The sequence below is a fragment of the Streptomyces sp. NPDC004732 genome (genome assembly GCF_040609235.1).
Classification (GTDB): Bacteria; Actinomycetota; Actinomycetes; order Streptomycetales; family Streptomycetaceae; genus Streptomyces.
On record NZ_JBEXJR010000023.1, the window covers coordinates 19590 to 75902 of the forward strand.

58 protein-coding genes and 3 tRNA genes (1 of these 61 cut by a window edge) are annotated in these 56313 nt (G+C 69.4%); 41 read left to right on the forward strand and 20 right to left on the reverse strand.

Going from position 1 to position 56313, the window contains the following annotated elements:
- The 3 genes from ABZV77_RS40435 to ABZV77_RS40445 all read right to left on the reverse strand — a co-directional run.
- A partial coding sequence (locus tag ABZV77_RS40435) for a DEAD/DEAH box helicase (protein ID WP_356268006.1) occupies positions 1-1963 on the reverse strand: 1963 nt, incomplete at its 3' end.
- Between the two features lie 249 nt (positions 1964-2212).
- Positions 2213-2695 carry a hypothetical protein gene (locus ABZV77_RS40440; protein ID WP_356268008.1) on the reverse strand — a complete coding sequence of 161 codons (483 nt, stop codon included), beginning with the start codon at positions 2693-2695 and terminating at the stop codon, positions 2213-2215.
- 335 nt (positions 2696-3030) lie between these two features.
- Positions 3031-3381, reverse strand: coding sequence for a metallopeptidase family protein (locus ABZV77_RS40445; protein WP_356268143.1), 351 nt, complete (start codon positions 3379-3381; stop codon positions 3031-3033).
- A gap of 88 nt (positions 3382-3469) precedes the next feature.
- On the opposite strand from ABZV77_RS40445, the gene ABZV77_RS40450 reads away from it, so the two are divergent.
- From ABZV77_RS40450 to ABZV77_RS40470, 5 genes are all read left to right on the forward strand, one after another.
- Positions 3470-5026 (forward strand): metallophosphoesterase, encoded by a 1557-nt coding sequence (locus ABZV77_RS40450; protein ID WP_356268010.1) that lies wholly within the window; start codon positions 3470-3472, stop codon positions 5024-5026.
- Positions 5027-5106: 80 nt separating this feature from the next.
- Positions 5107-5179: transfer RNA gene (locus ABZV77_RS40455), tRNA-Glu, on the forward strand.
- 104 nt (positions 5180-5283) lie between these two features.
- A complete protein-coding gene (locus tag ABZV77_RS40460; RefSeq protein ID WP_356268012.1) occupies positions 5284-6519 on the forward strand; it encodes a site-specific integrase in 1236 nt (411 codons plus the stop codon).
- Between the two features lie 196 nt (positions 6520-6715).
- A tRNA-Asp gene (locus ABZV77_RS40465) sits at positions 6716-6790 on the forward strand.
- 27 nt (positions 6791-6817) lie between these two features.
- Positions 6818-6891: transfer RNA gene (locus tag ABZV77_RS40470), tRNA-Phe, on the forward strand.
- A gap of 95 nt (positions 6892-6986) precedes the next feature.
- On the opposite strand, the gene ABZV77_RS40475 is transcribed toward ABZV77_RS40470, so the two are convergent.
- Positions 6987-7421, reverse strand: coding sequence for a PPOX class F420-dependent oxidoreductase (locus ABZV77_RS40475; protein WP_356268014.1), 435 nt, complete (start codon positions 7419-7421; stop codon positions 6987-6989).
- Positions 7422-8260: 839 nt separating this feature from the next.
- Between ABZV77_RS40475 and ABZV77_RS40480 the strand changes: the two genes are divergently transcribed.
- Genes ABZV77_RS40480 through ABZV77_RS40490 form a run of 3 tightly spaced genes read left to right on the forward strand, consistent with a single transcriptional unit; the run spans position 8261 to position 11004 of the window.
- A complete protein-coding gene (locus ABZV77_RS40480) occupies positions 8261-8674 on the forward strand; it encodes a hypothetical protein (RefSeq protein WP_356268016.1) in 414 nt (137 codons plus the stop codon).
- Positions 8675-8677: 3 nt separating this feature from the next.
- Positions 8678-9793 (forward strand): MAB_1171c family putative transporter, encoded by a 1116-nt coding sequence (locus ABZV77_RS40485; protein ID WP_356268018.1) that lies wholly within the window; start codon positions 8678-8680, stop codon positions 9791-9793.
- Positions 9794-9816: 23 nt separating this feature from the next.
- Positions 9817-11004: an amidohydrolase family protein gene (locus ABZV77_RS40490; protein WP_356268020.1), complete on the forward strand. Its 1188-nt coding sequence runs from the start codon at positions 9817-9819 to the stop codon at positions 11002-11004.
- Between the two features lie 200 nt (positions 11005-11204).
- Here ABZV77_RS40490 and ABZV77_RS40495 read toward each other — a convergent pair whose 3' ends face one another.
- The gene (locus tag ABZV77_RS40495) at positions 11205-11852 is read right to left on the reverse strand and encodes a hypothetical protein (RefSeq protein ID WP_356268022.1); all 648 of its coding nucleotides are present in this window, start codon (positions 11850-11852) and stop codon (positions 11205-11207) included.
- 90 nt (positions 11853-11942) lie between these two features.
- Positions 11943-12857, reverse strand: a complete 915-nt coding sequence (locus tag ABZV77_RS40500) for a helix-turn-helix transcriptional regulator (RefSeq protein ID WP_356268024.1) — start codon at positions 12855-12857, stop codon at positions 11943-11945.
- A gap of 283 nt (positions 12858-13140) precedes the next feature.
- On the opposite strand from ABZV77_RS40500, the gene ABZV77_RS40505 reads away from it, so the two are divergent.
- From ABZV77_RS40505 to ABZV77_RS40610, 22 genes are all read left to right on the forward strand, one after another.
- Positions 13141-13452 (forward strand): transcriptional regulator, encoded by a 312-nt coding sequence (locus ABZV77_RS40505; protein ID WP_356268026.1) that lies wholly within the window; start codon positions 13141-13143, stop codon positions 13450-13452.
- Positions 13452-13826: a helix-turn-helix domain-containing protein gene (locus ABZV77_RS40510; RefSeq protein ID WP_260818614.1), complete on the forward strand. Its 375-nt coding sequence runs from the start codon at positions 13452-13454 to the stop codon at positions 13824-13826. The genes ABZV77_RS40505 and ABZV77_RS40510 overlap by 1 nt, the downstream gene beginning before the upstream one ends.
- 57 nt (positions 13827-13883) lie before the next feature.
- A complete protein-coding gene (locus ABZV77_RS40515; RefSeq protein WP_356268028.1) occupies positions 13884-14465 on the forward strand; it encodes a WhiB family transcriptional regulator in 582 nt (193 codons plus the stop codon).
- A gap of 62 nt (positions 14466-14527) precedes the next feature.
- On the forward strand, positions 14528-14887 hold the full coding sequence (locus ABZV77_RS40520) for a hypothetical protein (RefSeq protein ID WP_356268030.1): 360 nt from the start codon (positions 14528-14530) through the stop codon (positions 14885-14887).
- Positions 14887-15744: a hypothetical protein gene (locus ABZV77_RS40525; protein ID WP_356268032.1), complete on the forward strand. Its 858-nt coding sequence runs from the start codon at positions 14887-14889 to the stop codon at positions 15742-15744. Before ABZV77_RS40520 ends, ABZV77_RS40525 begins: the two co-directional genes overlap by 1 nt.
- Positions 15745-15746: 2 nt before the next feature.
- Positions 15747-16475: an ATP-binding protein gene (locus tag ABZV77_RS40530; RefSeq protein ID WP_356268034.1), complete on the forward strand. Its 729-nt coding sequence runs from the start codon at positions 15747-15749 to the stop codon at positions 16473-16475.
- 41 nt (positions 16476-16516) lie between these two features.
- Positions 16517-16825 (forward strand): DUF4326 domain-containing protein, encoded by a 309-nt coding sequence (locus tag ABZV77_RS40535; RefSeq protein WP_356268145.1) that lies wholly within the window; start codon positions 16517-16519, stop codon positions 16823-16825.
- Positions 16822-17241: a DUF6195 family protein gene (locus tag ABZV77_RS40540; protein ID WP_356268036.1), complete on the forward strand. Its 420-nt coding sequence runs from the start codon at positions 16822-16824 to the stop codon at positions 17239-17241. Before ABZV77_RS40535 ends, ABZV77_RS40540 begins: the two co-directional genes overlap by 4 nt.
- Complete coding sequence (locus tag ABZV77_RS40545) at positions 17241-18356, forward strand: DUF2637 domain-containing protein (RefSeq protein WP_356268038.1); 1116 nt, start codon at positions 17241-17243, stop codon at positions 18354-18356. The genes ABZV77_RS40540 and ABZV77_RS40545 overlap by 1 nt, the downstream gene beginning before the upstream one ends.
- A gap of 84 nt (positions 18357-18440) precedes the next feature.
- A complete protein-coding gene (locus ABZV77_RS40550; protein ID WP_356268040.1) occupies positions 18441-18989 on the forward strand; it encodes a hypothetical protein in 549 nt (182 codons plus the stop codon).
- A 481-nt stretch (positions 18990-19470) separates the two neighbouring features.
- Positions 19471-20034, forward strand: a complete 564-nt coding sequence (locus ABZV77_RS40555) for a hypothetical protein (RefSeq protein WP_356268042.1) — start codon at positions 19471-19473, stop codon at positions 20032-20034.
- A 9-nt stretch (positions 20035-20043) separates the two neighbouring features.
- Complete coding sequence (locus ABZV77_RS40560) at positions 20044-21018, forward strand: bifunctional lytic transglycosylase/C40 family peptidase (protein WP_356268044.1); 975 nt, start codon at positions 20044-20046, stop codon at positions 21016-21018.
- A 49-nt stretch (positions 21019-21067) separates the two neighbouring features.
- Positions 21068-21406, forward strand: a complete 339-nt coding sequence (locus ABZV77_RS40565) for a hypothetical protein (protein WP_007447287.1) — start codon at positions 21068-21070, stop codon at positions 21404-21406.
- 3 nt (positions 21407-21409) lie between these two features.
- A complete protein-coding gene (locus ABZV77_RS40570; protein WP_356268046.1) occupies positions 21410-22720 on the forward strand; it encodes a hypothetical protein in 1311 nt (436 codons plus the stop codon).
- Entirely contained in the window at positions 22701-24344 is a 1644-nt protein-coding gene (locus ABZV77_RS40575) for a hypothetical protein (protein WP_356268047.1), read from the forward strand. Before ABZV77_RS40570 ends, ABZV77_RS40575 begins: the two co-directional genes overlap by 20 nt.
- Before the next feature lie 6 nt (positions 24345-24350).
- Positions 24351-25877 (forward strand): SCO6880 family protein, encoded by a 1527-nt coding sequence (locus tag ABZV77_RS40580; RefSeq protein WP_356268049.1) that lies wholly within the window; start codon positions 24351-24353, stop codon positions 25875-25877.
- Positions 25874-27304 (forward strand): ATP/GTP-binding protein, encoded by a 1431-nt coding sequence (locus ABZV77_RS40585; RefSeq protein WP_356268051.1) that lies wholly within the window; start codon positions 25874-25876, stop codon positions 27302-27304. The genes ABZV77_RS40580 and ABZV77_RS40585 overlap by 4 nt, the downstream gene beginning before the upstream one ends.
- Positions 27301-27684, forward strand: a complete 384-nt coding sequence (locus tag ABZV77_RS40590; protein WP_356268053.1) for a DUF6238 family protein — start codon at positions 27301-27303, stop codon at positions 27682-27684. The genes ABZV77_RS40585 and ABZV77_RS40590 overlap by 4 nt, the downstream gene beginning before the upstream one ends.
- Entirely contained in the window at positions 27684-27947 is a 264-nt protein-coding gene (locus tag ABZV77_RS40595) for a hypothetical protein (protein ID WP_356268055.1), read from the forward strand. Before ABZV77_RS40590 ends, ABZV77_RS40595 begins: the two co-directional genes overlap by 1 nt.
- Positions 27948-27987: 40 nt before the next feature.
- Complete coding sequence (locus tag ABZV77_RS40600) at positions 27988-29436, forward strand: TraM recognition domain-containing protein (protein WP_356268057.1); 1449 nt, start codon at positions 27988-27990, stop codon at positions 29434-29436.
- Positions 29433-29936 carry a hypothetical protein gene (locus ABZV77_RS40605; RefSeq protein WP_356268059.1) on the forward strand — a complete coding sequence of 168 codons (504 nt, stop codon included), beginning with the start codon at positions 29433-29435 and terminating at the stop codon, positions 29934-29936. Before ABZV77_RS40600 ends, ABZV77_RS40605 begins: the two co-directional genes overlap by 4 nt.
- Positions 29933-30355: a hypothetical protein gene (locus ABZV77_RS40610; RefSeq protein WP_356268061.1), complete on the forward strand. Its 423-nt coding sequence runs from the start codon at positions 29933-29935 to the stop codon at positions 30353-30355. The genes ABZV77_RS40605 and ABZV77_RS40610 overlap by 4 nt, the downstream gene beginning before the upstream one ends.
- 209 nt (positions 30356-30564) lie before the next feature.
- Here the strand turns inward: ABZV77_RS40610 and ABZV77_RS40615 are convergent, their stop codons facing one another.
- From ABZV77_RS40615 to ABZV77_RS40635, 5 genes are all read right to left on the reverse strand, one after another.
- Entirely contained in the window at positions 30565-31038 is a 474-nt protein-coding gene (locus ABZV77_RS40615; RefSeq protein ID WP_356268063.1) for a TrmO family methyltransferase, read from the reverse strand.
- A gap of 38 nt (positions 31039-31076) precedes the next feature.
- Positions 31077-32495 carry a Tat pathway signal protein gene (locus tag ABZV77_RS40620; RefSeq protein ID WP_356268147.1) on the reverse strand — a complete coding sequence of 473 codons (1419 nt, stop codon included), beginning with the start codon at positions 32493-32495 and terminating at the stop codon, positions 31077-31079.
- A 154-nt stretch (positions 32496-32649) separates the two neighbouring features.
- The gene (locus ABZV77_RS40625) at positions 32650-33207 is read right to left on the reverse strand and encodes a GNAT family N-acetyltransferase (RefSeq protein WP_356268065.1); all 558 of its coding nucleotides are present in this window, start codon (positions 33205-33207) and stop codon (positions 32650-32652) included.
- On the reverse strand, positions 33204-33758 hold the full coding sequence (locus tag ABZV77_RS40630) for a GNAT family N-acetyltransferase (protein WP_356268067.1): 555 nt from the start codon (positions 33756-33758) through the stop codon (positions 33204-33206). The genes ABZV77_RS40625 and ABZV77_RS40630 overlap by 4 nt, the downstream gene beginning before the upstream one ends.
- Complete coding sequence (locus tag ABZV77_RS40635) at positions 33751-35007, reverse strand: helix-turn-helix transcriptional regulator (protein WP_356268069.1); 1257 nt, start codon at positions 35005-35007, stop codon at positions 33751-33753. Before ABZV77_RS40635 ends, ABZV77_RS40630 begins: the two co-directional genes overlap by 8 nt.
- Before the next feature lie 387 nt (positions 35008-35394).
- Here ABZV77_RS40635 and ABZV77_RS40640 point away from each other — a divergent pair, with 387 nt between their 5' ends.
- From ABZV77_RS40640 to ABZV77_RS40685, 10 genes are all read left to right on the forward strand, one after another.
- A complete protein-coding gene (locus ABZV77_RS40640) occupies positions 35395-36042 on the forward strand; it encodes a hypothetical protein (protein ID WP_356268071.1) in 648 nt (215 codons plus the stop codon).
- Complete coding sequence (locus ABZV77_RS40645; RefSeq protein ID WP_356268073.1) at positions 36039-36521, forward strand: ATP-binding protein; 483 nt, start codon at positions 36039-36041, stop codon at positions 36519-36521. Before ABZV77_RS40640 ends, ABZV77_RS40645 begins: the two co-directional genes overlap by 4 nt.
- Positions 36521-36994: a DUF6415 family natural product biosynthesis protein gene (locus ABZV77_RS40650; protein ID WP_356268075.1), complete on the forward strand. Its 474-nt coding sequence runs from the start codon at positions 36521-36523 to the stop codon at positions 36992-36994. Before ABZV77_RS40645 ends, ABZV77_RS40650 begins: the two co-directional genes overlap by 1 nt.
- 313 nt (positions 36995-37307) lie before the next feature.
- Positions 37308-37766 carry a helix-turn-helix transcriptional regulator gene (locus ABZV77_RS40655; protein WP_356268077.1) on the forward strand — a complete coding sequence of 153 codons (459 nt, stop codon included), beginning with the start codon at positions 37308-37310 and terminating at the stop codon, positions 37764-37766.
- Positions 37767-38115: 349 nt separating this feature from the next.
- Positions 38116-39342: a methyltransferase, FxLD system gene (gene fxlM, locus ABZV77_RS40660; protein ID WP_356268079.1), complete on the forward strand. Its 1227-nt coding sequence runs from the start codon at positions 38116-38118 to the stop codon at positions 39340-39342.
- 53 nt (positions 39343-39395) lie between these two features.
- Positions 39396-39590: an FxLD family lanthipeptide gene (locus tag ABZV77_RS40665; RefSeq protein ID WP_356268081.1), complete on the forward strand. Its 195-nt coding sequence runs from the start codon at positions 39396-39398 to the stop codon at positions 39588-39590.
- 95 nt (positions 39591-39685) lie between these two features.
- Positions 39686-42706 (forward strand): lantibiotic dehydratase, encoded by a 3021-nt coding sequence (locus ABZV77_RS40670; protein ID WP_356268083.1) that lies wholly within the window; start codon positions 39686-39688, stop codon positions 42704-42706.
- Complete coding sequence (locus ABZV77_RS40675; RefSeq protein WP_356268085.1) at positions 42703-43926, forward strand: lanthionine synthetase C family protein; 1224 nt, start codon at positions 42703-42705, stop codon at positions 43924-43926. The genes ABZV77_RS40670 and ABZV77_RS40675 overlap by 4 nt, the downstream gene beginning before the upstream one ends.
- A complete protein-coding gene (locus ABZV77_RS40680; protein WP_356268087.1) occupies positions 43923-44897 on the forward strand; it encodes a thiopeptide-type bacteriocin biosynthesis protein in 975 nt (324 codons plus the stop codon). The genes ABZV77_RS40675 and ABZV77_RS40680 overlap by 4 nt, the downstream gene beginning before the upstream one ends.
- 581 nt (positions 44898-45478) lie before the next feature.
- The gene (locus ABZV77_RS40685) at positions 45479-45790 is read left to right on the forward strand and encodes a hypothetical protein (protein ID WP_356268089.1); all 312 of its coding nucleotides are present in this window, start codon (positions 45479-45481) and stop codon (positions 45788-45790) included.
- A gap of 18 nt (positions 45791-45808) precedes the next feature.
- Here ABZV77_RS40685 and mobF read toward each other — a convergent pair whose 3' ends face one another.
- Positions 45809-50239: a MobF family relaxase gene (gene mobF, locus ABZV77_RS40690; RefSeq protein WP_356268091.1), complete on the reverse strand. Its 4431-nt coding sequence runs from the start codon at positions 50237-50239 to the stop codon at positions 45809-45811.
- A gap of 503 nt (positions 50240-50742) precedes the next feature.
- Between mobF and ABZV77_RS40695 the strand changes: the two genes are divergently transcribed.
- On the forward strand, positions 50743-51585 hold the full coding sequence (locus ABZV77_RS40695) for a hypothetical protein (protein ID WP_356268093.1): 843 nt from the start codon (positions 50743-50745) through the stop codon (positions 51583-51585).
- Between the two features lie 49 nt (positions 51586-51634).
- On the opposite strand, the gene ABZV77_RS40700 is transcribed toward ABZV77_RS40695, so the two are convergent.
- From ABZV77_RS40700 to ABZV77_RS40735, 8 genes are all read right to left on the reverse strand, one after another.
- Positions 51635-51805, reverse strand: coding sequence for a hypothetical protein (locus ABZV77_RS40700; RefSeq protein ID WP_356268094.1), 171 nt, complete (start codon positions 51803-51805; stop codon positions 51635-51637).
- A gap of 4 nt (positions 51806-51809) precedes the next feature.
- Entirely contained in the window at positions 51810-52463 is a 654-nt protein-coding gene (locus ABZV77_RS40705; RefSeq protein ID WP_356268096.1) for a hypothetical protein, read from the reverse strand.
- Between the two features lie 44 nt (positions 52464-52507).
- Entirely contained in the window at positions 52508-52786 is a 279-nt protein-coding gene (locus tag ABZV77_RS40710) for a DUF6211 family protein (protein ID WP_356268098.1), read from the reverse strand.
- Positions 52787-52988: 202 nt separating this feature from the next.
- Positions 52989-53597, reverse strand: a complete 609-nt coding sequence (locus ABZV77_RS40715; RefSeq protein WP_356268099.1) for a DUF6349 family protein — start codon at positions 53595-53597, stop codon at positions 52989-52991.
- Positions 53594-53992, reverse strand: coding sequence for a DUF6181 family protein (locus tag ABZV77_RS40720; RefSeq protein WP_356268101.1), 399 nt, complete (start codon positions 53990-53992; stop codon positions 53594-53596). Before ABZV77_RS40720 ends, ABZV77_RS40715 begins: the two co-directional genes overlap by 4 nt.
- A 42-nt stretch (positions 53993-54034) precedes the next feature.
- Positions 54035-54463 carry a DUF6197 family protein gene (locus ABZV77_RS40725; RefSeq protein WP_356268102.1) on the reverse strand — a complete coding sequence of 143 codons (429 nt, stop codon included), beginning with the start codon at positions 54461-54463 and terminating at the stop codon, positions 54035-54037.
- 62 nt (positions 54464-54525) lie between these two features.
- Complete coding sequence (locus tag ABZV77_RS40730; protein WP_356268104.1) at positions 54526-55176, reverse strand: hypothetical protein; 651 nt, start codon at positions 55174-55176, stop codon at positions 54526-54528.
- A 72-nt stretch (positions 55177-55248) separates the two neighbouring features.
- A protein-coding gene (locus ABZV77_RS40735) for a DUF3560 domain-containing protein (protein WP_356268106.1) crosses the window boundary here: on the reverse strand, positions 55249-56313 show its 3' portion. Its footprint extends 327 nt past the window's final position; 1065 of the gene's 1392 nt are visible here — the last part of the coding sequence; its start codon lies beyond the right edge, outside the window; the stop codon is at positions 55249-55251.

Sequence of the window (56313 nt, forward strand, 5' to 3'; positions counted from 1 at the left end):
GGCCGCCACCACGGTTGTCATCGCGACGGTCACGGTTGAAGCCACCGCCACGGTTGTCGTCACGACGCTCGAAGGAACGGCCGCCACCACGGTTGTCATCGCGACGGTCACGGTTGAAGCCACCGCCACGGTTGTCGTCACGACGCTCGAAGGAACGGCCGCCACCACGGTTGTCGTCACGGCGGTCACGGTTGAAGCCGCCACCGCGGTTGTCGTCGCGACGGTCACGGTTGAAGCCGCCACCGCGGTTGTCACGGCGCTCACGCTCGTAGTTGCCGCGCTCGTCGCGCTGCGGACGACGGTTGTCGTACGAGGAGGAGCGGTCCTCGCGGACCGGGCGCTCGTCGACGGGCTGCTCGGGGACCGACACGGCGGCCTCGACGACCGCCTCGGCGGCGGCGGTGGCCTCGGCGACCGCCACCTCCGGGTCGTCACCGCGCTCGCGGGCGGCACGCGCAGTGAGGCGGTCGGCCTCCTCGCGCAGCTCGGCGGCGCGGCGCGTGGCGCGCTCCAGGTCCTTGGTGAGGTCCTTGACCTCACGCTCGGCCTGGGTCGCGGCGTTGCCCGCGGAGTCGGCCTGCACCTCGGTCATCGAGCGGGCGCCGGTGATCTCGGCGACCTCCGGGTCGAAGGTGCCGCCGCCGTTGATGATGTGGCGCGAGGCGTCGACGCCCGCGTCCTCCATGAGGCGGAAGATCTGGCGGCGCTGGTGCGGCAGGGACAGCGAGACGACCGTGCCGGAGCGGCCCGCGCGGGCGGTACGGCCCGAGCGGTGCAGGTAGTCCTTGTGGTCGCCGGCCGGGTCCACGTTCAGGACCAGGTCGATGCCGTCGACGTGGATGCCGCGGGCGGCGACGTCGGTGGCGACGAGGGCGTTGACGTAGCCCTTCTTGAAGTCCTCGAGCACGCGGGTGCGGGCACCCTGCGTCATGCCGCCGTGCAGCGCGTCGGCCTTCACACCGGAGTCGCAGAGCTGCTCGGCGATGCGGTCGGCGCCCAGCTGGGTGCGGACGAAGATGATCGTGCGGCCCTTGCGCGCGGCGATGGCGGCCGTGACCGGCGCCTTGTCGCGGGGCTTCACGATGAGGATGTGGTGCGTCATGGTCGTGACGTTGCCCTGGGCGCTGTCGACCTCGTGCGTCACCGGGTTGTTCAGGTAGCGCTTGACCAGCGTGGAGATCTCGTTCTCCATCGTGGCCGAGAACAGCATGCGCTGGCCGCCGCCGGGAACCTGGTCGAGCAGCTCGGTGACCTCGGGCAGGAAGCCCAGGTCGGACATCTGGTCGGCCTCGTCGAGCACCGCGATCTGGGTGTTCTCGAGCGAGCAGGCGCCGCGGTTGATGAGGTCGCGCAGACGGCCCGGGGTGGCGACGAGGATGTCGACGCCGCGCTCCAGGGCGTAGATCTGGTTGCCCATCGACGTACCGCCGCAGACGACCTTCATCTTCAGGCCGAGCACGTCGCCGTACGGCTGGAGGGCGTCCGCGACCTGCATCGCGAGCTCGCGGGTCGGGGTCAGGATGACGCCGCGGGGCTTCTTCTTCTCGGTGCGGCCGTCGGAGGCCAGCGTCGCCAGCATCGGCAGACCGAAGGAGAGGGTCTTGCCGGAGCCGGTGCGGCCACGGCCGAGGATGTCCTTGCCGGCCAGGGCGTCCGGGATGGTCGCGGCCTGGATCGGGAAGGGCGTGGTGACGCCGTTCTGCGCGAGCTTGCGGACGATGCCCTCGGGCAGGCCGAGGTCGCCGAAGGTGAGCTCGGGCTCGGCGTCGGCGTCGGCCTCAGGGGCGTCGACGTCGGCGTCGGTGGTGACCTCGGTGACGTCCGTGCCCTCGACGGTCTCGGCGGACTCGACGATCTCGACAGCGTCGGCGACAACCTCTACGGCGTCGTTCTCGACGGTCTCGACGGCCTCGACCGACTCGTTCTCGGGCAGGACGGCGTGGTCAGAACTGAAAATGGACATGCGAAATGCGAAACCTTCCGGAGTCTCGGCACGCGCCCGTCAACTCCGTGATTTCGCAATGGACCGCCTCTATGCGGTCAGCCACGGCAAGGGAGAGTACGCGCCACGCGGCGCTCTTCTGTGTCGGCGCCGGGCAAATGGGATCAAACGATCTACCACCATACGCACCCCCCACCCCGGATGGCAAACCGACCCCCTCTCAGGGGTCCGTCCGGGTGCGCTCAGGGGCCCATAAGTGGCCTCCGTCACCTACCGGGGGCCCGCCTGGGGCGAGGGCTCGCGCACCGCGGTCTTCTCGTCCCGCCGCTGCAACTGGGCGTCCTGCCCTGACCCCTCGTGGGCCGAGGACGACGGCTCCGGAGTGGTCGGATCGGGCGTCGGGGTCGGGGTGGGCTTCGGCGGGGTGGGCGTCGCGCTCGTCCGCGTCGGAGTGGGCTTCGGCCGTGTCGGGGTCGGCTTCCCCGGGCCGTCGGGCTTCGGCGGCTTCTTCGAGGCCGTCGCGGAGGAGGACTCCGAGGGCTCGGCGGCGCCCTGCCCGGACCCGCCCGCACGGGCCGACCCGCCCTTGCCCTTCTTCTTGCCCTTGCCCCGGCCGCCGCTCTGCGCGCGCTCGTCCCCGGAATCCACGTCGCCGCCCTGCGTCACGGGGCCGCCGTCGGGGGCGGCCGCACCGCTGCGCCGCCCCGCGGAGCGGTCGGGCGCCGGAGCGTTCCCGTCGTCACTGATGCTCATGCAGCCCGCGGTCGCCGCTACGGCCACCGCGACCGCGGCCCAACGGACGGGAACGTACAACTGGCGCACGGCCGAGCACCTCCTGAGGCGCTGAGAATCGAGACGCCCTGCCCAACTCCCGCGGCCCGCAAGAGGACACGGACGGCAACCCCCTGGGGGCGCGCCCCGCGCCGCCCCGCACACCAGGCCGGATGCCCTCGCTCACACGTCCCCGGAACTCATCCGCGGCCACGCCCCGCCCGCCCGCGGCACACGGCTCACACGTGACTCACGCCTCCCGCACGACCCACGGACCACGAACCCACGGACCACGAACCACGGACACGGCCCACGCCTCACCCGTACCCGAGCGCGTGCAGCCGCTCGTCGTCGATCCCGAAGTGGTGGGCGACCTCGTGCACCACCGTGATCTCCGTCTCGGCGACGACGTCATCGCGCGACTCGCACATGCGCAGCGTCGGCCCCCGGTAGATCGTGATGCGGTCCGGCAGCACCCCGGCGTACCACTCGCCCCGGTCGGTCAGCGGGGTCCCCTCGTAGAGCCCGAGCAGCTCGGGATCCTCGGCCGGTGGCTCGTCCTCGACAAAAACGGCCACGTTGTCCATCAGCCGCGTCAACTCCGGCGGAATCCGGTCGAGAGCCTCGCCGACCAGTTCCTCGAACTCCTCGCGCGTCATCTCCAGCACACCCCCATTGTCAGCCACGCCCCTCGTCCCGTCCCGGCATCCCCCTCGCTCCGGCATACCGGCCGCCGCAACTGGGCATAAGGGACCAATGGCCCGCGACTTCACCGTCGTTTTCCACAGCGTGCGCAGGGCCGGTCGCGCCCTCGCAGGCCACTACAGCGCTCGCCGCACCCACCCCGTCAACGAACTGGTCAGCCCGCCCCACCCGTACGCCCGCGCCCTCGGCCTGATCACCGTCGTCCTGCTCGGCGCCTGGCTCGGCCTCCTCATCGTCGGCAGCGTGCGCGCGCCGGTCGGCCCGATGGACACCCGCATGACCCTGCGCCCGTCCCTCTCCGGCGGCACGAAGATCGACGTCTCCCCGCTCGGCGCCCTGGAGCTCCGCTCCCACACGGCCCCCATCCGCCTGGACGTCGACGTGAACCGCCTGGACCCGGTGCGCTCGCAGGCCCTGGTCGACCACCCCGAGCGGCTCGCGGGCCTCCAGGACGAGGTCGCGCGCGACGTCGGCCACGGCACGCTCGACCTCGCGGTGCGCTCCTGCGTCGCCGTCGTCTCCGGCGCGACCGCACTGGGCCTGGCCGTCTACCGCCGCCCGCGCCGCGCCCTGGCCGCGGGCGGCCTCGCGCTCACCCTCCTCGCGGCGTCCGGCACGGCCGCGTACGCCACCTGGAACCCGAAGTCCGTCCTGGAACCGAAGTTCTCCGGCCTGCTCAGCAGCGCCCCCTCCGTCGTCGGCAACGCCCGCAGCATCGTCAGCGAATTCGACGTCTACCAGCAGGAGTTGGCGCGCCTGGTCACCAACGTCACCAAGCTCTACGACGTGACGTCCACGCTCCCCGCGTACCAGCCGGACCCCACCACGATGCGCGTCCTGCACGTCTCGGACATCCATCTGAACCCGGCGAGCTGGAAGATCATTTCTTCCCTGGTCGACCAGTACGACATCGACGTCATCGTCGACTCCGGCGACACCATGGACCACGGCTCCGCCACCGAGAACGGCTTCCTGGACCCGGTCGCGGACCTCGGGGCGCCCTATGTGTGGGTGCGCGGCAACCACGACTCGCACACCACCCAGCGCTATCTGGAGCGCAAGCGCTTCAAGAACGTCCACGTCCTCGACGAGGGCAGGGCCGAGACCGTCGCGGGCCTGCGCCTCGCCGGGATCGGCGACCCGCAGTACACCCCCGACCGCTCGGAGAAGGCCGGGGGCGACTCGGTCGAGCGCATGGCCGGCATCCGTCTCGCGTCCGCCCTGCGCGCCGAACGCGCGGCAGGCACCCCGGTCGACGTGGCCGTCGCCCACAACCCGACGGCGGCCCGCGAGACGGACGGCGAGGTGCCCCTCGTCCTCGCGGGCCACATCCACCACCAGGAGATGGAGGTCATGGACGAGGGCACGCGGCTGCGCATCGAGGGCTCGACGGGCGGCAGCGGGCTGCGCGCGGTCGACGACAAGTACCCCGACCCCGTCCAGGCGTCGATCCTCTATCTGGACCGCACGACCAAGCGGCTGCAGGCCTGGGACGAGATCAGGCTGGGCGGCCTCGGCCTCACGAAGGCGGAGGTCAGCCGCCATCTCCCCAAGGAGAACCGCCCCGGCGCACCCCTCGCTCCGCCCTCTCCCACCCCCTCCTCCTAAACCGTTTTGGCGATAGCTCCCCGCATCCCATATGCTTCTCACGTCCCCGACGCGCTGCAAAGCGCCCAGGTGGGCCCTTAGCCCTCATCGTCTAGTGGCCCAGGACGCCGCCCTTTCAAGGCGGTAGCACGGGTTCGAATCCCGTTGGGGGCACAGAGCTACAGACCCCCTGACCTGCGGAAACGCCGGTCAGGGGGTCTTTTTTACTGTTCTGGTGGGCACGAAGTGGGCACGAGACCTCATTTACAGTCCTGAGCATGGCGTACATCGAGGTCAAGCAAAGGCGTGACGGACAGTCCAGCTACGTCGTTCGCTGGCGCACGGGAGGCACCCGCAGCGGCAGCAGAGCGTCAGAGTCCTTCGACGACGAGCCGTCGGCAGAGAAGTTCAAGAACCTCGTGGACGGCCACGGACAGCAATGGCCCCCTGGCTGGATACGCGGTCAAGGGTTCGTGGAGAACGTCCGCACGCCGGAGGAGATGTTCGAACCGTTCGCCCTCCGCCACATAGACCAGCTCACCGGGGTACAGGGCGATACGAAGGCCGAGTATCGGAAGCTCGTCCGACAGAAGCTCTCTCCGTGGTTCCGCGACTACTCCATGCGCGATGGAGAGGGCGGACTTGCTGCGGACGCGATACGGACTTGGGTCAACGATCTAGAGGCGGGTCGCCCTGCCCCACACGACCCGGAGGGGACCAAGCGCCGCAAGCTCAGCCCCAAGACCATCCGTAACGTCCACGGTCTGTTGTCTGGCATCTGCCAGAGCGCTGTGGAGCACGACCCCCCTCTGCGCACGAAGAACCCGTGCGCTGGCACCCGACTCCCCCGCAAGGACGATGGCGTCGAAGACGAGATGGTCTTCCTCGAACGGGACGAGTGGGCGCTGCTGCGCTCTCACCTGGTGGACCAAGACGCCCGCGAACTGGCCGATGCCCTTGCCGAGACCGGCGCCCGGTGGGGCGAAATCACAGCACTCCAGCCTCGCGACCTCGTACGGCGAAACGGCCGGCCAGCTATCCGCATCCAGCGTGCCTGGAAGCGCGACGAGGACGGCGCTGCGTACCTGGGTGCCCCGAAGACCAAGAAGGCACGCCGGACACTGGTGATCACCACCAACCTGGATCAGATGCTCCGCAGGCGGGCGAAGGGGATCACCCCCAACGATCTCCTCTTCCAGGGCCCCAAGGGTGGTCGCTGGGACACATGGACCTTCCGTAGCCTGCGCTGGCATCCGGCGATCGAGGGTGCCCGTGCCGAAGGTCTCACCAAGGCCCCGCGGGTACACGACCTTCGCCACTCCCACGCTTCCTGGCTGATCGCCGCGAAGGTCCCCCTGCCGGCCATTCAGGGCCGCCTCGGACACGAGTCCATCACCACGACCGTCGACCGCTATGGCCACCTGCTCGACGCCTTGGACGACGAAGTCGTTGCGGCCGTCGACTGGGCCATGAACCCCAACGCACCTATGCCGGTGTCGGCCCTGGCTGCTTGATGGCGGTGGCTCCCTCCCGCAGCTCTGTGGAGCGGTGCGGGAGGGAGCCACGCAGAGCGGAGCCGCACCGGCGAGCGCAAAGTACTCATTTCAGCCCGCCGGTCTCCGTCGGGTATAGTCAGCCTTCGGTTCAGGCGCCAGCGCCAAGGCCGATCCCCCAACATTTCGCACCATCACTTTGTTGTGGGATGCGCAAGGTCCTGTGGAGCAGTTTGGAGTGCTCGCCACCCTGTCAAGGTGGAGGCCGCGGGTTCAAATCCCGTCAGGACCGCTTGCAGATCACTTCGGTGAACTGCGTGGCTGGGTAGCTCAGTTGGTACGAGCGATCGCCTGAAAAGCGATAGGTCGCCGGTTCGATCCCGGCCCCAGCCACAGCTAAGGCTCCAATCCTCGGATTGGGGCCTTCTTGCTTTCCTCAGCTCGGACGTCGGCGCTCCTACCCGAGACACCGGGGCCCTGGAGACGAATCAAGCAGCGGCGGCCGGACGGGCGCGCGGAGGAAGCACCTGCCCCATGCTGCGCTCAATCGCGATCTCGATGACTACGCGCTCCGGGTCCGGGGCCGGCGTGCGTCCGTATCGCTCTCCGTATCGGACAACGGCATCCCGCACGGCCGCTTCATCGGTGCACACCTCCGCCACGCCTTCGAGCGTGGCCCAGCGCCCTCCGTCGACCTGGCACACGGCCACGCGAGCTTCCCCACCCCACGCAAGAACGTTGGCCACTTTGCGGCTGGATTTGCGGGTAATAACCCTAGCCACGCCAGCGGAGCCGTCCACGGTCACGCCGACGGGCACCACATGAGGCCGGCCATCCGGGCGCACCGTGGTTAGGGTGCACAGATGGTACTCATTCCAGAACTCTAGGTAGCTGTCCGCCTGGTCGGATATTGCGTTTGGCATGGCTGAAAGCGTAAACGCGCCAGTTGCCCGAACTGCCCCGAAGTGACTGGCACCACAACACGCCTGAGCTGCCCTTTTGCGCGATTCGCGTGCATTCGCGAAGGAGATCCCTCCCGCGATGATCACGGATTCATAACGGAGTCACCGTTCGCCCGGCAAAGGTTGATCCGTTCACGCCAGAAAGTAAACAAGCAGCTCAGAGCGTCGTACAACGTTGAATTTGGTCGATTTTGGCGAGTTTCTTCCCCTGCGATTACCTGCGGTCTACACGAATCGATCATGATTTTTAGGCCATGTCTTGTCGGAAGCCTCACGTACTGTCCGAAGAGGTTCCCGGAGCTTCACGGGGTGGCCTCCGCTCGGAGACTCGACGCGCGTTCGCGTAAGCGATATCCGAGCAGGTGAGTAGCCCTTTGGATGCCACCGGCGTCCCATCGCTCTGCGGGGTGATGGACGAGGGGCGCGGGCTACCGGCTGTGGCCGTGCAGCACCGGGGACCGGACGTCATCGACTTGGGCGCGGGGTCGCCCGGCTCGGGGGAGCCATCACCTGCCGGTTGGAGGGATTACTCAATGTGGTCGGATAAGAGTGGTCGAAACGCGGCGGAGTCCGAGATACCCGCTCAGGGCGGAGGCAGCCGCCGACGCCTCGGGCGCTGGCGCTCAGCCGCGACCCGCACGGTGGAGAAGGACCTGCATCGCCTGATCCGCAGGGAGCTGCAAGACCTCGGGGTCACTCCCCCGCTCGACGTTCACGATCTTTGCAAGAGGCTGAGCCGACGGCGCGGGCGTCCGCTGTTCCTCCGTGCAGCTCCGCTGCCCAAGCCCGGACCCTCGGGTATGTGGGCGGAGTACGACACCTACGACGTGATCCTGTATCAGCAGGAGACGACCGAGCTGCACCAGGACGGGATCATCCTGCACGAGGTCGGACACATCCTCGTGGCGGAGAAGGAGCGGGCGGCCGAGCAGTCCGCCCGCGAGGCCGTGACGGCGGAGAGCACCCCTGATGGGGATGCGGAGTGCATCGACGTCGAGGGGTGGGCCGCCATGATGCCGGTCTTCGGCACCGAGGCGGTCAAGCGCATCGCTCAGCGCTGCTCGTACGACGACGGCGAGGAGTGCGCCGTCGAACTCGTGGCCACGATCATCCTGGAGTGGTCGGCCCTGCTCGCATCCTCCACTCCTCCGGCCGATGACCCCGCTCTGCGACGGGTTGAGGCGGCTCTCGGCGACCGGCGAGGATGGTTGTAGCTCGTGGAAATCCTGCTCCTGGGTCTCCTGGCCGCGCTGGTCTGGAAGCTCTATCAGTGGAAGCGAAGCCCGCACGACGCACCTCTTCGCTCCGTCACCCTCTGCCTGCTCTGCGCTGCGCTCTCGTACCCCGTAGCGATGCCCGGCGGCGCGTCGGGTGTCGACACCGTCGCCGGTCACGGGACGGCGAAGCTGATTCAGAACGTGCTGCTGCTGCTCGCGGTGTACTTCTTGATGTGCTTCTACCTCTACTCCGCCGCGGACGAGGAATCCGGTCGGCGTAGGGCCCGCAAGGAGGGTGTCCTTGTCGCGGTCGTCGCGGTGGCGATCACCGTGGCGGCCGAATCGGTGCCGCACGAGACGTTCGCCGGCTCCTTCAGCACGGCCGACATGACCACGCCGCAGATCGCGTTCTTCTACGGCGGCGCGGGCCTCTACCTCATGTACGCGCTCGGCATGGCATGCCGGTGGACTCGCCGCTTCGCGCGCATGTCCCGGCGTCCGCACTCCACCGGCCTCTGGATGGCCGCTGTGGGTCTGGGGGCGATGGCGGTGGCGTGCGCGATCCGCGCTGTGATCGTCGCCCTCCGCGCGGCCGACGTGAAGGTGTCCGAGCCGCTGATGGCTGCCGTCGCCTTCCTCCTGGTGGCGTCCATCCTGCTCTTCGCGGCGGGCATCACGTACTCCGGAGCCCGAGCCCGTATCTCCTCACTTCGCCTATGGTTCGAGCACCGCCGTGATCACCGTCGACTCGCGCCGCTGTGGGAGCTGCTGGCGGAGACGTACCCGGACAACGTGCTGCGGCCGGCGTCCGCGGCGGCCCTGGACCGGCGGCGGGCCCGCGGGGTGCACCGGCGCTACCACCGCCGCATCGTGGAGTGCCGCGACGGCCTGGTGGACATCAGCCCCTACCTGCTCGATGAGGGCGACGACGGCACGGTCCTCAACATCGACTCCGCTGAGCTTGCCGCTCGGCTCCGCCGGGCATCCGCCCGGATCGAGAAGGGCGCTCCCGCGCCCCGCCGCGCGGTTCCTCTCGCGATGGCGCTGGGCAGCGACCGCGAGTCCGATGTGAAACAACTGATTGCGGTATCCGACGAACTGCGCGCAGCCGCATGACCTCGCACGATCAAGGAGTCACGATGCTGATTACCGGTGGACGAGTGCTCGTCGACTCGGGGACCTACCTGGAAGACGGCGCCATCCTCATCGAGGGCGAGTCGATCGCCGCCGTCGGGCCGCGCAACGAGGTCGAGGAACGGGCCGGGGCGGACGTGCCCCGGTACGAGTTCGGCGGAACTGTCCTGCCCGGCCTCATCGACGCCCATGTGCACCTGGCTTTCGACGGCGGCGCCGACCCCGTCGCGACCCTCCAGGGCTCCACGGACGACGTCCTGTTCGAGGACATGCGTCGCCGCGCGGAACAGCTTCTTCGCAGCGGCGTCACCACGGCCCGGGACCTCGGGGACCGAGGCGGACTCGCCCTTCGCCTGGCGTCCGAGATCCACGACCGCCGCACGGCAGGACCCCGGATCGTGTCCGCGGGTACCCCGGCCACCACCCTCGGCGGCCACTGCCACTTCCTGGGCGGCGAGGTCTCCGGTGAAGCCGAGATCCGCGACCTCGTACGGCGCAACCTCGCGGCCGGGGCCGGCGTCATCAAGGCGATGGTCACCGGCGGGGGCCTGACGAAGGACGGCCCCAAGAGCCACCAGAGCCAGTTCTCGGCTGAAGAACTCGCCGCCCTGGTGGAGGAGGCTCACGCCGCAGGTGTCCCCGTCGCGGCCCACGCGCACGGCGCCGACGGCATCGCCGCCGCCGTTGAGGCGGGCGTCGACACCATCGAGCACTGCACCTGGATGTCGAGCGATGGCCTCGACTTCCGGCCCGACGTGGTCCAGCAGATCATCGCGAAGGGCATCACCGTGTGTCCGGCCGTGAGCCCGCACTGGCAGATGCTCCCGCGCTTCTTCGGTGAGGAGCGCGCCGCCGCCATGTTCGATCTGGTGCGGCAGATGGCCGACTCCGGTGTCCGCCTGATCGCCGGAACCGACGCTGGAGTTCAGCGGGCGGGCTTCGACGGGTTGGTTCCGGCGCTCGGGTTCTACTCGCACCTGGGTCTGCCGAACGCCTCGATCATCGACATGGCGACGTCACGGGCGGCGGAGGCGCTGGGCCTGGGGGACGTGACCGGCAAGGTCGCTCCGGGCTTCCGCGCGGATCTCCTCCTGGTCGACGGTGACCCGCTCGCGGATCTCTCCGCGCTGAGCGGGGTGCGGGCCGTATTCACCTCGGGCCTGCGTCACGAGCCGACCGGCGCGGACCAGTAGGGTAGATGACCATCCTGGCCGCGCGGCGCGTGGCGCAGCCGGACTTGATCATTCCTGTGAAGGCCTCGGGCACCGCGCGTGAGGTAGGCGGTGCCCGAGGCGTTGCCTCCGGAGGAGCGTCGTTCCTTGGAGTAGCGGATACGGGAGAGGCTCAGGCCAGCCGAAGCTGCCTTCGAAAATCATGGCCTCTTCCTCGCTCCTCAGCGGTGTGGCAGCGTTCGGGCACCACGGTATGCCTGCCAGCTAGCCCACCAGGTGACGGGCCGGCGCCAGTCGATGAGGTGCCTTAACCGCACTTCGGTCCGCATTCGCTCCGGCCGACTGTGGTCCGTTCGTACCCACAGCACGCCGCGGCCATCGCGGAACTGGATGGTAACGCTCGTGTCGAACAACGCCTCCGGCTGCTGCGGAGCCGGGGCATCGGACGGTGCACCGCTCGGACGCCACTCCAAGTTGAACGTCGCAGACTCGCCGGGCGGGACCAACGGAACCGCTGCTGCGGACTCGACAAGCCCTTCATCCAACGGCACGACAATTGTGTCCGATTGCCGCCCGCGCCAGAACTCCACAGTCATGGCCTTCGCGTCGTGAACTCGCGCGCCGTTGGCGTGGATTACTTCGACGTCGGTGAGGTGGAGGTTGGTGTGGTTTTCGACCCGCACTTGGTCTCGGGAGCCAACAAGGGCATCGCCCGAACTATTTTGGACGTGCACGATGACCTGTCGGGCCTCGGCCTCCTCCTGTAGTTGCTGCTTCTTCCGCTCCCGGCGCCCCGTCACCCAGATCGAGCCAACGGCGGTAAACGAAGCGATGTAGCTGGAGATTACAAGGAGTGTCTGCGGCGTCACACTCCGGATCATCGCAGGCCCCCGCGCGTGGAGGCGCGTTTGAACCAAGCCCACTGTTCAAGGCCTCTCGGAGGCCCGGCAGGCGACCCACTAACCCTTTCTGCCCGGATCGGTCCGTTCAACGACTTCGCCGGCGATGTCGTTCAGAATCGACAGAACATCGGCCGGCAACCCCTCGGCGGTCATCCCGCGAGCCCGGACCCGGCCCACCTTCCCCTGCTTGGCCGCGTACATGAAGCGCAGTGCCTCATAAGCCTGCGCCGCGACGGCGTCGTTCTCCTCGAAGTACAGCTTTGAGACGTCGAAGAACTTGGCCAGACCTTCGAGGACCACGGGCAGCGGGTCGACCTTCGCCCCCGTCCGTAGTCCCTCGATGTCAGCCGCCGAGACGACCGCGGAACCCGCATACGCGTTGACCGCGTCCGCGATCTCCTGGTCCTCCGGTGACGGGCGGCCGGGGTAGGAGTGCTCCAGGAGCATGGTGATCTTCTCGGCCAGCGTCTCAGGGGCCTTCTCCGGCTGGGCCTCTCCGAAGGATCGCTCCTGCGCGCGTCGCAGCTCGTCCTCCGTCACGCCGTACGCCTCCGCCAGGGCGGGGACGTACTTGTCCTTCAGACGTCGGATGCCCTGCTCGGCACCCGACAAGGGGCCGTCGCTCTTCGTCCCGATGATCGCCCGGGTCTCGTACCGGTAGAGGCCGGCGTCGCATCGCAGGTCCATCAGATCGGGCAAGCCGTCACGCGGGAACAGATCGTCCAGGTCCCGGTTCAGCGCCCTGGCGAGAGCAGGCAACTTCTCCTGGTCGGGTTTCGCCGCTCCCGACTCCCACCCCGCCACGGTCGATTCCGCAGCACCGACAGAAGACGCCACATCGGCCTGCGGCACGTCGGCAGCCCGACGTACCGCGCGCACACGCTCTTTGTCGAAACGGCGAGCTGGCATCGGACCTCGTCTTTTGGGGTGAACCGAGGAAACCTCGGACTGTTGACTTTTGATGCGAACCAAGATAGCTTCATCTTAGCGAAAAACGAGGGGGTTCGCACCTCTCTCAGCTTTCGCCCACCTGCGGTTCCCATCGTGGACCGGTCCGGTGGAGAGGGGTTGCCGCACATCACTCGGGCGCGGCCCTTCCCCTCAAAACGCCATCGGCGTCCGAGAGTTCGCACCTCTCGGACGCCAGACAGCTCGTGATCCGCGGCCCCTGACAGGGGCGCTGGTCACTCGCACAGCCACTCCGTGTCCTTTCGCACGGCACGACGGAGCGGCGTACCACACAGAGGAGTGTCGCATGTCCCCTACTACGGACTGCAACCCGAAGGTGGAGATCCCTTCGGGCCCGGCTGAACGGCTGGCTGCGCAACTGGCGTCCATGCTGCCGGAGGCCGCCGTCGTGCAGGTTCGCCTTCAGGGGCCCCGGACCCTGTGGCCTCACCTCGGCCTGACGGCCCTGACCGACCGAGGTCGTCACCTTCGCGTCCCTCGGGCGAAGGCGCTCACCATCGCCCGGTGGATCATCCGTTCGTTCCCCCACGCGGGATGGGCGGCCTCGGGCCACGCCTTCGACCTGCGGACGGCTGAGCTGCGCGGGTTGGAAGCGTGATGGCGGCCGTGGCACCGGCGAGTGCCGGACCGGCCCTGGACGTGCAGGGACTCGTGGCCGTTGTCGACCTCTTGGCCCAGGCCGGCGGCCTGGATGCCCTGCTGGGCAGTCGGGCGGCGGATTCCCGCGACAAGCGTCTGCACATCGGATATAGCGAGGCTGCCGAACGTCTGAACATTCCGGAGAAGTGGTTGCGTGAGCGCATATCGACGCTCCCGCACCGGAAGTTCGGGAAGTTCGTTCAGTTCACGGAGGATGATCTCCACGCGATTTCCGATATGCACTTCGTCAGCCCTGGCGCAAAGTCCCAGAGGGACGACGAGTCGGCACTGATGGCGCTTCAGCCGTCAAAGCGCTCTCGTAAGCGTTCCTGATCTCCTCTCGCGCCCGACTGTCACCATTCGCGGCGCTGCGAACATCGCGAGATATCAATGAGCACTGACATATATGGCCTCATCGAGGCTGCGCATCAGGGAAATTGGCTGCCTCTCATAGAGGAGTCTAAGAAGGCTCCGGGGAAACACTGGGCCGAATCCGCTCGGTGCACGAACCAGGACATCGACATGTTCGTGCCTCTCGCAGACGGACCACGAGAGGACCCCGACGTGGTGAAAACCAAGCTGGGAATCTCTCTCAACCGTCCGCGTAATCTCTGCGGGTCATGCCCGGTGGCCGTCGCTGCCCGATGCCTGGTGGAATCCCTTAAGGATGACGACGAGTACGGAATCCGGGGCGGGCTTTTGGCCTCCGAGCGCGCAGAGTTGCGGCGCGCGTGGCAGGACCGGGACACCGAGAAAGCCGTAGAAGGCGCGCTTCGGGGATGCACCGCCCCCCTGACCAAGCCTGCCAGGGACACCGTGATCGCCCGCTTCGCCACCGATCCCACCTTGGACGCCGCCGCCGTCGCGCGCGGGCTCGGAGTGACGCACAAGTATCTGTTGAAGCTCGCACGTCGCTACCGAAAGTCGCAGGCCGGACAGGGCGCTCCCTCGCTCCGAGTCGTCGCCGCCTGAGAACGCTCCCGAAGAAACGATCCTTCCGCACGGCGGACCCTGCGTCCACGGGAGTTCTCCCCATGCTTCAGAAATACCCCTCCGGAATTCGGCCCACGGATATGTGTGCCGCGATCCGCGAGATTGCACCTACGGCCGCGCTCGTGCGGGTTTACCCCCGGCGTCGGTCTGTTACCCACCTCTTCGAATCGGACTTCTACCGTATGCTCATCGACCGCAGGACCGAAGAAGAAGTGGCCCGCGTGATCAGGCGCGGATTCGGAAAGCTCGCAGACTGGCGCCTTGCCCACGATTTCTACCTTCCGACGGCAACGCTGTACCTCACTCCGGAGCCGCACCAGAATGGCTACATCCCGGAGGACGACAATTCTTTCGGGCTTGCCCGCCACCGTCGAATAGCGATAGCTGGCGGTGAGCGCTGATGAGCGACAGAGTCACCGAACTGATCTGGTCGCAATCAGAATCGCGCCGGGGCTCGCGTCTCGTCATGCTGGCGCTGGCCCGTGAGGCGGACGACAACGGCAAGGCCACGCTGACCCTGGACGACATAGCCGGAATCACCCGTCTGACGCCGCGTTCGATCACGAAGTGCCTGGGGGAGCTGGCAAACCTCGGGGAACTCCGCCACGAGCGGGGAGGCGGAGCCTCCAACCCCAACACGTACTCGATACTGCTGCGCCCTTCGGGCGACCGTACCGGTTCAGAGAAGGAACTTCCCACTCTCGCCCCTGAAGGCCCGGGGGAGGGTACTAAGTTCCAGGAAGTTGTTTCCCAGAACTCCCCCCCAGCGGCCGGAAGTGGGAAGTTTCAGCGCACAGATTCGGAAGTTTCTTCCTCGCGCGTACGTGGTGGTAATACTCCCTACGGGAGTATTACCACCACCAAAGAGCAAGCTAGCTTGCTGGGACCGCGCCGAGAGAACTCAACCGACAAGCAGGACTCGGTGAAGGTTCCCGACGGAGCGAAGGACCTGGTAACAGCCATCACCGGAGCTGGAATGCTCGTCGGCTGGCGGCTCACCGAATCCGAATGGGACCGGGTAACAGCTCTCGCAGCGCGCTGGGGAAATGAACGTCTGGTCGAGATGGTGGCGCGTCGGTGGAACGCCGACCGGCCGCCACAGTCCGCCCGCTATCTGCTGCGCATCTGGGCGGATCTCCCGTCGCACGCTTCCGCCGCAGCCTCCCAAGGAAACGTCGTGCCGCTGCGCCGACAGCCCGCGGGCTGGATTCCCTTTCAGAACACTGCCGCCCCCAGCGCCTACCAGAACGGATTTTGATCATGGCTGAGCCGGAACGCGCGGGCAGCGCCAGGTCAATGCGCGCCATGGAACGAATACTCGCTGCAAAGGGACTTCAGGTCGTGCCGGACTCCGACCCTGCCGATGAGAAACCGGAAGAAAACCCCGGAGACCTCGAATGGCACAGCCGGGCTCGGGCCGACTACGCCCTGACCCGCTGGCGGCGCGCGACCCCTCCCCGGTTCCGTGACGCGGAGGCCACGCTGCCGGAGGTCGTCCAGTGGGCCGACCGTGCCCTTGCGGACAACGCCGCCGCAGGTGCTCTGCTCCTCACCGGCCTCACGGGCACGGGCAAGACGCACCAGGCGTACGGGGCCCTGCGAAGGATTGCGGCCGGCGCACCGGACCGCTTCGAGCTGATCGCCGTGAACTCGGCGGACATGTACGGCAACCTGCGGCCTTCACAGGTCATGGGGGCCTCGGAACACGAGCTGCAACGGCTCAGCCGGGTCCAGTACCTGTTCCTCGATGACCTCGGAACGGCGAAGACGTCGGAATGGACCGAGGAGGTGACGTACCGGCTGATCAACTACAGGTACAACCACTGCCTGCCGACGATCATCACGTCCAACCTTCCGGCTCGCGACGAGAACGGGCCGGACCTGAGCGACTTCGTCGGGGCGCGCGTGGCGAGCCGCCTGGCGGAGATGGTCACGACCCTCGTGCCGATGATCGGCGCCGACCGGCGTCGTGGCGGGAGGGCGGCCTGATACCCGTCCGCCTTCGCGGAGCCTCCCGCGATGCCGCCGCACTGTCCACAGCCTGTGCATACGTCGGCCCGCGTAGCCAGTACGCGAACCCCTTCACGGCCGGAGCGCGCTCGCCGCTCGGTCCCCCGATGGACGGTGCGGAAGCAGTCGATCTCTTCGCCACCACGCTCCGGGGCCCGGTCGGCCGCCACTACGCCGCTCGCTTCGCCCGAGCGCTGCACGGGCTCGACCTGATGTGCACATGCGCTCTTGACGCTCCGTGCCACGCGGACGTCCTTCTCCGTCTCGCCAACGAGTCCGGCGACGGAACCGCACTTCGCACCACCGATCTCCTGGAAGGCCCCCGATGAGCCACCCGATCATGTTCGCTGCGGCCAAGCACCTCACCACCGCGGAGGAGAGGCGCAAGACCGCTCGGGAGGCGGCGTTCCGCACCTGGGGTCCACGGTCGATCACGGCCGCCTCGAAGTACGCCCGCACCCTCCTGGGGGACGCCGCAGTCACGCTCGAATGGGAGGTGCTGGGCCTGCTGAGCTTTGAAGAGCACCTGCAAGCCGTCGCCTCGCTCGACACGACCGGCGGCCAGCACCTGGAGCTCTACTACACCGACCAAGGCGGTACCGAACGGATCTCGCTGCGGGTCTCGTGCGTGAGCTGCCCGAGTCAGCACGTGCACCAGGTGACGTCTCTGGAGCAGTTCGGACAGCTCCTCTCACAGACCCCGGCCTGGTCGGACATCGCGCCCCGCGAAGGGGGCAACCTCTGATGTCGCACACGCACATAGACACGGCGGCGGGAACCGAACGGCAGGGCTACAACCTGCGCGGCATGACGGCCTGGGACCGCAGCGCGATCATTCTGCTCGGCGCGGCCGGCTTCGCCTTCTCGTACGACGCACTGCGTCAGATCGCCCTCGCCATCCACGCCAGGGAGACGCTGAGCTTCTTGTTCCCAGTGTTCATCGACGGGTTCATTGCCTACGGAGTGCGGGCCATCGTTCTCCTGCGTCACGAGCGGTTCGCCGCACGGTTCTACGCGTGGGTTCTGTTCCTCTCGGCGACCGGGGCGAGTCTCGGCGCGAACGCTCTGCACGCGATCACGCTGAACGGCTCACCAGAGGCCGGACGGTCCGCGCTGCACCTGACGGACGGCGTCGTGGGGGTCCTGTCGATGCTCGCGCCGCTCGCGCTGGCGGGATCGGTCCACCTCTACATCCTGATGGCGCGGACGGCTGAGCGGGCGGTCCCGGACGGGACGGAGACCGGTCCCGGACCGGTCCGGGAGGCGACTCCGACGCTTGAACGCGTCGCGGTCGAGCCGGGGCCTCGCCCGCTGGAATCTCCCGTGCAGACGGCACCCCGACCGCTGCCAGGCAGTCCGTCCGCACCGGCAGGACCCCCCGCACCCACCGTTGACCTGCGGAAAGTCGCGGCTCGGCCCGAGGGCCCTGCGGGCTCGGCCGGTGCGGCGTTCTCCCCGTCCGCGGAGGCGGACGGCGGGGAGACGGACGGCGGGACTGCGGACGGACCGGGCCCCGACTCGCCGGGCCAGGGGCCGACCACCGGTCCTTCGTCGGCAGTCGATCCGTCCGCTCCGGCGGCGGTCCGCGACGCTGCGGACGGGGAAGAGCCGTCCGTCCCGGACGGCCCGGAGGGCTCGCAGGACCGGGAGGCGGACGACGATTGGCTGACGGAGCTGCTGCCCATCGCACAGGCCGCCTGCGACCGGGCCGGACGGATCAGTCGTGAGGTTGTCGGCGACGCCGTCCGCAAGCGCCAGGCGATCAGCAACGACCGCCTTGGGGTGCTGCTGACCCGGCTGAAGGAAGCGGACGCCGAGGGGGCCAAGACACCCGCCGCTGCCTCCAGTGCCCTGTGGTGATTGCATCTCATGACGGGCCCGGGACCTGGGCGGCTCGCGCCGCGCAGGCCCCGGCCCGGCCCGCTTGATTAGGAAGGAACGACGATGTGGTCTCGCCGACGCGACCGGGCGGAGGACACCGTCCGCGCCGATGCCGCACAGTCAGCGTCCGCGCTCGCGCAGCACCTCCACGACGGAGGCGGTCTTGTGCCCGTCCAGGTGAGCGGCCTTGCCCTTGCGGCCGGTGAGGTCGCCTTCGCCGACGTGCCGTGTGCCGCCGCCCGCTTCTACGGAACGGACGTCGACTACCCGACCTCGAACGGGTACTTCGAGCACCACCCGACCTTCGGCCGGCGGTGGGTGAGCAACCGCCGCCTCGACGCCCGTCGGCGCCAGGAAGCGGAGGACGCCGCCCTTCCCCAGTGGCGCGATCACACCGCGGCCCGCGTGGTGCTCACCTCGGCCGGGGTGCGGCTCCTGCCGCGAGGCGCCCGCGAGTGGATGCCGTTCGACCACGCCCTCCTGACCGGCGTCACCGCCGAACCGGCCACCGTCTTGCTCTCGTACAGCGCGTGCGCGCCCCTGCTCCTGTCCGGGCCCGCCGCGCCGTGGCTCGGCGTAGCGATCGAGCACCTGCGCCACGGGTCCGCATAGGGCTCAAATCCTCCCTCGGGACGAAAGCCGGAACTTAATTCCAGGAATTAAGTTCCGGCTTTTTTCGTGATTCGAGTTGTCCGCGAACCCCTGCAAGGATTCAGGCACGGCCAACGCCACAAGGCACTTTCCGGCCGTAGAGGTCACTCATGATCTCGCCCGAATCACGGAAGGGGCTGATGGCCTTGATATGAGTAACGCGCCCGACAGCTCAACCGTCTCGCCAATGCGAAACGCGATTGAACCCTCCCGCAATTGAAACAGGCAGATAGAGCTAGACGCTCCGGCCTGCTTTGCGATTGCCCCGGCCTTCGCCGGTAAAGCCCGCAGGGAGAATCCCCCTTCCTCCTGCGAAGGAGTGGTGCGGCCCTCCGCCCCCGCAGGGCCGCACCGCTCGCTCTTCCGAAATCCCATGCACCAAGGTTGTGGTCCCCGCATGCCTCGATCCACCCGTTTCATACCTATATCAGCCGCAATAGGAGTGGCTGGTTCTCTGGTCTTCCTGTCGACCGGCTGCTCCAGCGCGGCCAACGACACCTCCGCGGCCCCGACTGCGTCGGCACAGCCGCGATCCGTCTCGGCGGGCGTCCCCGGCACCGCGACGCCGCACAGCGGCGCTACCGCATCCGCCTCAACTGCCGCTCTCCCGAACGACGTCGAGAGGACCGCGCGGGCCTTCGCCGTGGCCTACGCGGAGCACGACGCCCGCGACGGTGCAGACCACTCGTACGCGGATGCCGGCGCTCGGGCCGCCCGGCTCGCCTCGGGGGAACTCGCGGGCGTGCTTGCCCAGAAGCGTCCGGGTCAGGATGCCGCCTGGGCCGCCCTGCGGGCCGAGAAGGCTCGCCAGTCGGCCAAGGTCACGGCGGCCGTGGTTCCGGACGGCGCTCCCGCGGTGACGGCCTCCTCCGCTCTCGTCCGCGTGAGCTACACCCTCACGATCACCCCCAAGTCCGGGCACCCGCGCAGCAGTAGCGAACAGCTCGCGCTCCGCCTGGAGCACACCTCCGAGGGCTGGCGGGTCACCGCCTTGCCCTGGGCGTGACGGGCCGCGATGAACAAGACGCAAGCGGGCCTGGGGCTCGTCACGGCCGGGCTCATCACCGGTGTCGCCATGCTGACCACGTTCGGAGGGGCTGACAGCGCCTCCGCGCAGGAGGCCGGTCCGGGTGGCGGCATCACGACGGACGCCCCCGTACCGGGCTGGGTCCGTGAGCTGATCAATAAGCACGCGGGCGAGTGCCCGCAGGTAACAGCCTCGCTCCTGGCGGCTCAGCTCTACACGGAGAGCCATTTCAACTCGGGCGCGACCTCGCCCGTCGGCGCCCTCGGTATCGCTCAGTTCATGCCGGGGACCTGGGCCGAGCACGGCAAGGACGGCGACGGCGACGGGGTCAAGGACGTCCGCAACCCCGCGGACGCCATCGCCGCTCAGGCGGCCTACGACTGCACCTTGGCCGCCGAGGTCAAGAAGGTGCCGGGCGACTCGACGGACAACATGTTGGCCGCGTACAACGCGGGCGGCGGTGCGGTGATCAAGTACGGCGGCATCCCGCCGTATCCCGAGACCCGCGACTACGTCCGCAACATCCGCTCGCTGGCCTCGAAGTGGGCCGACGCCGTCCGTCCGGACGCTCCGGCCGGCAAGGGCGCCGCCCGCGCGATCACGGCCGCGAAGACCGCCCTGGGGACTTGGTACCAGTGGGGCGGCAGCTGCGTCATGCCGTACAAGGGCATGGGCGGCTGCGACTGCTCCTCACTCACCAAGATGGCCTGGTCAGCGGCGGGCGTGAACCTGCCGCGCACCACGTACGACCAGGTCCACGCAGGAACCGCCGTCAAGGCCGTCTCCCAACTCGCGCCGGGCGACCTGCTGTTCTCCGTCCCCGGCTCCGCCGGACCTGAGCACGTCGGCATGTACATCGGCGGTGGCCAGGTCATCGACGCCCCGCACACCGGCGCTCAGGTGCGGATCAAGCCGCTCAGCTACTGGAAACCGCAGATCATCGCGATGCGGCACGTCGGCTAATCACGCCAAAACATCCCAAACCATTCCTTACAGCACCAAGGGGCTGACAATGCACAACCTCCTTTCTGCCGCTGCCGATCCCTCCCTGCACACGACCCTCGCCGCCGGTGCCGATGTCGTCAGCGGTGTGAAGCCGGACTGGGGCCCGTTCGGCAAGCTCGGCGGGACGGCGAAGGTGATCCTCGGCGTCATCGCGGCCGTCGTCCTCGTCGTCGGCGCCGGTGCCTTCCTCGCCGGTGTCGGCAAGTCGAAGGGCTGGTTCGGTGAGGGCCACTCCACGATGGACAGCTCGCGCGGCAAGGGGATGATGGTCGGCGGTCTGACCTGCGTCTTTCTCGTGGCCAGCTTCGGCACCATCTTCGCCATCACGTACGGCATGGGTGTGTGACCTATGGCTCCCCGATCCCGGAGGAACGTTTCCTCCTCGAAGACCAGCGGAGCACGCCGCCCGTCGGCGAAGCTCTGGGGCATCGCGGCCGCCGGTGCTGCGGTGGTCACCGCGGCCGGGGTGGTCGTCAGCATGGCGACCGGCACCCCTCCGGCTGCGGCCCCCTCCGCGTCCGCACCTGCACACTCGGCTCCTCAGCAGAGCGGCGAAGGTGTGCGCGAGCTGCGCGGCGTGCCCGTCGGCTACCCGCACACCCGCTCCGGCGCGAAGGCGGCGGCAGCCAACTACACAACTGTTGCCGGAAGTTCGCGCTTCCTCACGGACAAGGAAGCCCGGCACGCGGCGGTAGCCGTCATGGCGGCCAAGGGCACGGCCGAAGCGGCGGTGAAGAAGGCCGACCACGCGGCCGGTGACGCGGCCGGCTCGCTGCGGGGGGACACCTCCAAGTTCTCCGCCAAGAAGGCGGTCGCCCGTACCGGCGTCCTCTCCGCTCACGTGCTCAGCTCGGATGCCCACGGCGCGATGGTGCGGTTGTGGACGACTACCGTGCGCGGCAGCGCGGCCGGGCACGCGACGCCGAAGGCGGGTTTCCAGTCGGTGACGGTCACGCTCACCTGGGAGTCGAACGACTGGAAGCTGAAGGACAGTTCGACCTCTTCGGGGCTGGTCGCCCCGATCGACTCACGGCAAGCGTCCAACGTGCCGGGCGACTTCTCGCACTACGTTGCCGCCGCTGCAGAAAGCCCCGTGCTCAGCGGCGCCGAGGACCAGACCGGATTCCCGGCCCCCTACGGACACGATGAGCGCGGCGCGCGCGCCGCCGCCGTCAGCGCCACCATGCTCTACGGCGACCCGCGGTTCTTCACCGATGAGGACTGGCGGCACCGGATGCTGACGGCCACCGCCGCGTCGAGCGTGCTGCACTCGGTCACCTCGGACAGCGACTCGACGGCTCGATTGGTCACGGAGAACAGGGGGGTCGGCCAGGACGGCACGACTGCCGACGGCAGCGAACTGATCACGCGAACTGCGGCGCTCGCCACCCGCTCGATCTCCTACTCCGACCAGGCCGCGAGCATCGAGCTGTGGACGGCGTCGGTGGGCGGCGTCGCCGGGAAGGACGAGACGCAGCGTCCGCAGGTCGCCTTCCTGCGGATGACCGTGGATCTGGTCTGGGAGCACGGCACCTGGAAGACGACGGCCGTCACCCCCTCCGAACCGCTCGTACCGTCACCGCCGGCCATGCAGGAAGCGGACTCCGCCGAGTCGTTCGCGGACGTGGGGGGTGCCAGCAATGCGCCTGCGACTGCGTGATGACGCCCCCGGCCTGCTGACCGTCGAACGGGGAACGCCGGGCCGCTGGCGCCGCCGCCTCCAGGCGGTGGCGATGGTCAACATCGTTATCGGGTTCGTGTTCGTGCCCTCGGCGGTCGCGAATCCCTTCTGCTACATCCCGATGGTGTGCGAGGCGAAAGCTGCCATCGACTTCGTCAAGGACCCGTTGGGGTTCCTGCTCCAGAAGCTCACCGAGGCCAACATCTGGTTCCTGCGCAAGATGCTGGAATTGATCCAGAACACCACGAAGATCGACCTCACGAGCAGCGGCTTCCTGAAGCAGTACGCGATCATCTTCGCGGCCTCCAGCCTGCTCACCGTGGCCCTGTGGCTGATCGCCGTGGCCAAGAGGGCGGTGCGCGGAGTCGCCGTGACCACGGCGGTCTCCGAGGCGATCGGTTTCCTGCTCCTCCAGTTCGTGGTCAACGCCATGACGCCGGGTGCGATCGCACTGCTCATGAAGGCGATTGACGAGGTCACGGCCATCTTCGAGCCGTACGCGACCTCGAACTTCAAGCCGTTCCTGGAGAACATCCTCAAGGTCATGGCCTCGAACCCCAGCGAGGGCGTGGGGCAGCTGCTGGTCGTCAACCTGATCATGATGTGCGGCGCGCTGCTGATGTGGATCGAGCTTCTGATCCGCAGCGCGGCCATCTACGTGGCCGTCGCGCTCGGGCCCATCGTCAACGCGGGCCTGGTCGACCGCGACCTGTGGAACAAGAGCAAGAAGTGGTTCGGCGCCATCTTCGCCATCGGCCTGAGCAAGCCAGTGCTTTTCGCCCTGCTCGGCCTCGGCGGCGCGATCCTCAGCGACACCTCGGGAAGCATGTCGGATACGGTCTCCAAGACCCTGGTCGGCGCGCTGATCCTCCTGCTCGCCGTCTTCGCGTCCGCCACCCTCTACAAGTGGGTTCCCGCGTTCGGGGACGAGATGGCCAGCCTCCACCACGACCGGAAGAACGCCCAGTCCTCCGGCCCGGCCGCCGCGATCGACGGTCCCGGCCAGCACGCCAACCGGGCGATGGGCGCACGGGTGCAGGACTCCTTGGTCGGTGGCTCCAAGTCCGCCGGTGCCAAGACCGCGGGAGCCAAGAGCGCTGGCGCGAAGATGGGCGGCGGCACGGCAGTGGCCGGACCGGTCGCGGCCGGGGCCGCCGTCGCCAAGGCCGGTATGGACGTGGCGAAGAACAAGGCCACCACTTCCCCGGGCGCGCAGGGCACCGACGCCGCTGGCGGCGGCAAGCCCGAGCAGTCCGAAGGACAGCAGGGCGGCGACACCGCCGGTACGTCCGGTGCACCGGCCGCTGCACGTCCGCAAGGAGCGACCTCCGACCCGGTCGTCAGCTCGCCTGCGGACCGGTCCTCGGCCGGTGGCGACGCCTCGGCCGGACGCCCGCCGAGTGCCAACAGCACCCCGAGCACCGTTCGGCCGCCCTCGCCGCCGGCACCCGGTCCGGGCACTTCGGGCCCGACGCCGCCCGCCTCTCCCTCCTCCGCATCAGGAACCACCTCGGGCTCCGGGCCCTCCGTCACGCCCCCGCCGCCGTCGCGGCCCTCGGGCGGACAGGCACCCGGACGACCGAACCCCAGCAAGGATCAGTGACACCTCATGTCGACTCGTACGTATCAGTTCGGAAAGCACCGCCCCACGGGATTGGTGGGCCGCCGCGACCTCGGCGAACAGGTCGTCCTCGGCAGCGGAGCCGTCACCGGCATCCTGTTCGGCTACCTCTTCAACGGCGTCACGGCCGTCGCTGCGACATGCCTGGTCCTGCCGATCCTGCTCGCCCTGGTCATCGTGTACGCCCCGTACCGGCCCAAGGGCACGTCCCAGCGGCGCACGCTGTACCGCTGGTGGCGGATCAACCGGTACCACCGCAAGGCTCTCCGCCGCACGGGCGGCGTGTGGGTGTCCCCGGCTGTCGAGGCCGGCGTGCGCGCGAATGGCACGCCGCCGGACGCGGCCCTCGTGGAGCCGGAGGGCGTCACGGGCATGACGTGGGTGCCGGTCACGGTCCGCGGGCAGCAGGCCGTCGTGGTCCTCCAGCCGGAGGCCGGTTGCGTCACGGCCACGCTGGAGATCGCCTCGCCCGGCCTCGGCGGCAAGGAGGTCGGTGAGCAGGTCGTCGCCCTGGAGCGCTGGGGCGAACTCCTCGACGCGTTCGGCAACGTCGAAGAGCACCCGGTGAAGCGGATTCAGGTCCTCGCCCGGCAGATGAAGAGCGATCCCTACGCACACCAGCGGTTCATCGCGCAGCGCGACGAGTCGGCCGCGACGGCGGACGCGCCACAGTGGCTGAAGGACTCCTATGACGTGCTCGCAGACGCCGTGTCGACCAGCGCGGAGGAGCACCGCTACTACATCACCATCCACGCCCGGTTCACCCGCGATCTGGCCGCCGAGGGTGCCGCCCGCGGAACCGGTGACGAGGGGATCGCCGCCGCGATGGCCGCTTACCTCGATGAGCTGTGGTCCCGCGCGGAGGACGCCGACCTCTCCGTGATCGCTCCGTTGGACGCGGGCAGGATGACGGCGTTCATCCGGAACTCCTACGACCCGGACCATGCCATCTGGGACACCGACCTTCGGCAGGCGCACGCCTTCCCCCGCAACGTCGACGTCCGCGACGGCGCCCACCTCTCCACCCGCGCGGCGGGCTCCACCGAGAGCTGGTACCACGCCACGGCCGCCGTCGTCGGATGGCCCACCACCCCCGTCGGCCCCGACTTCCTCTCGCCCCTGCTGATCGGGATGCCCGACGTCATCCGCACCATCTCGATCACGCAGCAGCTCGAACCCAACGACAAGGCCGTGGAACGGATGCTCGCGGAGGACACGAACAACCAGGCCGAGATGGATCGCGACCGAAAGCGCGGCAAGAACATCGACCCGCGCGACCAGATCGCCGCCACCGCCACCGGATCACGCGGCATGACCCTGGCGTCCTCCGGCGCGGCCGGCTCCGCCGTCGTCGGCTACATCACCATCTCCTCGCGCAGCGCCGAAGAGCTGGAACGCACCAAGCGCACCACCGCCTCCCGCGCCCGCAACGCACACCTGCGGATCGAATGGCTCGACCTCGAACACGCCCGCGCCTTCGCCACGACCCTTCCCCTCGCCGGAGGCATCAAGTGACGGACCTCCTCGCCCCGCTGTCGCCGATGCACGAGACGGTGCGCCGTCCCCTCTACACCGAGACGACCACCAGCCAGGCCCTGTACCTGCCCATCGCCCCGCCCACCCTCGGCACGGCGGGCGCGATCATCGGCCGCGAGCTGTACAGCGGCAAGGCGTTCATCTACTGCCCCTTCTCGGCCTTCGGGGACGGCCTGCCCGGCGGCAACATGATCGTCATGGGCGATACCGGCCGGGGAAAGTCGGCCCTGACCAAGACCTACGCCGCCCGGCAGATCCGCCTCGGCCGTCAGGTCGTCGTCCTGGACACCAAGGAGCAGAAGGAGCGCGAGGAAGGCGAGTGGGCCGCACTCGGTCGCTCGCTGACCGGCAAGGCCCCCGTGAAGTTCGCCCCCGGCGGCGGCCGGGATGCCTCATGCATCAACCCGATGGACCCCGCCATCGCGGGCAAGCGGCAAGTCGAGCTGGTGCGCACGATCGTGGAACTCGGCCTGGGCAAGACCCTGGACGAGTTCGCCGGCTCCGCGCTCCGCATCGCGATCCGCCGGGCCCATCAGCGGGCCGGAGACCTCGGCCGGACCCCGGTCCTGGCCGACGTCGCCGCCGCGCTGCGCTCCCCGGAGGCATCCGACGCGACGGCCAAACAGCGTACGCGGGACGAACTGCTGGGTGACGGGCTGGAGGCGTCCTATGTCCTGGATCGCCTCTGCGGCAGTGAGCAGGACGCGACCGGCGACCTGACCGGGATGCTCGACGGCCCGACCAGCCTCGGCGTGGACCTCGACGCCGACATGATCGTCTTCGACCTGACCAAGGTCCCGTCCGGCGGCGTCGCCATGACCATCCTGGTCGCCGTCATCAGCGTGTTCCTCGAAGAGGTCTGGCTTCGGCCGCTGTGCGAGTGCGGCACGGAGCCGGGAGCCCACGACCGGATCGTGGTCGACGCGAACAGCGGGGCCTGGGAGCTGGGGCCGAACCGCAACACCGGCTGCCGCCGGTACACCCAGCGCAAGCGGATCTTGGTCTGCGAGGAGGCGTGGCACATCCTCGGAACGCCCCAACTCGCCTCGCTGCTGGAGAAGTTCCTCAAGTTCGCGCGGGGATACGGCCTGTCCTGCATCTTCATCGTCCATCACCTCTCCGACATCGACGACAGCCCGGAGACCCAAGCGGCGCTGAAGATGGCCGACACCATCGTGATCTACAGCCAGAAGAAGGCCGAAGCGGAAGCGACGGTGGCCCGACTGGGCCTGCCGTCCTGGACGGCCGAACACATCATGCGCCTGCGCCGCGGGATCGCGCTGTGGAAGGTCGGCGAAGTGATCTATCCCGGCGTCCAACACCTTTTGGTCGCAGCAGAGCAGCACCTGTGCTTCTCCTCCGGCTCGATGACCGACCTGACCAGCACCTCCCCGGACACCGAATGAGCGGCAACAGCCACCTCGCCACCGCCCCCGTCACCGCAAATTCGGAACGAGCCCTCTCCATGACCGTCACCACCGACCACTCAACGACCCGTGCCGATGACCGCACGGCGCGGCAGGACATCGACCAGCTGCACGCCGAAGCTCTCGACCTCGCCCGGCGCACGAAGGAACTGGCCCTCGTCCTGGACCACGGCGACTACTCCGCCGCCGGCGGGCGCGTGCGTTCGGCCATCGCCCACATCTGGCGGGCCGCTGAGGACCTGCACGGCGCCTTCCACACCGCGCCTCCGCGCTGTGCCGGGCCCGACGCATCGGTGTCGCGGCTGTGCGGCCGGCGGATGCGCTACCTGGCGGCCCGCGTCGCCCGGAGGGCCGAGTAGTGGACCTCATGCCCGGCGGCATCTCGCTCGCCCTGTACGCCGTGACGGCGGTGCTCGCCCTGGCCCTGGTGACGCTCTGGTTCCTGCTCAACCGCGGACGGCGCAACGCCGGATTCGCGAGCAAGGGACAGCTCAAGCGCCAGATGTCGGCCAAGGCAGTCCTGAAGGCCACCGAGATCAGGCCCTCCCTCACCAGCGACGACGGCCACAGCAGCCGCACAGCCGGGGTGAGCTTCGCGAAGAAGCGCTCCGCAGCCCGCTGACCCTCCCCTCCTCGTCGCCCACCTCGCTCCGGAGTACGTCATGCACCACCCCCTCGATCCTCACGATTTCGGCTACTCGCTGGGCGTCTCGCAGCGTCCCAAGGGGGTCGATCTCTGGTCCCGCGCCGACAAGGCGTGCCGGGTCATCGGCCCGATGGGCAGCGGAAAGACGTTGCGCTTCTTCGCCCCGCTGGTCCGTCGTTGGGCCGGTCCGGTCCTGGCCACCTCGACTAAGCCCGATCTGGTCGAACTGACCCTCGACGCCCGGCAGCGGGAGGGCCGCCCGGTCGCGGTCTTCGACCCGCAGAACATCGCGCCGAGCCTCCCGCGCTTCCGGTGGACGCCGATCAACGGCGCGGCCGACACGGAGGTGGCGATGATGCGGGGGAAGGCGTTCGTCGCGGGCTCGCGCACCCCCAACAGCGCGGCGCAGTCGAGTGAAGGCAGTGCCTTCTACAAGGGGCAGGCGTCCAAGATCCTCGCCGCCTTCTTCCACGCCGCCGCCCTCGACGGCGCGTCCCTCGAATGGGTGCTGCGGTGGGCCCGCAAGCTGACCGACCCGGCACCCCTCGGCATCCTCGATGCGCACCCCGGCGCCGGTCCCGGCTGGGCGGACATGCTCCGCACGGCGACCTCCGGTGACAGCCGCACCGTGGGCAATACGGCCTCGACGCTGGACGCGGCTCTCGAACCGTTCATGCACCAGTCGGTGATCAACGCCCTCCAGGGAGACGGCGAGGAGCCCACGGACTTCGGTTCGTTCCTCGACGCCGGCGGCACCCTCTACCTCCTCGGGAAAGACTCGGAGGTCAACTCCGTCGCGCCGCTCACCACCGCGATCGCTGAAGACCTTCTGGACCTTGCGGAGGCGCACGCCCTCGCCTCCCCGGCCGGGCGGCTCGACCCCGCTCTCCTCGCGGCCCTGGACGAGGCGCCGAACATCGCGCCCATTCCCAGCCTCCGCCAACGAGTGGCCGACGGCCGGGGCCGTGGAATCACGGTCGTCTACGGCCTCCAGGCGTGGGCGTCCGCCCGTGCCCGCTTCGGCGAGGACACCGCCAAGGAGCTGGCGGCCTTCACCAACAACGTCATCGTCCTGCCCGGGGACAAGGACCCCGACTTCCTCAAGGACATGTCCGACCTGTGTGGTCAGGTCGAGCGGGAGCGCACGACCAAGACCACCTCCGGCGGGGACCGCGGCGGCCATTCCACGGCCACCCACATGGCGCTCGAACCCGTCCTTCGAGGGGACGAGATCCGGGGCCTGCCCGAGGGCCACGCCCTGGTCCTCGCGGACAACCTCCCGCCCATCGTCACCCGGCTCGACGGTATGTGGACCTGGGAGTCCTGGCCCGAGATCGAGGGACACGTACAGGGCCTGCGGAGTGCCAACGAGGCCGAGCGGAACCGGCGCGCCACCGAGAAGAGGAAGCAGGCCAAGGCACACGCGGCGGCGTGGGCCGGCCGTGAAGGAGCTGCTGCCGCATGACCGAGACCCTGAAGCACTTCGAGCCGTTCCCCGAGCCGCCCGCGCTGATCCTGGAGTACATCGCCGAGCGGAGCACCGACGAGTCCGTGGCCGCCGACGGTCCCGCCCCGTGGGACCTCGGTGCCCTGTCCGCCGAGCTGATCGCGCCGATGCCCGCCTGGCTCGACTCCGTATGCCGCTGGCTGAACCGGACGTACGCCTGGCAGCCGCAGGACGTCATCCCGCCCTGCTGGGCGAAGCACGAGGGCCTGACGTACGAGATCGCGGCCCTGGCCTTCGCCAGGGCGGACGCGTACGCGGAGGCGGGCTCGTCCGTGATCTGGCACGAGCAGTACGACCGCTTCCTCACCCGCATGAACAAGGCGCTGGGCAAAGCGGGCGACGAATGCCGAGTCGGCAAGCACGACGACCGTCCTGCCCGATTCCAGCTCGCGGCCTGGCCCACGGCCAAGAGCGAAGAGACGGGAACTGCCGGACGGGTCAAGGAGATGGCCGGATGATGACGAACCCGAACATGGTCTTCTCGACCGACCCGCGCCACGGACTTGTGGCACGAAGCGGCTGGGAGCAAGAGGAGGCCCGGACCGTGCTGCGTGATCTCGGATGGGAGTGGGCCGAGGAGCTGCACGCCCTCGTCCCACCGGACGACGTGCCGGAGGTCGACGCAGGACTTCAGGCGGTGTCGGAACTGCACCTGCACGGCCACCGGACCGGTTACGCCGTGGGGCCGTACGGCACGATGCGGTTGACCCTGGATCGCGCGGAGCAGGTGTTCACGAAGGCCGTCGCACGGGAGTCTGGTGACGCCGTCACCACTGGCACGAAGAATGATCAGCTTTGCCCGCGGCCTGCATACGGCGGCGTGACCGCTGTAGAGGGACCGGCTGAAGTCGTCGAGCCTGAGTCCCCAATGATCTAGACCGGCCTACAGCCGGGGCCGACCGGTCTTTCGAGAAGCCCTAGAAGTTCCTCGAATGCTGGCGGCGCCCTCGGGCATCAGCGCGGCAAGGCCGTGTCGAGATGCCGCCAGCTCCCCTGGGAGCGGATCTACCGTTTGCTGGCGGACGTCTCCAGCCGGAGGCGGACGACGGCTCTGCGCCGACTACTCCCGAGTCCCGCGCGCCGCACTCAGCCACCTTCAGCCCAATAGTCGGCCAGCATCTCTGAAGGCCAAGCCGGCTCCCGGACGACGCCACGGGGCCCCATGGTGGTGAAGAACGGCGACACGTCGTAGACCTTCGTGCCCACGACCGCGTCAAAGTCCACGACGTGCAGGCTGAGGCCGTGAACCCGCAGCAGGCGCGGAAAGCTCTGCGCAAGCTGGTTCGGACGGCGATGGTTGCGGTGCGCGAAGGTGCCGGTCGCCGGCCACTGCGTGTTTCCCCGCGGACTGCGCGCGTGGTACTCGACGTCGTCGGTTGATGCCTGATCGAAGTGCCACACGACGACCAGGTGGGAGAACTCCTCCAGCCCCTGGACCGAGTCGGCGGGGAACTCCTTCTCGTCGAGTTGGATCACCGACTCGATGCCGCCCCAGTAGTCATCGGCCACCTCTACACGGCCTGCGACTACTTCCCCGATCGGGTTGATCTGCAAGGCCATACCGTGCCCCCCTGGACTCGTCGTCTCGCCTTCCGGGCTCAATCTACTTGGGCCAAGTACGCGGCAGCGCGGGCGTCGAGTTGGCGCAGCGCGGGAATACCGCGTCGACGGTACGGCGACATGAGCCGACGCATGTCAACGACGGTCTGCCGCGCTCGGCCGGAGTAGATGCCGTCCTCCATGGAGTCCAGGACATTGCTCCACGTAGAGCATGCCTCCTCCACCCCGCCCTGAGCGATCTGCACCGCGCCGAGATAACCGAGGGTGACGGCGTGGGTCCGTCGGAAAGCGCTGCCGCGGGTTCGAACCGAGCGCCGAAACTCCTTCACCGCTTGCTGGGCGTCGCCGAGGTCTCGGAGCGTGCAGGCCGTCTCGTGGGCAAGTGACGCCTCACCGAAGAAGAAGGTCCTGTCCGGTTCCACGATCCCGTCGTGGGCATTCGCAAGGTCGTCCTCGGCGCGGAGCAGGGCTCGTGAAGCCGCGCTTCGCTGGTGGTTCGCTGCGAGGGTCCGGGCGTGCACGACGCCGAGGAGCGCTCTCTCGCGCGGGGTGGCGTCCGTGTACCGGGCTCCGCGAATGGAGGCATCGGAGATGCGGAGGGCGTCAGCTCGAAAGCCCAGGTCGAGGGCTTGGTGTGCCATCGCGCGCAAGATGTGACCGCTCAGGGGGGCGTCACCGGCGCGGGCGGCGAGCTTGACGGCGGTGTTGAAGCGAGAGAGGGCGACGGCGTGCTCACTGTTGTCAAAGGCCATCCAGCCGCTGACGTAGGCGAGTTCGGCGGAGGCAGCGAGCATGGCGCGTCGAGTGATGTCGTCGATGAACTGGCCGCGGAGGAAGGTGCGCACCTCGTGCCCCAGGTACTGATCCACCGCGCGCCGGCCGTGACCGCCCCCTCGGCGCTGATCCATGCGGGAGAAGGCGACGGTCAACTCCTTCACGGTCTCGACGTCGCCACGACCAACGCGTTTCCCTGTGGTGAGCGTCGCGGCGGGAGTGCGCGCCGTGCTGTCCCACCAGGGCTCATCCGGAAGCGCGAGGGCTGCCGCGGAGAAAACGCCGTTCGCCAGGAATCGGCGCCGTTCCGAATCCACGCTTCTCCCCAGGTCGCTCAGCGCAGTCAGAGGATCGGCGGACCAGTCGAGCGCCCCCTGCGCCGATGGGGTCTCCTCGGTGAACCCCGCCTCCTGAGGAGTGATTTCACGTCTCAGGCGGCGGGTGAATGCCTGGCACAAGATACTCGGCGCGACCCCCTGCGGCTTGGTTCCGCCCACCCACATGCTCACATGCGAGCGCCCGATCTGGGAGTTCTCCGCGATCGATCCGCTCATGGTCTCCGCGGCGACGCGGTTGTACGCGGCGGCTGCCTCTGCCCGCGACCAGCGCGCTTCCAGGAGCAGCGCTACTAAGTGCTCGTTCCTCTCGCGCGGCATCCCCGCCCCCAAACGATCTTTGATCACGTTGACCAACTCGCCCCCGGAGGCTCCTCCGAAGCGAGCGGACCCACAACCTAGTTCTCAACTCGCTTTCGTACAGCAGCCTTCGGCCGCAATCACCCCGTCGAGCGCGAGCCTCGGGGTGGCTGACGTCACGGCAAGGCCCCCTGACCGCTGGTCAGTCGGTGGACCGGATCATGACCGTGAGACGGGGTGAGGCGGGCGACGGCTGACTGAACCCGATGTCCTCATATCCCCAGCTCCGGTACAAAGCATGGACCTTGCCATCGCCAACGGCCTTGTTGACCATGAGAGTCACATAGGGTTCGGGACGTCCTGCGAGTAGGGCGTCGTGCATACGGCGCGCGATGCCCGTGCCGCGCCAGTCGGGGCGGACGCCGACCTCCTTCAGCGCCAAGGCCGGGCCCGCGGTGTACGCCTCATCGGGCGCGGGGCTCGTGCGCTGCCAGTAGCGGTCACCGTCCTCGATCTTGTTGCCGTAGGCGTAGCCCACGGGATGCTCCTCCTCGTAGGCGAGAACCGCCTCGAAGCCGGGTTCAGAGCCGTGCCGATCCAGCCGCTCCCCGAACGAGGAGATCGCGTAGTTGGGCAGGTGCAGGAGCGGGGCGCGCACCTCGGCGTAGACGTCGAGCAGATCACCCCGCGCGGTGTCGAGGTCGGTGAACGCGCGGAGTTCCAGGGCGCTCGACGGTCCCGTGAGCTGTAGTCCGGTCATTCGGCGGCGTGAACGCTGCTGCGGTCGCTGCGAAGGTCGCGGACCATGACCGCGTACACCGGAGAGTCGGCAAAGGGCTGTTGCTCGCCGGTCTTCGCGTAGCCCCAGCTCTCGTACAGGCTCTGCACCTTCGGATGGGTCACGTCGACCAAGAGCACGGCAAGGTCCTCGTCGCGACCGTGCAGGAGCGCTTCGTGCAGTTGATCGGCTATCCCCTGCTTGCGCCACTGCGGGCGCACCATCACTTCCGAGACGGCGTACGTCGCGGTGTAGCCGTTGTTCGGCGTGAAGGAGGTCGAGCGCCACCATTCGCGCCCCGGCGGAAGGGGCGCGCCGTAGGCGAAGCCGGCGGGCTCCTGGCCGTCAAAGGCGACGACACCGTTGAAGCCGTCCATGGCGGACCAGTGATCGACGAACCATGGGAACCGCTGGTTGAACTCGTTGTCCATGGCGTCCGCGTACGAATCAGCGTGTACGTCGATGAGCATCTGCTTGAAGTCCTGGGGAAGACTTCCGTGCTTGTAGTGGCGCAGATCGATCAGGTCAGGCACCTTGACTCCATTCGTCTCGCATACGGTCGGCCCAGTCGCGTGCATACGTCGTGGTCGGCGCAAGCCGCAGCAGGTCTCGGTGGAAGTCCCCGATCAAGGTGCGCATACGCCCGGGGAGGGGAGCCCCGTTCATGATCTGGAAGATGGTGGTGGCCGTTCCCGTGGCCTGTTCGGGCTCGCCTTGCCGAAGCTGCGCGAGGGCGAGTTGGCACGTCGCCAACGCCCGGTTGCGCTGGAAGTCAGGCGGGATCGCGGCGAGGGCCCGGTGTGCCATCGCCTCGGCCTCGGCGGACTCGCCGCTGTGGTTGAGGATGATGGCCGCGAGGTGGTTCAGTTCGGCTGGCCCATAGAAGGCTGTCCAGCGGGGGCGGTCAACATCGGGGGCCTTGCTGAAGGTGTTCTGCGCCGCATCCAGGGCTCGTTGGGCAGCTTGCGGGTCACCCAGGGAGGAGTGGGCAAGCGCGAGTCGGACCCGTCCCATGGAGTTGAAGAAGGCGTCCGTCCGCGCGGCCTTCGACGCCGAGGCGGCCTGGGCGGCTGCCAGCTGCTCGGGCCAGTTGCGGCGCTGGTAGGCGAGCATCGCCACGTTGATCCAGACGCGCATCCCCGTCGCGGCGTCCTGGGACAGCCCGGCGAAGGTGGTGGACTCGTGAAGGTGGTGCTGCGCGGTGTCCAGGTCGCGTAGGTCGATACAGGCCCAGGCGGCGATCGTGGTGTACTCGGCGGCGAGGCCGTAGAGCGCGCGACGGACGCTTTCGCTGGCGTTGCGCTGCTGTAGTTCGAGGATCTTGGCGCGACCTCCGATGGCGGTGGCTGCGAGGCCGCGATGCCCGCCTAGCCGATCGTCCGCCTCGACGAGTTTGTTCATGCCGGCCGAAGCTCGCTGGACGTCCGTCATCCCGACGGAGCGACGCTGCCTGCCGATGGGTACTGCCGTTGCCACCGCTGTTCCTGTGGTGGCAGCGATGAAGTCACGACGCCGCAACGGGTCCTCCGGAGCCTTCATGGTGCTGGGGGCGCTGAACCCCAGGTCCGCCACCGGGCAGCCGAACACACGCTCAAGTGCCGCGCAAGTTCGCCCGATCGGACGCCGAGTGGCTCCGCTCAGTAGATTCCGGATCGTGCGTGACGACATGTCTCCAGGGCGCCCGGTGATCTCTAACAACGCTTGGTTGCAGAGATCCGCTAACTCGTCCTGTGTCACTCCCAGTTCGCCCATGCGTTCCTGAAGGATGGCGTTCGCTCCCATGTGCCGAAAGTAGTGCCGCCGTCACGAGGCTGCCCACGAAGTAGGTCACGGCCAAGCAAAGTCTTCCGGATGCCCGCAGCGTCAACGCGGCGAACTTTTCCTGTTGTTCGGTCACCTACCGTCGTTGACTGAACATCAAGCGTCACGGCCCGTTGGCTGGGAGCCGGACGCGAACGCCCCCCTTGGTGATCTTTGACCACCTTGACCACCTTGAGGGCGATAACCCCATACCGATCGCAGCAGTCAGGCGGTTCGCTCATCTAGGACGGCTACTCGACGAGCGGGAGCACCCATGAACGCCTCTATCGGCACTTCGAGCGCTGCACCGCTCGCACCCTCGGTCGGCCGCCTGCACGGCCGTAACGCCGTCGTCGAGCGGAGGCAGGCGTGACCGCCCTTCCCCTGGCCGCGAGGCTGACCGAATACCTCGACCGAGCCGCGCACGTCTACGGACACCCGCTGCACATCCCGCGGCAGGCGGACGGCATGCAGCTTCCGGGGACGGCACCGAGCCCGGCTCAGGTCCGTCCGCGTACCTCACCGGCCTGGATGGACGCAGAGGCTCGGGCTGCCGCCCGGTGGCGCTCGGGCCGCACGCCGGCGATCCGCGCCGACCAGCTCACGGGACTGGGACACATCCGCCGCGAGGTCATGAGCCAGCGTCTCCAGCAGCTCGACGCGCACGGCCGCGTTCCCCGCGTGTGCCTGTACGGCGTCGGCATGAACCGGGAGCTGTCGACGGGGCGCGTGTCCCTCGATGCGGCCTTCGAGTACGCCGGGTCCCAGGGGTGGCGGGTCCGTACGGAGCACGCCGTCGCGGACCTGCTGCACCACACCGCCCCGGCCCAACGCCCCTGGTGGCGGTGGGTTCTCCGCCAGGTCCGCGCCGGCCACGCGGACGGCGTCGTGGTCCTGGCTTACGAGCACATCAGCCCGCACCTCGACGAGTACGAGCAACAGCTCGACCTCATGGCCGAGAGCGGCGGCTTCGTCGCACTGGTCTCGGCGGAGAACTCGACGGGAGGCCAGCGATGACGACCATGGCTCACCTGCTTCGCCCGGTTGACGACGCCTGCCCCGGCGACCTGGGAGGCCCGTTCATGCGGCACGCCGACGCTGCGCCTGCTGGCGTAACGCGCGCATTCGTCGTCGCGATGGAGCCGGACCTCACCCGCGCGGCCCAGGCTCGGCGGATCACCAGCGCTCACCTGCGTCTGTGGGGCCTGCCCAGCGCCGTACGTGACAACGCACTGCTCATCGTCTCGGAGCTGGTCACCAACGCGGTCGTGCACGGTAGGGGTGACGTGTGCTTGCAGGTCAAGGGCAGTCACGACCGGTTGTTCGTCGAGGTTGTCGACGAGAGCACCACTTCCGCCCGCAGGCGCGTCGCCGCCTTGGAGGACGACGGCGGCCGGGGCCTGTTCCTCGTGGACGCCCTCAGCGAGGTGTGGGGGGTGAGCGAGGACGGCCGCACGACCTGGTCCGTCATCGACGCTTCGGCCGGGAGGGCGTGATGATCCCCGCGACCTCCCTCTCCAGGCGCACTCCGTCATTGGACCGCGACGTCGAGCGGGCTCGGCCCGGCGATCGGGAAGTTCTGGAGCGGCTGGTGGCCGGGCTGCGGCGATCGGCGACGATCGACCTGGTCGCGCTGGCCCACCTTGACGACGACGTCGAAGCCGCGCTCGGCGAGCGCGCGCCGTCCGCCGAGAGGGTCATCCCGCTGTGCCTCCGCCTGCGCAGCGCGGTCGCGCAGCTCGTGGACCTCGTGATGCAGGAGACGAGCCAGCGGCCGACGGGTGCGGTCGCAGATGCGGTCCTCCGCGCCTGCGAGGTGCTGGCGGAGTCGCTGCCGGCCGGAGAGGACGACGGTCTCGGGCATCTGCGCCGTGTCGCCTTGGCCGGTCAGGGCATTCTCGACCAGGAGGTGATCGCCGACGAGGTCCTGGACCTCGCGGCCACCCATACGGCAGGTGACGGGTGGTGAGGCTTCACCTCGCGCCCTTGGCGCACGACGACGCGGCCACCGTCCCCCTCTCCGGCGTCGGGCCGCGCCCCCTGGCCGTGCGCGGGGAGGGCGCAGATCCGCGCCCCACAACCGGATCACTCACCCGCGGGGAGTGGGCCGGTGCCGGGCGAAGTCCCTGCCGGGCCTTCCTCGCCGTGGCGACGTTGACGCGCCTGAGCCGAGCGCGGCGTCGGCACAGGCCGATTCCGCCCATGGCTTGTCTGGTCGAGGCCGAGATCGACCGGTTCAACCTCCTGTGCCACCTGGCCAGTAACCGTGAAGGGGCACAGCCGTGACCGTCTCCTCGTACGCCCTTGCACCCCGTGAGCGGCAGATCCTTGCGGGTCTGGCCGACGGTGACACCCTCGTCGAGGTCGCGGCCCGGCTCCAGATCAGCTACGGCACCGCCCAGACGTACCGGCGGCACGCCAAGGCGAAGTTGCACGGGGTCAGCGAGTCGACCGCCGCCCTGGCCGTGGCCTACGCGAACGAAGCCATCGCGGCGCCGGAGCAGCTGGACCCGGAAGCGATCGTCGTTCCGCCCGAACAGCGTGACCTCATCGCCCTCCTGGCCCGAGGGTTCACACCCTCGCAGATGGCCACCGAGCTGCGCCGGCCGATCTCCGTGGTCCGCGCAGACGGGCGGTCGTTGCTCGTGACCCTGCGGGCTAAGAACAACTGCCAGGCGATCAAGAGGGCCTGGCAGTACGGGCTTCTGACCCGGGACGAGGTGATGGCGTGGCTGCCGTGACCCCAGGCGTCCCCCCGGCGACGTCGCCGCATAGAGCCGGGGCCTCCGCCGGCGATCGGCCCGCGGGCAGTGCCCGTGACCCGAGTCGAACGGAGGAGGCGGCGCGATCGAGCGCCCCGGCTGCGATCCGTGGGGGAAACGCAGCCGGCCCACCGACGCCCGCCCGCCCTCGGCGGCGGACGGGTGCAGGACCCGGTGCCCGAGCCTGAAGGAAGGCCCGGGGCCGGAGGACGCGGGTGGGGAGAGGCCACCCCCTGAACCTCTCCCCACAGCGCGCACCGCTAGGAATGCTCGGCGCGGGACGCAGACCACGCGGACCCGCGCACCGACAGGAAGTAAGGAACCCTCCGTGACCGACGAGACGACCGTGGACCCCGACGAGGCCACCACCCTGCGCCACCAGACCATCGAGCTGCTGCGGGAAGAGGGGTGGATCTCCTCCCCGGCCGTCGAGGCGGCCATGAAGCGGGTGCCCCGCGACCGGTTCACCCCGCCGGGCACGCCTCTGGAGGAGGTGTACGACCCGTACTCGGCCGTGATCACCAAGATCGACGCGTTCGGGGTCCACAGCAGCAGCGTCTCCGCCCCGCAGATCCAGGCGATCCAGCTCGAACAGGCCGAGGCCGAGCCGGGCATGACGGTGCTGGAGATCGGCTCCGGTGGCCTCAACGCCGCCTATCTCGCCGAACTCGTCGGGCCGTCGGGGTCGGTGACCACCGTGGACATCGACCCCGAGGTCACCGAGCGCGCCGCCCGTCTCCTCGCCGAGAACGGCTTCGACGACGTCCGCGTGGTCACCGCGGACGCCGCCCAGCCGATCCCGGACCTCGGTGACGTCGACGTCGTCCTCGTCACCGTCGGGGCCTGGGACATCCCGCCCGCCTGGACCGACCAGCTCACGCCGGGCGGCCGTCTCGTCGTCCCGCTGCGCATGCGCGGCCTGACCCGCTCCGTCGCCTTCACCCGCGTCGGCGGTCACCTGGAGTCGGACTCCACGCGGGTCTGCGGCTTCGTGCCCATGCAGGGGACGAGCCACCACGACGAACAGCTCCTGCTCGTCGCCGGCACCCAGGAGATCGCCCTCCGGTTCGACGACGGCCTGCCCGCCGACCCCGGCCGACTCGACAACGCCATCACCACCCCGCGCCACGAGCTGTGGACGGGAGTCGTCATCCCGCTGCGGGAACTCCTCGACACCCTCCAGATGCACCTGGCGATCAGCCTGCCGGGCTTCTGCACCATGGCCGTCGACACAGACCTCGACACGGGCCGGGTGGCGCCGGTGAAGCCGACGTACTCCCTCGCGGCCGTCGAGGACGACACCTTCGCCTATCTCGTCACCCGGCGCACCGACGACATGCACTACGAGTACGGCGTCCACGCCCTCGGTCCGCAGGCGGAGAAGTTCGCGGCGAAGATCGCCGACGTCCTGCGTGACTGGGAGGCGCACCGCCGCGGCGGCCCCAGCCCCGTCATCCGGGTCTACCCGGCCGGCACCCCCGATGACCAGATCCCCGCGGACCGGGTCATCGACAAGGTCCACCGCCGGGTCTCGCTCTCCTGGCCCGTCGCGTAACGCGACGGCAGGCCAGGCCCCATCAGGCACCACCCCCAACAAGGAGGACCGACATGAGCCCCACCGCACTGCTCGACGCGCCCCCGACCGCCACCGGTCTGGAGGACGACTTCGCGCCGCTCGACGTCACGGTGGTCGTCGCCGCCCACCCCATCGGCAAGCTGATGTGCTCCACGAGCGACGGCTGCGGCAACACCTGCGCCGGCTCGGCCTCGTCGTGCGGCAGCTTCATCGAGGACCCGGCCTGACCTGACCCGCACCGGGTCGAGCGGGGGTGCCGAGCACCGCTCGGCGCCCCCGCGCCCCTCCCCCATCCCGCAACCACCGGAAGGACCGAGCGCACATGACCCAGGCCGTCAACTACCGGTGGACGGGTGCCGCCGTGGTCCGCGCGACGACCGACCCGAACCCGGCCGACATCCCCCAGGGCCTGAACCTCGACGACCCGGCGGGCACCCGCGCCTACCTGGTGCGGATCTGGCAGCGCCCCGAGATACGCAACGCCCTCACCACCGCGAGCCCCGTCCTGTCCGCGACGGTGGAGAGCATCGTCCGCGGCACGCCCCCGCCGCCGCGACAGGTCCGCCGGGCCGCGCTGTCCGTCATCTCCTACCTCCTGCGATGGCGCCAACGCCCAACGCCGTTCGGGCTGTTCGCGGGCGTGACGACCCTGACCGTCGGCGCGATACCCGGCGTGCGCTGGGGACGCGACCACGAAGTGCGGCTACGGGCGGACGGCGAGTGGATCAGTGACGTCATCGAGCGCCTGGAGAGCCACGGCGGACTGCTCGAACGCCTCCAGGTCGTCGCTAACAACGCCGCTCACCTCCGCGGTAACCGCCTCGTCGCACCCGGCCCTCCGGCCGACGGCCACGACCGGCTCATGGCCCCGGTCGAGATATCCCTGCGGCTGACCCGCCCGGTGAAGACCGCCCTGCACAGCGCGCAGGAACCGATCGGCTTCGAGACGTTACGGGACCGCCTGACGACGATGTTCCCCGCCGGGGCCGGAGGGGGGATCGACGGAGTCCTGCGGGAACTCCTCGCCCTCAACGTCCTGATCACCAGCCTGCGTCCACCGATGACCACCCTCGACGCCCTCGACCACGTATGCGCCGAGCTGAAGCGGATCGACGCACACTGCCTGCCGGACGTCGGGCCCTTGGTGCGCAGCCTCTACGACCTCCGCGACGACCTGAGCGCACACCACGCTCCCGCCGCGGCCTCGAACCTCCAGGCGCTGACCACCCGCATGACGGCCCACTCCGCCATCGCGCCCGTACCCGTCCTCGTCGACACCGTCCTGAACGGCACGGTCAACCTGCCCCCCGAAGTCGTCGCCGAAGCCGAGCGCGCCGCAGTGGTACTGCACCGCATCAGCCCCATGCCCTACGGGTATCCGCACTGGCGGGACTTCCACCGCCGCTTCCGCGCCGGATACGGCGTCGGGGCGACCGTTCCGGTCCTCGACCTGGTCGCCGACAGCGGTCTCGGCCTGCCCGCCGGGTTCGTCGGCGCGGAGCGCCGCAAGGCTCCGACGCTGCTCACCGAACGGGACACCACGCTCCTGAAGCTCCTCCAGGAGGCCGGGCCCGGGGACCTCGTCCTCGATGACGCGGCGCTGGCGGAACTCATCGAGGCCGGCGGCGTCGACGAGCCCCAGTACGCCGACCGCTGCGAAGTCGGCTTCGAGGTCCACTCCCCCTCCTCCCGCGCGCTGGCCAACGGGGACTTCCGCATCGAGATCACCGGCGTCCCCCGACCCGGCAGCAGCATGCTCGGTCGCTTCGCCCACCTCCTTCCCGCCTCCGAGCAACGCCGGGTGAGCGAGTCGTTCACCACCCACCCCGACGTGCTCACCGCGCAGGTCTCGTTCACCCCGCGCCGCCGCCGCAACGAGAACGTCGCCCGCCTCCCCCTGCTCCTGCCGCACGTCATCCCCCTCGGCGAGCACCCGAGCGACGGCACCACCAACATCGCCCTAGACGACATCGGCGTGACCGCCGACGCCCGCCGCCTGCAAATCGTGCAGCTCTCCACCGGCCGACCGATCGACGCGCGCGTCCCCCACGCCCTGGAGGCCGGCGTCCAGACGCCGCCCCTGGCCCGCTTCCTGGCCGAGGTCAGCGGCGCCCGGAACGCCGTCTACAAGCCGTTCGACTTCGGCGCCGCATCCCGGCTGCCCTTCCTGCCCCGCGTCCGCCACGGCCGCGTCACCCTGGCCCCGGCCCGTTGGCTCCTCTCCCCGAAGGGCATGCCCGGCCGCAACGCCCCGCACGGCGCGTGGGAGAAGGCGTTCACCGGGTGGCGCGAGCGTGCGAACGTCGCGCGCTACGTCTGCCTGATGGAGTACGACCAGCGGCTTCCGCTCGACCTCGACCACCCCGTGCACCGCCGCCTGATCCGCAGCCGCATGCACGACGGCCCCGACCTCGAACTCCGCCAGGGCGCCGACCCGGACGCGCACGGCTGGATCGGCCGCGCCCACGACATCGTCCTCCCGCTCCACCGCACGCCCCCCACCCGGCCGGCGCTGCCCTCCCTGCGTTCCCATGCCGGCTCGCGCGCGCCCCTGCACCTGCCCGGCGCGGGGTCCGTCCTCCGCCTGCACCTGCACGGTCACCCCGAGCGGTTCGACGAGATCCTTGACCGCCACCTCCCCCAGCTCCTGGCCCAGCTCGAACCCGTACCCCGTTGGTGGTTCACCCGGCACCGGGAACTCGCCCGCCCCGACAGCGGCCAACACCTCGCCCTGCACCTGCACATCGCACCAGGGCAGCACGGCGACATCGCGGCCGCGGCAGGCCGGTGGGTCACCGAGCTGCACTACCTACGTCTCCTTTCCCATCTCACGATGGAGCCCTACCAGCCGCAGACCGGGCGGTACGGCGCCGGACCGGCGATGGACGCCGCCCACGTCTTCTTCGCCGCCGACTCCGCCGCCGCCCTCGCGCAGATCCGCCTCGCCTCCCACTCCGCGCAGGCGGTGACCGCAGCCAGCCTCGCCGACCTCGCCGCCCACTTCCTCCCTTCCGCCGAGGACGGCTGGCGGTGGCTGATCGAGAACACCCCCGCCCGCAGCACCGGGCCCGCCGACCGCGCCGGCCGCACGGACGCGCTCCAGCTCTACGCGGCCCGCACCTCCTCGGACCTCTCCGACGCGTGGGAGCGGCGCGGACGCGCTCTGGCCGCCTACCGGGCTGCCCTCATCGCGCAGCAGCACGAGCCGAGCGCCGTCCTGCGCTCGCTGCTGCACCACCACCATGTGCGGGCCGTCGGCGTCGGCCCGACGGTCGAGGCAGCCACCCTGCACCTGGCCCGCACCGTGGCCCTGCGCCACCGGCCCGTCAGGACCGGCCGATGAACACCGTCACCGACCACGCGCGGGCAGTCGCCGAGGAGTTCGCCACCGTTCTCACCCACCCCGAGCCGCCGCCCCGAGACGAGCCGTGGGTTGGGCAGTCCCTCGCCTCCGGGGCCGCGGGCATCGCCCTGTTCCACATCGAACGCGGCTCCTCCGGCCTCTCGACCTGGCACCCCGCACACCGCTGGATCGGACAGGCCGCCGCCGGGAAGATCACCGCGACCAACAGCACCGGGCTCTACCTCGGTGCACCGGCCCTGGCCTTCGTCCTGCACACCGCACCCCACCACAGGCAGCACCTCTACCGCGAGGCCCGCGCCGCCCTGCACCGCCACGTCATCAGGCTGGCGCACCGCCGCGTGGACAGCGCCCTCGCCCGGATGTACCGCGGCGAGAACACCACCTTCGCCGAGTACGACACCTTCTACGGTCTGACCGGCATCGGGGCCTACCTCCTGCGCACCGCGCCCGGCGGCAGCGCGACGGAGAAGGTCCTGCGCTACCTCGTCTCGCTCACGCATCCCCTGAGCGGTGACCAGCGCAGCACCCCCGGATGGTGGGTCGGCCACGACACCCGGCGCACGCACACCCTTCGCGGCGGACATGGAAACCTGGGCGTCGCGCACGGCATCAGCGGACCCCTCCTCGTCCTCGCTCAAGCACACCGTCGAGGCATCGAGGTCGAGGGCCACACCGAGGCCATCCGCACCATCTGCGACCACCTCGACGCCTGGCGGCAGGAGAGCACGGCGGGTCCGTGGTGGCCCGAACACCTCACGCTTGCGGACCTGGCGGCAGGCCGCCCGCACCACCCCGGCCCCGCCCGACCGTCCTGGTGCTACGGCACGCCCGGCATCGCCCGCGCCGGGCAGCTCGCCGCCATCGCGCTCGGCGACCTCCCCCTTCAGCACGCGTACGAAGACGCCCTCCACCACTGCCTGAACGACCCCGTGCAGCTCTCCCGCGTCATCGACACGAGCCTCTGCCACGGCTGGTCCGGGCTCTACCAGACTGTCTTCCGCGCCGCGCAGGACGCCCACACCCCCCGCCTCTCCGCGCACCTTCCGCATCTGGCCAAGACCCTGTTGCAACAGGCCGTTCCCGCCCGGTCCGGGGCTGGCCTTCTGGAAGGCGCGGCCGGGTGCGCCCTCGCCCTCACCACGATCGCCGCCGACGGTAGCCCGATCACGGAATGGGACTCATGCCTACTCCTCAGTTGACCCCCGCCACCCACCCGACCCACGAAGAGGTCATCCCGGCGGTACGCGCCGTCCTCGCCGGAGAGCCGGTGGAGCGCGCCGCCCGCCGCATCCGCATGCGTCCCACCGCCCTGCTCGATGCCGTCGACGTCTTCACCCAGGCCGGCGCTCGCGCCCTCGCCCGCCAAGACCTAAGCGCCCACTGGTCGCAGTTCTACGTCGAGTTCACTGACTGGGCCACCGCCGAGCAGACCGCCCGCGACCACCTCGTGCCGATGATCCGAAGACTCGACAACCGGGACGACACCCCCCTGTGGTGGTTCACCCGCAAGCACCCCTGCTGGCGACTGCGCTTCTACGCCGGCCCAGAGGACGTCATCCACTCCGAACTCGACGCGCTCACCAAGGCTGGCTTACTTCGTCACTGGTGGCCGGGCATCTACGAACCGGAGACCCCCGCCTTCGGTGGCGTCATGGGCATGCTCTCCGCGCACCGCCTGTTCACCGCCGACAGCCACCACATCCTCCACCACCCCCGCGCTCCCCTCGGGCGCCGAGAGCTGTCCGTCCTCCTGTGCACGACCCTGATGCGCGCCGCGGGGCTGGAGTGGTACGAGCAGGGCGACGTATGGGACCGCGTGATCACCGAGGAGCAGCGCTCCGACACCAGTCAAGTGCCCGCGAAACGCGTCGATGAAGTGACGGAGCAGATCCGCAAGCTGCTCCTGAGCAATATCGACCCCAAGGGGCCGCTCCTGATGCCCAACGGCCCATTGAACCCCGTCACTCAATGGTTCGATTCGTTTCGCGTTACCGGCGAATCACTTCACCGAAGCGTGCAGAGCGGAGATCTCGACCGAGGACTCCGTCGCGTTCTCGCCTACCACATCATTTTCCACTGGAACCGCATGGGGTTCTCAATCAGTACGCAAAGCGCCCTTGCGCTCGGGGCTCGCACCGCCATCCTCGACCCGCCATCCAACCGCGGCTAAGCGCCGTCACACCGCACCGATGGCTCGGGAGCTGATGCGTCGTTCGGCTCGGCATGAGGAGTTGACCGTGTACCGAACAGCTCGGAGAAACGGCCAATCACAGCCACATTTCGCGTCCCAAAACCCCGAAAGCAATGCGGCAGGAAACATACGAGAGGGCATGCCATGACCACCCCTTCACAAAGACGTTGGGTAAGCCTGGGGTTGGTGTTCGGGGGTCACACCCCGGTCTACTCGATTCCACAGCCTGCTTCCGAGCCCCCGTGCGTCGTGCCGCCTGCCGCTCGATCTGTTGACGAGGATGCGGAGGCGGCCGAGGAACTGATGCGCCGAGCACGCTACCGGCCGAAGGTGCCGTTTCCCGGCGCTCGCTCGATGCCATGGGACAGCGAGTGCATGGATTGCGGCGCACCTCGCAGACCGTCGCTTCAGGATGTCGAGCGCGGCATTCGGTGCAAGCACTACCGGCGTAGGTCCAACCCGTGAGGCGGGCCCCCGCGAAGCCGCGGGAAGTGGTGTTCGAGTGCAAGTTGTGCCCGAACAACGGGACGGACCGGCATATCCGAGGTGTCGGTGCGCGGATGGCCGCGTATCGAGTGTGCTACTCGTGTGACTTCTGGCTGACGTGCCTGGGGTACGCGATGCTCGGCGACCAAGACCCGGACGGCCGGCGTGCCCTCCGGATCGACGGCGTCCATTACTTGTCGTGGACCGAGGAGCAGGGGTTTCCCCCGGAGATCGGCTACGTCGGGGACGAGGAGTCCCGCTACGTGCTGCTCGACGACCAGGCGGGCACCGTGCACGTGACACGGCGCCTCTGGCTCATGGGCACCATCCCGGATGCGATCCGCGACCGGATGCCGGACAACGCGGTCTTCGCCCCGCCGTCCTAGGACGGGTACAGGACCCTCCTACACAGGCGGCGCGTCGTGAGCGCTGTCCGGCGGTACGGGCTGCGTGTGGTCCACCGTGGTTCGGTTGGCGTACGGGGACTCCGGTTTCGGGGACGAGGGCACCTCGGACTCATCGGCATCGACGTGCTGACGCCCGTGCTGGGCTCGTAGCCTCGTCTCCTTCTGGAGGCCGGACACGCGGTGGTCTGCGCCGCGAGCCGTGCTGCGAGCCTTGATGGCCTCGGCCCGGAGCTGCTTGGCTGCTTCGTCGTCCTTGGCCTTGGCCCGCCGAAGCAGCGTGGCCCTCTCCTGCTGCGACAGGTCAGCTTCCGTCAGCACGGCGTCGTACTCGTTGACGGGCCCGGCCTGCCGGGTGACGTCCAACAGCCGCGCGTCCATCTGCTCCAGCTCCTGGACGGTCTCCTCACGGGTACGCAGAAGAGCGTCGCGGTCCTCCTCGACCGAAGCGCGCTCGTCGCCGCGGAGGACCGCCCGTCCGAATCGACCTATCGCGGCCAGCTGCTGGTCAAGCCCCTCGATGCGGGCCTCGGTGTTGTTCAGTCGGGTGGTGTGTTCCGCAATCGTGCCGTCCAGTGACCGGACTTCTTGGATGGCCACGGCCCGTTCGGCAACGTCCTGATGACGGCGTTGGAGCGCGAGCGACCTGGGGCCTGCACCGGCAGCAGCCTCCTGTTCGGCACGGTCGGCGGCGGCTTCCGCCTTGCCGGCCTCCTCCGTTGTGGCGCGGGCGGCGACGGCCGCCTTGCGCACGGCGTCACGCAGTGCTGCGTTACCGAGGTGAGCGTATGGGCGGTCAGCCGACGGCGCGGGTTCCGAAGGTGTGACCGGCGCCGGGTTGAGTGCGGCGTTCACCGTTACGGGGCGGTCCTCGTGTTCCGGAGCTTCTTCGGGAGTATCTTCGTCATCGACCTCATCCACGCCGGGAGCGCGCGGCTTCGGGAGTTCAGGGACAAGGTCACGGACGTGGGCGGGGACCGCGTTCTTGGGGAGTTCGGTGACGATCATGCGTTCCTCGGTGCCGGTCTCGATCTCGCGGATGAGGCCCGCGACGGCGCGGTCAAGCTGTTCCTGGTCGGTGAGTGCGTCGCCGTGGCGGGCGCGGTCGGCGTCGGTCTCGTAGACGGAGAGCGGCAGGAACAGGTGGGACTCAGCCTTGTCTCTCGACATCATGGTGTAGAGGGCGTTCGCCTGAGCGCCGGGTCCGTAGACCAGAGCCTCTTGGACGGTGAGGCCCTGCGACTTGTGGCCGGTGATCGCGTATCCGAGGCTGAGCCCGCCCTGTGCGATGTAGTCGGCGTCCACCCATTCGGCAACGTCGCGGTGGCCGTCGGCGGTCTTCTCCCGCCACTCGACCAGAACGCGGCGTTCTTCGTCCACGGCGCGCACAATTCCGCGGTAGCCGTTCAGGACGTCTTCGTTCGCGCCTCGGCTCTTCTTGCCTCGGTAGTCGTTGACCCGAAGGAGGACCTGGTCGCCGACCGACAGGGTCAGCTCACCGCCACCGGGCAGCGCATAGGCGTGCTCGGGACCGGTGAGGTCGCCGTTCTCCTTCCGCAGTGCGCGGGCCCCGGTGTTCAGCTCCTCCACGATCTCGTTGGTGGCGGCGAGCATGAGGAGCTGCTGCACGGCGGTGTGGTCGTCGGTGTGCACGGCCCGCTTGTCGGCCCAGACGGTGAGCATCGCGGCGAGGGCAGTGTCCTTGTCCGCGAGAGCGTGCACGCGCCCAGTTCCGGCGAAGGTACGGAGCGAGTCCACGCGGTTGTCGTCGCGCCACAGCTCCAGGGCCCGGCGCTCGATCATGTCCTTCTGGCGGTAGTTCTGGCTGAGGGTGAGTCCGCCCACAAGGTGGTGCACGGCGGCGAAGCTGCCGCCGATGCCCGGGGAATGGAGCTGCTTGGGGTCGCCGATGCCGACGACCTTCGTGCCGGTTTCCGCGGCGTGGGTGAGAAGTTCGGCGATGTCGCGGTCATCGCACATCGCGGCTTCGTCCACGACCAGCACGTCCACGCCGGTGAGGCCGGGGCCACCGGCGCGGATGCCGGTGAGCCACGACGCCAGGGTGCGGGACTCGATGCCTGCTTCGGCCTTCAGGTTCGCGGCGGCGACGGCGGCCGTGCTCGCGCCGGCGATGACGAGGCCGTGCGCCTCCCATGCCTGGCGCGCGGTGTCCATGATGGTGGTCTTGCCCGCTCCGGCGATGCCCACGACGGCGTCGATTCCGTGCCCTGCCGTGAGCAGCCGTTCGAGGACGGCACGCTGTTCGTCGGAGAACGTGAAGCTGCCGCCGTGCTGGGCTTCGACGGTGGACAACGTCATGTCGACCGTGTCGTTGCTGACGACGGCGGCCTGAGTGCTGAGCCGATTCGTGGCCTCGGAGACGATCAGTGCTTCGGCCGCCACGACATCCGCCGTGGTGTACCGGTCGGCGTGCGCGAAGTGCTGAGCGCCCTTCGGGTTGAGCTGGACCGCGTACCCGGCGTGCCGAAGTACGGAGTTGGTGAGCTGTTCGGCCTCGGCGGCGTCCGCGACGCCGTACGGGAGGGCGTCCAGCACGGCGGAGATGGCAGCGGTGTGGGTGAACTCCTTGGAGTGGCTGGTCAACCCGGTCCTGGGGTCGAAGACCTGGGCGCACAGGTCGTCCAGAGAGGGGTTCTGGTCCGCTCGGTCCCGTTCCATCGCGCTGGCTGCGATGGCGTCGGGGTCGTCTCCAGCCGCACGGCCCTCGGCCTGCCAGTAGGCGCGGAGAACATCGTCCCCGACCCCGGCGGCCTCGCCGTTCTTCGCGGCCTTGGACGCGGTGGAAGCGGCGGTGCGCTCGCGGGTCGTGGCGCTGTCGTAGTCGATGCCGAGTTTCGTCAGCAGGTCCCGGACCTGGCTGTCGCGCTTGCTGAACAGCCGGATCGTGGCCTCGGGGATCGCTACGATCTCCCACGCGCCGGTCCGCTCCTCGCGGCGGAAGCTGATGCCGAACTCGTTGGTCAGCTCGCGGCGGATGCGGGCGTTCATGAGGGACTGGGTCGCGCGGGTGTGCCGGTGGAGGTCGCGGCCTCCGCTGGCCATCGTGGACCACTTGCCGTCGGTGCCCTTGACCATGTTGGCGAGGGTGAAGTGCAGGTGGAAGTGGGGGTCTCCGTACGGGGCACCGTCGACGGGGCGGGCGGCGCGGTGGACCATCATCCAGCCGGAGAACCCGCTCGTCTTCACGGTCTCGGCTTCTTCGCCGTCGCCGTGGTGGCCGCGCATGGCGTACGCGGTCCACCGCTCCAGGGCGCCGATGGACTCGCGGCCGGCTGCCGTGTAGATCCCCTCGACCTGGGCGGCGATCTTCTCGGGCGCGTACGCGAGGAATGCGGACTTCGACTTCGACAAGTCCAGGGTCACGTCCGCGCCGCGGTTGCCGACTTGCACGCGGCCTTCGAGGAGCGCGGCCTTGATCTCCTCGGCGTCCCACACGTCCTCGGGCGTGAGCCCTGCGGCCTTGGCCATCGCGACGGCTTCGCGGACGTCCATCGGCAGGTCCCGAAGACGGCGTGCACCCTCGCCTTCGGTCTGGGCGTACCGGCGCTTCATGGACGCGGCGTCGAACAGGTCGGCGGGCTGCTGGCCGGTCGCGGCGGCGCGGGCCTCGACCGCACGCAGGAGTGCACGGGCGTCCAGGTGGCCGCCCGCCTCGGCGGCGACGGCCTTCTCCACCACGTCTTCGCCGTAGAGGTTGACGGCGTCGATGCCGACGGCGTCGGCGAGCTTGAGCACCGTCGAGACGGGGACACGGTGTGACTCCCCGAACCGCTTGAGCTGGCTCTCCATCCGGCGGAAGGCGTCCTGCTTGCGCTGGGAGTCGAGCAGGGAGGCCGGGGTCACGCCGCGTTCGGCGGCGGCGCGGCGGAGGGCGCGGGCCAGCGGAGCGGCGGGGAGCTTGGCGGCCGGCGCGATGGCCAGCTTGGGTTCCACGAGGGTCTGCCCGGTCCGGGGGTCTTCCCCGAGCATGAGGCGCCGGGCGGCAGGGAACTGCTCGGGGGCGAGCACGCTGCCGGGCGAGATGTCGAACTCGGTGAGTCCTCCGCCGATCCAGACCAGGGGCCGTTCGCTGGCGTCCAGGTGGTAATCCACCTGTCCGTCCGCGCTCCGGGCGGGGAGGGCGTGTTCGCCGTAGAGGTCGCGGGCGTCGAGCCCGGCTGCTGCGGCGACTTCGACGGCGTCGAACCCGGTGAACCGCGCAGCGCCCTTGCTGCGGAGGAGTCCGCGGGCGCGGAAGAAGGCACGCTTGGCCTCGCGGTTCGCGAGGAGGGAGGCGACGGGAGCGCCTGCGGCTTCGGCCTTTGCCTCGATGGCGGCAATGAGGGGCGCGGCGTCGACCGCGACGGACTTGCCACATCCGTGGCCGCCGGTAAGGCGGTACTCAACCTGCTCGTCGGAGGGGCCAATCATGGTCACCCATCCCATCGGCCCGCTCACCCCCCGCTCTCATTCGGTCAGTTTCGGTCGTCTTGGCCGATTGTATCGTCACGAAGTGACGATACCTTGGTCCTTTCAAATCAAGATCATGATCGACGAGAGGCAGCCTCGGGCACTCGAAGGGGCCTGGTAGCTCCTGCGGATCAGGCTTCTGGGGCCTGATCCGCGTTGGACTGTTACCTCGGCTTCATGGGGTCAGTGACCGGAGGATCTGCGAGCAGCGCTGGTCAGACCGGCGGGGAAATGAAGGCGCCCAGCATCGCGGGGCCCTGGGCCTGGCCTGCTAAGACCTGGCCCGTAAGGTGCCTGGACCGATTGGGGTTCAGAACGCGCACGTACGGGGGTGCCTAGTGACGGAGACGGCCATACCGCTTCAACCTGAGTGGCTGCGGAAGAGGACGATGCCCGTTGAGCGGTGGGTGCGCGGCCACTCCTCCAGCTGGCAAGCTGCGGCCGGAACTCTGGTGGCGTTCCCGATGCCGATCGTGGTCGTCGCAATGGTGATGCTCGACCGCCCCACGGGCGGGATGATCGCCACCTTGCTGTGTGGGCCGACCGCGTTGCTCGCCGGCTGGCTGCTCTTCCCCTACTTCCAGGAGCTTCCACGGAAGTCCCAGAGCCGGATCGTTCTCGCGCCTGTGCTGGGCTACATCGGCCTCGTTGTGCTCTTCACCGCGTGTTCCCTCTTGCTTGGGGCGGCGGATCGCGGTCAGGCAGCGATGCTGCTGTTCCTCGTCTGGATCTATCACGCGCTCACCGGGACTCGGCTCGAACCGTCTCGATTCCCCTACGAGCACCTTCGCTTCCGTCTGCTCCGTGCCGCCCCGATGAGGGTGTTCACCATGTGGTGCGCGCTCATCGGCCTGCTATGGCTGATTCAGTACGCACGGGGTCAAGAGCTGTACAAGGTTGCCCTGTTCGGCGCCACGGTCACCCTGGGCGGGACTGGCGTCGCTGCCACGTTTCGGCTGTTGGCGCGCGCTCGGCGGCTGCGGACGGACCTCGACAAGCATTCGGCGGAGTTGATGACCGCCTTGGAGGAGCTTCGCACCCTGCCGGATGAGGACAAGGTGAAGCAGAAGTTCGTGGTGCAGAGGGCCTGGAAAACGCTCCAGCAGACGCTTGCGAACCGCGTCGATACGGGAGTCAGTGTCTCGGGGGTCTTCGTGTTGCCGGACGCGGCACTGTTGGAGCTGGAAAAGCTCGTGTTGGAGCTCCAGCGGTCACAGGGAGCGAACGATCAGGCGTACCACGCGGCTATGGCACGGCTGCGCATGATCTGTAGGGCGTGCAAAGGCAAGACGGACACCCTGGCGTAGAAGTGATCGTGGGTGCGACGGACGGCGTCCGTCGCACCCACGATCTGCCCTAAGTGGGCCAGTCCCCGAACGGGACCGGCGGCTTCCCGGTGGCTTCGCGTACGGCTTCGTCGGTGCCGCACGTCGTGCAGATGAGGACTTCCCGGTCGGTGGTCAGCCGGGAGCGTGCGGGTCGTTCACCGAGCGGGCCGCCGCAGCGCGGACAGCGGGTGTCGGGCACGGGGTCACTCCTCGGGGTGCTCGCGGGCGGATTTGAGGATGAGGTTCCAGGTCGGGCGGGAGTAGGTCTTCTCTGTCTGGCCCTGGAGCTGGGGGATGAGGTCGGCGTTCTTCGCGCCGGGGTTCGCCGCGATGGCCTGCCGGGCGAGGGTCAGCCGCTCGTCTCCCTGGTAGGGGTAGGCCAGGCCCTTGCGGCCTGCTGTGCGTCCGCCGGCGTGCCCGCGGCCCTTGCGTTCCGCGAGGTACTGCCACAGCCTCCACCGCTTCCACTTCGGCCGCCGCCTGGTCGGAAGCTCGTCCCACTCGTCGGGCTCGGGCCACCCCTCGGGCGGGTTCTTGACGTAGTGGGAGACGGTGGCGGAGTCGGCGAACCCGCAGACCTTCGCGGCTTCGGCGGGGCCCACCATCTCTTCGGGGTCGCCGTCGAGCTTCGGCGGATTGGTAGTGGCGGCGGCGGCACGCTTCCGCTGAAGCTCGTGGTGCCACGTCGCCCATGCGTCGCCGTCCCAGTGCATGACGCCGTCGATGGTGTCCGCGACGGGCGGGTGCCCGTTGTTCTCCCGGTCGGTCCAGAGGTTCTGAAGGGTCGGCTCGCTGATGCCGTGGACCTGGCGCAGGTCTGCGCGCGAGTAGAGCGTGCGGCCGGTCTTCGGGGACACGGTCGCCTCCTGTTCTTGGTCGGGGTGGTGGCCGCTCGGCGCGGTCACTGGATGTCGTCCGGGTCCGGGGCCGGCGTCCACGTACGGCTGCCCGCCGGTTCGAGCCGGGTGAGGGTGGCGATGTCGGCCACGGGGACAGCGGCGGCCCAGTCGGCGCGGCCGGGATGGTCGACGGGGAGGTTGAGGACGAGGTGCCGGCCGGTCGGGGGGAAGTCCTCGACGATGACGAAGGTGTCGTTCGGATCGGCGCCGATGCTGTTACCCCTGGTGAGCTGGGCGATGTCGCCGGGCTGGGGAGTGTCGGGGTGTCGGTCGCATAGCATGGTGGGGTTCTTTCTGGTGAGAGAACACCGACGGCCAGCGCCTTGTTGCCCTTGTGCGCTGGCCGTCGTCTGTTGTCTGGGGTGCGTCGTGCCCCGTGGGGCACGCGGCCGGTCGGAGGTTGCCCGCTCCGCCGTCAGCGGAGTAATTAAACCACCTTTGGATTGGGTGGGGGTGGGGCCCTGATCCGGACGACGGCGGTCATCAGAAGAGGGCCCCCTGATCTGCGGGGCGTCGGCCCCGGCCGACGGGTGGCCGGGGGACGCGGAGTTCGTAGCGGGGGCGTCCCGCGTGCGGAGGGGCGTGGGCCTCGCGACGGTACCGGCTCCACGCCACGACGGGGGCACCCTGCTTGATCCAGCCGGCCGGGTAGCTGGCGGTGAGCTGAGCCCATCGGCTCCGGCTCCGTGGCACTGCCCATCGGTCCTCAACGGTGGTGATCGACGGCAGCGTCCTCCAGCCGGGGAACGCATGGTCGTGCGCGTCCTCCACCGCCTCGTTGTCACCGTCCCCGAACCCCTCCCCGCAGTGCACGGGGCCTTCCCAGGGGCACGCGAGACACCCGCCACGGAACTCCTGCTTCTCCCCCCGGCGGCCGGTAGGCCGGCTCCGGGAGAGCAGGGTCGGGGCGTGGTGCGCGGGCGGGTCCAGTTCGTGGCCGAGATCGCTGTACGCGCCGCCGGGGTGTCCGGGCTGGATGTGCCATGCCTGGTGAGCGTGCTCGGGTCGGTGGCGTGTGCGTGCGTTGCGCACGCGCCAGTAGTACGTCTGCCGTGCTCGTGCTCCGGTCGGCTCGGCGACGGTAGCGGTCACGATGGCCTGCTTCCGGTGGCGAGCACTTCGCGGAGTGGGTCCGCGAGCACGGCCTGTTCATCGGGGGCATCGAGGAACCGGGGCCCGTACGCACGGCGTACGGCCCGGCGGGCGTCCTGGTGGCGGTCGAGCTCCGGGTAGTACGGCGAGCGGTCGAGCACGTCATAGCCGTGCTGGGTGAGCACGTCGGCGATGAGCGATCGGACCTGTATGGGGTCGAGGTCGGAGAGGTCGGTTTCCCCGGGGGCGGCGAGGAGTACGCGGATCAGCTCGGTCGCGCTGAGCCGGGGGTGGAGGGGGACGGTGAGTCGGTGGACGCCGTCCCGGCTGGGGGTGGCGGCTCCCCGGCGGCTCGGTGTCCTGGTGGTGCTGCGGTCTTGTGTCGTCTCGTCCATCGCGGGGCCTTCGGTGACTTGGGATGCTGGCGGGCGTCGGGGTCAGAACAGGGCGTGCTGGGCGCGGGTGGCGGCGGTCCGGAAAGCGCGGGCGGCGTCGGCGGCGGTACGGCCGGGCTCGGCGCTCCACCTGTCGATGACGTCGTGGTGCAGGGCCTTGGCGTCGGTGGGGTCGTCGGCGTCGGCGGGGTGACCGGCGAGGGTTTCCGCGAGGAGGGCGAACGCCTGGTCGCGTGCGCGGTCGATGCGGTCCCAGTCGTACGTCCGTCCTGCGGCTCCCCGCCCGTGGCCGGCGGCGACTTGGAGCGCACCGCGCGGCCAGCACGGCAACGTGGCCGTACGGCCGGGACCGTCGAACAGGTGCGGGCCCTGGTGGATGCCGACGTGTTCGATGTGGCGGGCGGCCCATTCCAGGATGGCGGCGGGGGTGTCGGCGATGACGATGCTCTCGGGCGTGTGGCGGTTCGGCACGGCGCTGTCCTTCGAGGAAGGGCGGGGCGGCGGCGCGTGGCCGCCGCCCCTCGGTCGGGCTGCTAGTGGTAGGCGGGGATCAGTCGGCGGACCTCGTCCTCGCCGATGCATCCGCCCTTGTGGCGGCGCGCGCTCGGCGGCTCCCCGTTCCTTCCGCGCAGGTGGCTCCAGAACTTCGGGCCCTCCCAGCCGCACAGTTCGCAGGTGAGGTACCAGTGGTTATCGCTCCCGGGGAACCCGGTGAGGACGGCCCGCCAGTGATGGGCCGCGAGTCCGGCGAACGCGATCTCGGCGCCTTCGGTGTTGCGATCGTTGACCGGCATCCGCGGGTGCAGGAGGGGCACCGGGCCGACCAGCGGCGTGGGGGCCTCGGCGAGCACCTGTTCCAGGGGCACGGCGCCGATCCGACCGGCGGCGTACTCGGCGGCGAGATGGGCGGCGGCCATGTCGGTGCCGGGGGTGCCCTTGGGCGGGCGGCGGAGGTTGCGTTCGCCTGCGGTGGTGAGGACGAGCCAGTCGCGGTGCCACCGGTAGGCGCGGCCGATGACCTGGTCTTCGCCGACGATCACGGGGTATCGGCACTGGATGTCGGGGGTGCCGACGCGGTACGTCGGGACGGTGCTGCTGCCCCCGGTTGCGGGGACGGTGAGCCTGCCCGCTTCGGTGTCGGGGACGGTGATGGTCGCGGGTCGTTCGAGGAGTTGCGTGGTCATGGTGGTGCCCTTGTCTGGTGAGAGAGGGGCCCGCCCCGGCGCGCTCGGCCGCCGGGGCGGGCGGGGGCGCGGTTACGCGGCCGGGGCCTGCGGCGCGGTGGTCCACTCGCGGCGCGGGGTGATACCCAGTTCGGTGAGGACGGGGGCGTGGCTGCCGTTGTCCTTGATCCATTCCCAGTCGGCGCCCTCGGTGCCGGGCTGGTCGGTCCAGGTGAGCATGTAGCTGCGGCCGGAGGTGCGGGGGTCGCTGCACAGTGCCTGTGCTTCACGGCGGGTCATCGCCCACAGGGCACGCCGCTTGCGGGAGCGGCTGGAGCCCTTCGAGGCGATCAGGACCAGCGCCATGCCGTCCGGCCAGTTCGCCCACGCGGCCGGGGTCGCTGCGGCGGTCGGCTTCCCGACGGGCACCGGTTCCTTGACCGCCGTGGACTGCTCGGCCGGTTCCTGCGTTTCGGCGGCCGGGGTCTGGGGCGGCTGCTGCATCTCGGCGGCGCTCTTGCGCCCGGACACGCCGTCGTAGGGGGCGGTCCATGTCCAGTCGTCGTGCTGGTTGCCGGTGGCGCGGACGATGCGCTTGCCGACGCCGTTGTGGATGTGCGGGATGGTCACGGTCTTGACGTTGACCCGCAGGACCTCGTACCAGGTTCCGCGGTAGAGAACGAAGTCACCGCGCTTGAAGTCGGCGCGCGACCACACCTTGAAGCCTTCGGCTTCGGCGTCCTTGATGACCTTCTCCCAGTGGGCGATCTCCTCGGACAGCTCCTGGTGCTCGATCTTCAGCTCCGGGTCTGCCGGGTTCCGGGAGAACCCTTTGGCGGACTGGCCGCGCTGCCACTTCTCGACTGCGCGGAGGTCGGCCCGCAGCGTGTCGAGACGGCGGAGCGTGCGGCCGGGGTCCTTCTTGAACTGCTGGTAGTTCGCGGCGGCCTGCGCCCGGCCGCTCCAGCGGGCGGCGCGGTCGTGCTCGCTGATGCTCTTGCGCATCGCGTCGTCCATGCGCGCGTGGTCGCGGCGGGCGCGGCCCTCGGAGTGGTGCCCGACGAGGATCGGCTGACCGAAGGCGAACCGCTCGGATATGTCGTGGCTCTTCCGGTGCGCGGCCTCGGAGGACTGGGCGGCGCTGGCGGCGTACCCGCC

Excerpts from the sequence above, each read along its gene's own strand:
- ABZV77_RS40440 (WP_356268008.1), bottom strand. The coding sequence starts at position 2,695 with ATGAGCATCAGTGACGACGGGAACGCTCCGGCGCCCGACCGCTCCGCG.
- ABZV77_RS40450 (WP_356268010.1), top strand. The coding sequence starts at position 3,470 with ATGGCCCGCGACTTCACCGTCGTTTTCCACAGCGTGCGCAGGGCCGGT.
- ABZV77_RS40460 (WP_356268012.1), top strand. The coding sequence starts at position 5,284 with ATGGCGTACATCGAGGTCAAGCAAAGGCGTGACGGACAGTCCAGCTAC.
- ABZV77_RS40475 (WP_356268014.1), bottom strand. The coding sequence starts at position 7,421 with ATGCCAAACGCAATATCCGACCAGGCGGACAGCTACCTAGAGTTCTGG.
- ABZV77_RS40480 (WP_356268016.1), top strand. The coding sequence starts at position 8,261 with ATGTGGGCGGAGTACGACACCTACGACGTGATCCTGTATCAGCAGGAG.
- ABZV77_RS40490 (WP_356268020.1), top strand. The coding sequence starts at position 9,817 with ATGCTGATTACCGGTGGACGAGTGCTCGTCGACTCGGGGACCTACCTG.
- ABZV77_RS40505 (WP_356268026.1), top strand. The coding sequence starts at position 13,141 with ATGTCCCCTACTACGGACTGCAACCCGAAGGTGGAGATCCCTTCGGGC.
- ABZV77_RS40510 (WP_260818614.1), top strand. The coding sequence starts at position 13,452 with ATGGCGGCCGTGGCACCGGCGAGTGCCGGACCGGCCCTGGACGTGCAG.
- ABZV77_RS40515 (WP_356268028.1), top strand. The coding sequence starts at position 13,884 with ATGAGCACTGACATATATGGCCTCATCGAGGCTGCGCATCAGGGAAAT.
- ABZV77_RS40520 (WP_356268030.1), top strand. The coding sequence starts at position 14,528 with ATGCTTCAGAAATACCCCTCCGGAATTCGGCCCACGGATATGTGTGCC.
- ABZV77_RS40525 (WP_356268032.1), top strand. The coding sequence starts at position 14,887 with ATGAGCGACAGAGTCACCGAACTGATCTGGTCGCAATCAGAATCGCGC.
- ABZV77_RS40530 (WP_356268034.1), top strand. The coding sequence starts at position 15,747 with ATGGCTGAGCCGGAACGCGCGGGCAGCGCCAGGTCAATGCGCGCCATG.
- ABZV77_RS40540 (WP_356268036.1), top strand. The coding sequence starts at position 16,822 with ATGAGCCACCCGATCATGTTCGCTGCGGCCAAGCACCTCACCACCGCG.
- ABZV77_RS40545 (WP_356268038.1), top strand. The coding sequence starts at position 17,241 with ATGTCGCACACGCACATAGACACGGCGGCGGGAACCGAACGGCAGGGC.
- ABZV77_RS40550 (WP_356268040.1), top strand. The coding sequence starts at position 18,441 with ATGTGGTCTCGCCGACGCGACCGGGCGGAGGACACCGTCCGCGCCGAT.
- ABZV77_RS40560 (WP_356268044.1), top strand. The coding sequence starts at position 20,044 with ATGAACAAGACGCAAGCGGGCCTGGGGCTCGTCACGGCCGGGCTCATC.
- ABZV77_RS40565 (WP_007447287.1), top strand. The coding sequence starts at position 21,068 with ATGCACAACCTCCTTTCTGCCGCTGCCGATCCCTCCCTGCACACGACC.
- ABZV77_RS40570 (WP_356268046.1), top strand. The coding sequence starts at position 21,410 with ATGGCTCCCCGATCCCGGAGGAACGTTTCCTCCTCGAAGACCAGCGGA.
- ABZV77_RS40575 (WP_356268047.1), top strand. The coding sequence starts at position 22,701 with ATGCGCCTGCGACTGCGTGATGACGCCCCCGGCCTGCTGACCGTCGAA.
- ABZV77_RS40580 (WP_356268049.1), top strand. The coding sequence starts at position 24,351 with ATGTCGACTCGTACGTATCAGTTCGGAAAGCACCGCCCCACGGGATTG.
- ABZV77_RS40590 (WP_356268053.1), top strand. The coding sequence starts at position 27,301 with ATGAGCGGCAACAGCCACCTCGCCACCGCCCCCGTCACCGCAAATTCG.
- ABZV77_RS40600 (WP_356268057.1), top strand. The coding sequence starts at position 27,988 with ATGCACCACCCCCTCGATCCTCACGATTTCGGCTACTCGCTGGGCGTC.
- ABZV77_RS40605 (WP_356268059.1), top strand. The coding sequence starts at position 29,433 with ATGACCGAGACCCTGAAGCACTTCGAGCCGTTCCCCGAGCCGCCCGCG.
- ABZV77_RS40610 (WP_356268061.1), top strand. The coding sequence starts at position 29,933 with ATGATGACGAACCCGAACATGGTCTTCTCGACCGACCCGCGCCACGGA.
- ABZV77_RS40615 (WP_356268063.1), bottom strand. The coding sequence starts at position 31,038 with ATGGCCTTGCAGATCAACCCGATCGGGGAAGTAGTCGCAGGCCGTGTA.
- ABZV77_RS40625 (WP_356268065.1), bottom strand. The coding sequence starts at position 33,207 with ATGACCGGACTACAGCTCACGGGACCGTCGAGCGCCCTGGAACTCCGC.
- ABZV77_RS40635 (WP_356268069.1), bottom strand. The coding sequence starts at position 35,007 with ATGGGAGCGAACGCCATCCTTCAGGAACGCATGGGCGAACTGGGAGTG.
- ABZV77_RS40645 (WP_356268073.1), top strand. The coding sequence starts at position 36,039 with ATGACGACCATGGCTCACCTGCTTCGCCCGGTTGACGACGCCTGCCCC.
- ABZV77_RS40650 (WP_356268075.1), top strand. The coding sequence starts at position 36,521 with ATGATCCCCGCGACCTCCCTCTCCAGGCGCACTCCGTCATTGGACCGC.
- ABZV77_RS40665 (WP_356268081.1), top strand. The coding sequence starts at position 39,396 with ATGAGCCCCACCGCACTGCTCGACGCGCCCCCGACCGCCACCGGTCTG.
- ABZV77_RS40670 (WP_356268083.1), top strand. The coding sequence starts at position 39,686 with ATGACCCAGGCCGTCAACTACCGGTGGACGGGTGCCGCCGTGGTCCGC.
- ABZV77_RS40675 (WP_356268085.1), top strand. The coding sequence starts at position 42,703 with ATGAACACCGTCACCGACCACGCGCGGGCAGTCGCCGAGGAGTTCGCC.
- ABZV77_RS40685 (WP_356268089.1), top strand. The coding sequence starts at position 45,479 with ATGGCCGCGTATCGAGTGTGCTACTCGTGTGACTTCTGGCTGACGTGC.
- mobF (WP_356268091.1), bottom strand. The coding sequence starts at position 50,239 with ATGATTGGCCCCTCCGACGAGCAGGTTGAGTACCGCCTTACCGGCGGC.
- ABZV77_RS40695 (WP_356268093.1), top strand. The coding sequence starts at position 50,743 with ATGCCGATCGTGGTCGTCGCAATGGTGATGCTCGACCGCCCCACGGGC.
- ABZV77_RS40710 (WP_356268098.1), bottom strand. The coding sequence starts at position 52,786 with ATGCTATGCGACCGACACCCCGACACTCCCCAGCCCGGCGACATCGCC.
- ABZV77_RS40720 (WP_356268101.1), bottom strand. The coding sequence starts at position 53,992 with ATGGACGAGACGACACAAGACCGCAGCACCACCAGGACACCGAGCCGC.
- ABZV77_RS40730 (WP_356268104.1), bottom strand. The coding sequence starts at position 55,176 with ATGACCACGCAACTCCTCGAACGACCCGCGACCATCACCGTCCCCGAC.